Source organism: Modestobacter sp. SYSU DS0904 (assembly GCF_054051115.1).
The window spans coordinates 1-50223 of record NZ_JBJHAQ010000029.1 but is presented as its reverse complement, the minus strand read 5'-3'; the positions used below and the strand labels follow the sequence as shown (position 1 = coordinate 50223).

Below are 50223 nucleotides of genomic sequence, written 5' to 3'. Positions count from 1 at the left end.
GGGCGCGCCCCCGGTACCGGGCCCCCGGCCCCCCCCCCCCCCCCCCCCCCCCCCCCCCCCCCCCCCCCCCCCCCCCCCCCCCCCCCCCCCCCCCCCCCCCCCCCCCCCCCCCCCCCCCGAGACGGGTCCTCAGCGGGAGACGACCTCGATCGGCAGCGAGCTGTCCGCGCCCAGGTCGATCCGCGAGGCGGTGACCCCGGCCTCGGCCAGCCGGGAGCCGAGGGCGGCCACCATCGCGCCGTTGTCGGTGCACAGCCGCGGGCTGGGGGTGCGCAGCACGATCCCGGCGGCGTCGCAGCGCTCCTGGGCCAGCGCCCGCAGCCGGGAGTTGGCCGCCACTCCCCCGCCGATGACCAGGTGGTCGACACCGTGGTCCCGGCAGGCCCGCACCGCCTTCGCGGTGAGCACGTCCGCGACGGCCTCCTGGAAGGCGGCGGCGACGTCGGCCACCGGCACCGGCTCGCCGGCCCGCTGCCGGGCCTCCACCCACCGGGCGACCGCGGTCTTCAGGCCGGAGAAGGAGAAGTCGTAGGCGGCGTCCCGTGGTCCGGTGAGCCCCCGCGGGAAGGCGATGGACGCCGGGTCGCCGTCCCGGGCGGCGCGGTCGATCGGCGGGCCACCGGGGAACGGCAGCCCCAGCACCCGGGCGACCTTGTCGAAGGCCTCCCCCGCGGCGTCGTCGATGGTGCGGCCCAGCTCCTGCACGTCCTGGGTCAGGTCGGGCACCAGCAGCAGCGAGCTGTGCCCACCGGAGACGAGCATGGCCAGCGACGGTTCGGCGAGCCGGCCGTGCTCCAGCTCGTCGACGGCGACGTGCGCGGCGAGGTGGTTCACCCCGTACAGCGGCACGTCCAGGGCCAGCGCGTACGCCTTCGCGGCGGCCACCCCGACCAGCAGCGCGCCGGTCAGGCCCGGCCCGGCGGTCACCGCGACGGCGTCGACGTCGCCGAGCGCGACCCCGGCCTCGGCCAGTGCCCGGTGCACCGTGGGGACCATCGCCTCCAGGTGCGCCCGGGAGGCGATCTCCGGGACGACGCCGCCGAAGCGCTCGTGCTCGGCCATGCTCGTCGCCAGCGCGTCCGACAGCAGCGTCTGCCCGCGCACCAGCCCGATCCCGGTCTCGTCGCACGAGGTCTCGAACCCCAGCACCAGCGGCTGGCTCATGACCGCACCTCCCGTTGCATCACGACGGCGTCGGCCCCGCTCAGCGGGTAGTAGTGCGGCCGCCGGCCGATCTCGACGAAGCCCCGGCGGGCGTAGAACGCCTGGGTGGCCGGGTCGTCGGCCCGCACCTCCAGCAGCACCGGGGTGGGGCGGCGGTCGGCCTCGGCCAGCAGGGTGTCCAGCAGCAGCCCGCCGATCCCCTCGCCCTGCCGCGCGCCGGTGACCCCGATGGTGGCGATGTGCGCCTCGTCGTCGTAGGCGATCAGCCCGGCGTAGCCGACGACGCCGTCGTCGGGGCCGACGGCGACCAGGTAGCGGCGGGTGTCGGGGCGGGCCAGCTCGTCGCGGTACATCCACTCGGTCCAGGTGTCCGGGGCGAAGAGCTCCTCCTCCAGCTCCATCACCCGCGGCAGGTCCGCCTCGGTCATCCCGCGGAGCCGGACGGTCACTGGCTGACCGCCTTGCGGGCGGCCGGTGGCACGGCGTCGGGACGGCGCAGGTACAGCGGCTCCAGCGGGGCGGGCGGGCGGCCGAACAGGGGGAGGGCGGCGCGCAGCAGGCCCGCCGTCGTCACCTCCGCGGCGGCCACGTCGCGCCCGAGCCGCTCGGCGAACCGGACGTCACCCACCACCGGGTCGGTCACCGGGGCGTCCTCGGGCCGGTCCACGCCGGGGCCGGAGAGGCGCGCGCCGGCGGCATCGTAGGTGGCCCAGTGGACCTCCTTGCGCCGGGCGTCGGTGACCACCGAGCGGGCACCGCCGCCCACCGCGTCCAGCGAGCAGACGCCGTACACCGGCAGCCCGAGGGCGTCCCCGAACGCGGCGGCGGTGACGATGCCGACCCGCAGCCCGGTGAACGGCCCCGGCCCCAGCCCGGTGACCACGGCACCGAGCTCGGCCCGGGTGACCCCGGCCTCGGCCAGCACGTCGCGGACGGCGGGGCTGAGCAGCTCGGCGTGCCGGTTGCCCGAGGCGACGGCGCGCTCGGCGAGGACCTCCGCCGGGCCCGCCCCCGGCCCCTCACCCGCACCCTCGCCCGACCAGCGCGCCAGGCCGACGACGAGGGTCGGGGTGGCGGTGTCGAGCGCGAGGACCAGCACGACCGACGAGAGTAGTTCGCCGCGGCCGGCTGGTCCCGCCCGCCGGTCAGACCAGCCCGTGGGCGTGCACCGCCTCGGCCACCTGCTGGAAGCCGGCGACGTTGGCGCCCAGCACCAGGTCGCCGGGGGCGCCGTACTCCTCGGCCGTCTCGTGGCAGCGGGCGTGGATGCCGCGCATGATCTCCTCGAGCCGGGTCTCGGTGTACTCGAAGGTCCAGCGGTCGCGGGAGGCGTTCTGCTGCATCTCCAGCGCCGAGGTGGCCACCCCGCCCGCGTTGGCCGCCTTGCCCGGGGCGAAGGCCACGCCGGCCTCGCGGAGGACCCGGACGGCGTCGGGGGTGGCCGGCATGTTGGCGCCCTCGACGACGTACCGGCAGCCGTTGCGGACCAGCGTCGCCGCGGCCTCGCCGTCGAGCTCGTTCTGCGTCGCGCTGGGCAGGGCGATGTCGCACGGCACGTCCCAGATGCTGCCGCCGGCCACGAACCGGGCGGAGGGCACGCGCGCCGCGTAGGCGTCGATCCGGGCCCGCTGCACCTCCTTGACCTCCTTGAGGACGTCGAGGTCGATGCCACGCTCGTCCACGACGTAGCCGCTGGAGTCGGAGCAGGCGACCACCGTGCCGCCCAGCTGGTGCACCTTCTCGATGCCGTACACGGCGACGTTGCCGGAGCCGGACACGGTGACCCGCTTGCCGTCCATCGAGTCGCCCCGCGCTGCCAGCATCTCGGCGGCGAAGAAGGCGGCGCCGTAGCCGGTCGCCTCCGTGCGCACCAGGGCGCCGCCCCAGCCCAGGCCCTTGCCGGTGAGCACGCCGGACTCGTAGCGGTTCGTGATCCGCTTGTACTGGCCGAACAGGTAGCCGATCTCCCGCGCCCCCACGCCGATGTCGCCGGCGGGGACGTCGGTGTACTCCCCCAGGTGCCGGTACAGCTCGGTCATGAAGGACTGGCAGAACCGCATCACCTCGGCGTCGGACCGGCCCTTCGGGTCGAAGTCCGCCCCGCCCTTGCCCCCGCCGATCGGCATGCCGGTCAGCGCGTTCTTGAAGACCTGCTCGAAGCCGAGGAACTTGACGATGCCCAGGTTGACCGAGGGGTGGAACCGCAGCCCGCCCTTGTAGGGGCCCAGCGCCGAGCTGAACTCCACCCGGAAGCCGCGGTTGATGTGCACCTCACCGCGGTCGTCCTGCCAGGGCACGCGGAAGATGATCTGCCGTTCGGGCTCGCAGATCCGCTCGACGGTCTTCATCTCGGTGTACTCGCTGTGCCGGGACAGCACGACCGCGAGCGACTCCAGCACCTCGCGCACCGCCTGGTGGAACTCCGTCTCCCCCGGGTTCCGGCGCAGCACCTCGTCGTAGATGGTCTCGATGACCGGCTGTGCCCTCATTGGCCCCTCCGCTCCTCGACCGGCGACGTCCACGACGTCGACCCGGTGGCCGCACCGGTGTGCGGTGCGTTCCCTGGACGGTACGAGACAGTCGGGTCCCGGGCCCGTCCAGGCGCGGGTCAGTCGCCGAGCCGCTGCTCCCAGCCTGCGCCCACCGGGACCAGGCGGGCGGTGCGCACGTCGTCGTCCCGGCGGGCCAGCTCGACGACCAGGTGCTCGTCGGCCAGCTGCTCGACCAGCCCGTGGCCCCACTCGACCACGGTCACCGCCTCGTCGGTGGTGGCGTCGAGGTCCAGGTCGTCGACGTCGGCCATGCTCCCGAGCCGGTAGGCGTCGACGTGCACCAGGGGCACCCGGCCACCGCGGTGCACCCGGGCCAGCACGAACGTCGGGGAGGTGACCGGCCCGCGCACGCCGAGCCCGGCGCCGATGCCCTGGGTGAGCGCGGTCTTGCCGGCGCCCAGCGGCCCGGCGAGCAGCACGAGGTCGCCGGCGCGGAGCAGCCCGGCCAGTTCGCTGCCCAGGGCGTGGGTGTCCGCCGGGGTGGGGAGCAGGTGATCGCGCCTCACAGCGTGCCCGCCGCCGCCTGCAGGTCGGCCAGCAACCCGGCGCGCGGCGCCCCGTTGGGGCCGAAGCGGATCGCCGCCGACGGGTGGTACGTGGCCCACACCGCCCGGCCGTCGACCTCGTGCGCGCGGCCGCGGACCTGCGCCAGCACCGTGCGCGGCCCGAGGAACCACTTCGCCGAGGAGAGCCCCAGCGCCACCACCACCCGGGCGTCGAGCAGCTCCAGCTGGCGGCGCAGCCAGCCGCTGCAGCGCGCCACCTCCGGCGCCTTCGGGGTGCGGTTGGCCGGCGGCCGGCACTTCACGATGTTGAGCACCGCGGCCTCCGCCCGGTCCAGCCCCGCCTCGGCGAGCAGCTGGTCCAGCAGCGCGCCGGACCGGCCGACGAAGGGCCGGCCGGTCTCGTCCTCGGTCGCCCCCGGGGCCTCCCCGACGAGCACCAGGCGGGGGCGGCCACCGACGGGCAGGTCACCGACGACGACGTGCTGGCGGGCGGCGGCCAGTTCCGGGCAGGCCACGCAGGAGCGGGCGACCCCGGCCAGCGACTCCCAGTCCGGCGCGGCCGCGGCGGTGCGGGCCACCTCGTCGGCGGCCGCGTCGTAGCGGGGCGGTCGGAGGGCGGCCACGTCAGCCACCCTACGCACCGGCTCCCCGCGGTCACCCGCGCTGGGCTCCCCGCTCGGCCTCCACCCGGCGCAGCAGCGCCGACAGCGCACCGGTGACCTCCTCGGGGTGCTCGAGCGGCACCAGGTGCCCTGCCTCGGGGACGACGACGAAGTCCACCCCGTGCTCGTCGCGGCCCAGCTCCCGCACGATCAGCTCGCTGTGCTCGGCCGGGATCATCCGGTCGGTGTCGCCGGTGAGGACGAGCACGGGCACCCGGCGCAGCGGCTCGATGGCCCCGCTCTGGTCCAGGCGCACCAGCGCCGGGTAGAACTCCGCGATCACGTCGACCGGGGTACCGGCGATCATCGCGTCCACGTAGTGCCCCAGCTCCGGGGCGACGTCGGCGGAGGAGAACGACAGCGCCCGGGTCGCGGCCGAGACGACGTCCTTGGCCAGCCGGCGGGTGTGCTCGGCGATCGCCGGACGGCGGCGCATGGTCCACGCGGCCACCGGCAGCACCGCGGTCCGCACCCGGGTGAGCAGGTGCGGCAGCCCGAAGTCGAGCTCGCCGAGGTTCCCGCTGGAGGTGGAGACCAGCGCCGCGCCCACCACCCGGTCGCCGAACAGCTCCGGACGGCGGCGGGCGAACGCCAGCACGGTCATCCCGCCCATCGAGTGGCCCACCAGCACCACCGGCCCGCGCGGCACCCGGGCGGCCAGCACCGCCTCCAGGTCGGCACCCAGCTGCTCGATGGTGGCGTGCGCGGCGTCGCCCCGGCCGGAGGTGCCGTGCCCGCGCTGGTCGTAGAAGACCAGCCGGGCCGCCGGCCGGTGACCGTTGGCGGTGGCCAGCTGCTCGGCGAGGTCGCGACGCTGGAACGTCCAGGAGTGCATCGACAACGCGTAGCCGTGCACGAAGACGACGGTCAGCGGCGCGTCGAGCGGCCCCACCTCCTCCACCGCCAGCCGGCAGCCGTCGTCGGCCTCGACCACCGTCGTCCGGTCGGCCGTGCGGCGGGCCAGGCCGAGCGGGTCCTCCTCGCGCAGCTGCTGCCAGGTCTCCCGGTCGACGTCGGGCACCTGGCCGGCCAACCGCTCGGCGCGCACCCGCGCCGTGGCCGCGCGGGTAGCGGTGACCCCGACGGCCGTGCCCGCGGCGGCCAGCCCCAGCACCGCACCGACCAGGCCGACCGTGCGGCCGCTGGGCCGGTGCGGGTGGGTGCGGTTCGCCGTGGGCATCAGACCGCCCCGGCCGTGCCGACGTGCCGGCGAGTGAACCGGCCGCCGACCCGGGTGACCAGCTCGTAGTGGATGGTGTCGAGGGCATCGGCCCAGTCCTGCGCCGTCGGCTCGCCGTCGGTACCGGGGCCCCACAGCACCACGTGGTCGCCGGGCTCCACCGGGGCGTCGCCGACGTCGAGCACGAACTGGTCCATGCACACCCGGCCGGCGATGGTGCGCTGCGCGCCGGCGGCCAGCACCGGGGCGCGGTTGCCGGCGGCCCGGGGCACCCCGTCGGCGTAGCCCACCGGCACCAGCGCCAGCGTCGTCTCCCCGGCGGTGGCGTAGGTGTGGCCGTAGGAGACCCCCGCCCCGGCGGGCACGCGCTTGGTCAGCGCGATCCGGGCCCGCACGGTCATCGCCGGGCGGAGCCCGTACTGCGCCGGGTCACCGCCCAGCGGGTCCAGCCCGTAGACCGCCACCCCGGGCCGGACCATGTCGAACCACGTCTCCGGCAGCGCGATGGTCGCCGCGGAGTTGGCCAGGTGCCGGCGGGCGTCGGTCAACCCGGCCGCCCGGGCCAGCGCCACGGCCTCCTCGAAGACCCGCACCTGCCGGCCGATCGTCGGGTGCGTCGGGGCGTCGGCGTAGGCCAGGTGGCTCCACAGCCCGGTGACCACCATCTCGCCGTCGGCCTGGGCGCGCGCCGCGGCCGCCACCAGTCCCGGCCAGGCCGCCGGGGTGGCGCCCTCGCGGGAGAGACCGGTGTCGGCGAACAGCTGCACCCGGGCGGTCCGGCCGGTGGCCCGGGCGGCGTCGACCAGCTCCGCCAGCGCCCACTCGGCGTTGACCGACAGCTCGACGTCGGCCTCCAGCGCCGCGGCGTAGTCCTCCCCCGGCCCGTGCTGCCAGGACAGCAGCGGCGCGGTGACCCCGGCCGCGCGCAGCGCCAGCGCCTCCTCCAGCACGGTCACCCCGAGCGCGTCGGCACCGCCGGCGAGCGCCGCGCGGGCGGCCGGCACCAGCCCGTGGCCGTACCCGTCGGCCTTCACCACGGCCATCAGCGGCCGGCTGACCCGCTCGCGCAGCACCGCGGTGTTCGCCGCGATCGCGTCCAGGTCGACCACCACCTCGGCCCGGTCGTCCCCGGTCCGCCGGGGGGTCTGCTGCACCGTCGTCACCAGCCCACTGTCCCAGGCGCCCCCGCTCAGGCGGGGGCACCGCCCCGGTACAGCCGGCCGACGGCCTCCGGCAGGTGGCGCACCAGGTCTCCCGCGATGAGCGGCCCGTCCGCGGCGGCGAGCTGCCCCGCCCGGCCGTGCACGTGGGCGGCGGCCGCGGCCGCCTCCACCGCCGGCAGCCCGGTCACCGGCGTCTGCGCCAGCACCGCGCCGAGCACCCCGGAGAGCACGTCACCGGTGCCGGCGGTGGCCAGCCACGGGGTACCGGTGCCGTTGACGAACGTCGTCCCGTCCGCGTCGGCGACCACGGTGGCGTCACCCTTGAGCAGCACCGTGCAGCCGAGCTCGGCGGCACCGCGGCGGGCGGCGGCCAAGCGGTCACCGCCGACGTCGCCGAAGATCCGGGCGAACTCGCGGTCGTGCGGGGTGAGCACGGTGGGCGCGGTGCGGTCGCGGACGAGCGCCGGGGCATCGGCCACCATGGTCAGCCCGTCGGCGTCCACCACGACCGGCAGGTCGGTGGCGAGCACCTCGGCGAGCACGCTGCGCGCGTCGTCGTCGGTGCCCATGCCCGGGCCGACCACCCAGGCCTGCACCCGGCCGGCGTGCCCGGGGCGGCCCGAGGTGACGATCGCCTCCGGCCAGTCGGCCCGCACCCCGTCGGCGGCGGTGCCGGCGTAGCGCACCAGGCCCGGTCGGGTGCGCAGCGCGGCGCCGGTGCAGAGCACGCCGGCACCGGGGTAGGTGGCCGAGCCGGCGACGATGCCGACGACCCCGCCGGTGTACTTGTCGCTGTCCGGCGACGGCGGCTCGATCCGGGCCGCGGCGTCGGCGTCGGTCATCTGCCGCGCGGACGGCTCGCCGAGGTGCGGGCCGAGCCCGATGTCGACCAGGTGCACCTGCCCGGCGTGCCGGCGGCCGGCCCCCACGACGAGCCCGGGCTTCACCGCGCCGAAGGTCACCGTGTGCTGCGCCGGGAAGACCTCGCCGGGCACCTCGCCGGTGTCCGCGGCCACCCCGCTGGGCAGGTCGACGGCGACCAGCAGCCCCGGCCCGGCGGCCGCCTGCGCAGCCAGGTCGGCGGCTGCCGGGCGCAGACCGCCCGACGCGCCGATGCCGACGACGCCGTCGAGGACCAGGTCGGCGCGGTCCAGCCCGCTGTGCGCGGGGTCGGTGACCCGGCCCCCGGCCCGGCGGAGCGCGGCCAGGCCGGCCGCGTGCGCACGCTCAGGGTTCAGCAGGACGGCGGTCACCTGCGCTCCCCGGCCGGCCAGGTGGGCGCCGGCGAACAGCGCGTCGCCGCCGTTGTCACCGGCGCCGACGAGCAGCACCACCCGCAGCCCGTGCGCCCGGCCGGCCAGCCCGAGGCAGATCGTCGCCAGCCCGGTGGCGGCCCGCTGCATGAGCGTGCCGGGCGGCAGCGTCGCCATCAGCGCACGCTCCGCCGTCCGCACCTGCTCGGCGGTGTGGAGCCCGATCACGGAGCACCCTCGGCGATGACCACGGCAGAGGCGATGCCCCCGTCGTGGCTCAACGACACGTGCCAGTGGGTGACGCCCAGCTCCGCGGCCCGCCGGGCCACCGTGCCCCGCACCTCCAGGTGCGGCCGGCCCCGCTCCCCGACGACCACCTCCGCGTCGTGCCACTGCAGGCCACCGGGGGCACCGAGGGCCTTGGCCAGCGCCTCCTTCGCCGCGAACCGGGCGGCCAGGGACTCCCCGGTCCGCTCGCCGCCGCTGGGGGTGCGCTGCTCGGCGGCGGTGAACAGCCGGTCCCGCAGCGCGGGCGTGCGCTGCAGCGACGCGGCGAACCGGTCGACCGGGCAGACGTCGATGCCGACCCCGATGATCACGACCGCAGCCCGATGGAACGGCCCCTCCGCAGGGTCCCGCCGCGAGCCGGTGAGGCACTGGAACGGCCTCGGTGCAGGGGCCCGCGGCGAGCGGAGCGAGTTGTGGGGGGCACCGAGGTCCTTCTATTCGACGGTGACGCTCTTGGCCAGGTTGCGCGGCTGGTCGACGTCCAGGCCCCGGGTGTCGGCGATCTCGCAGGCCAGCACCTGCAGCGGCACGGTGGTGACCACCGGCGCCAGCAGCGTGGGCGTGCGCGGCACCCGGATCAGGTGGTCGGCGTAGGGCACCACGTCGTCGTCGCCGTCCTCGGCGATCACGATCGTGCGGGCACCGCGCGCCCGGACCTCCTGGATGTTGCTGACCACCTTGCCGTGCACCGACCCCCGGCTGCGCGGCGAGGGCACCACCACGACGACCGGCGTGCCCGGCCCGATCAGCGCGATCGACCCGTGCTTGAGCTCGCCGGCGGCGAAGCCCTCGGCGTGGATGTAGGCCAGCTCCTTGAGCTTCAGCGCACCCTCGAGCGCGACCGGGTAGCCGACGTGCCGGCCCAGGAACAGCAGCGTGTTCTCGGTGGCCAGCGACCGGGCCAGCTCGCGCACCGGCTCCATACCGGCGAGCACCTGGGTCACCGCACCCGGCAGCTCCCGCAGGTCGTCGACGATCGCGGCGACCTCGTCGGCGTACTTGACCCCGCGCACCTGGGCGAGGAACAACCCGACCAGGTAGCAGGCGACGACCTGGGTGAGGAAGCCCTTGGTGGAGGCGACCGCGACCTCGGGGCCGGCGTGGGTGTAGAGGACGGCGTCGGACTCGCGCGGGATGGTCGAGCCGTTGGCGTTGCAGATGGCCAGCACCCGGGCCTTCTGCTCCCGGGCGTGGCGCAGCGCCATCAGGGTGTCCATCGTCTCGCCGGACTGGCTGATGACGACGACCAGCGTCGAGCGGTCCAGCACCGGGTCGCGGTAGCGGAACTCGCTGGCCAGCTCGACCTCGACCGGGATCCGGGTCCAGTGCTCGATGGCGTACTTGGCGATCAGGCCGGCGTGGTATGCGGTGCCGCAGGCGACGACGAACACCTTGTCGATGTCGCGCAGCTCCTGGTCGGAGAGGCGGACCTCGTCGAGGACGAGCTCGCCGTTCTCCCCGAGCCGGCCGAGCAGGGTGTCGGCGACCGCCTGCGGCTGCTCGGCGATCTCCTTGAGCATGAACCAGTCGTAGCCGCCCTTCTCGGCGGCCTCGGCGTCCCAGTCGACGTCGTACGCCGTGGGCTCGACCGGGGCGCCGGCGAAGTCGGTGACCGTCACGCCCCGGGTCCGGTCGATCTCCACGACCTGGTCCTGACCCAGCTCGAGGGCCTTGCGGGTGTGCCCGATGAACGCCGCGACGTCGGAGCCGAGGAAGTACTCGCCCTCACCGACGCCGACCACCAGCGGGCTGTTGCGCCGGGACGCGACCAGGGTGTCCGGCTCCTCCGCGTGCCCGGCGACCAGCGTGAAGGCGCCCTCCAGCGCACGGCTGACCACCCGCATCGCCTCGGCGAGCCGTCCGGGGCCGGCGGGCACCTCCCGGTAGGCGGCGGCCAGCAGGTGGGCGACGACCTCGGTGTCGGTCTCGGAGCTGAACTCGACGCCGGTCGCCTCGATCTCCGAGCGCAGCGAGGCGAAGTTCTCGATGATGCCGTTGTGCACCACCGCGACGGTGCCGTCGGCGGAGACGTGCGGGTGGGCGTTGCGGTCGGTGGGGCCCCCGTGGGTGGCCCACCGGGTGTGGCCCAGGCCGATGGTGGCGGCAGGCAGCCCCGCCTCGGCGAGCTCCTTCTCCAGGTTGGCCAGCTTGCCGGCCTTCTTCGCGGTGCTCAGCCGCCCGTCGGCGATGACCGCGACCCCGGCCGAGTCATAACCGCGGTACTCGAGCCGGCGGAGTCCGTCCAGGACCACGTCGAGCGAGTCCTGCGGTCCCACATACCCCACGATGCCGCACATTCGCACGATGGTACCGGCGCGGGCGCCGTCCCCTGCCCCTCCGGACCTCTGCCCCTCCGGAGAGGGACGGACGTCACCCGGTGGCGGCCACCACCGCGGCGAGCCGGGCGGCCGTCTCGTCGGCCTCCTCCTGGGTGGGCGCCTCGACCATCACCCGGACCAGCTGCTCGGTGCCCGAGGGGCGCAGCAGCACCCGGCCGGAGTCACCGAGCTCGGCCTCCACCTGGTTGACCGCCTGGGCGACGTCGTCGCTCTCCACGACCGCCAGCCGGTCGGTGACCGGCACGTTGACCAACGTCTGCGGCAGCCGCCGGACGACGGAGGCCAGCTCGGCCAGGGAGGCACCGGTCGCGCTCATCCGGGACAGCAGGGCGAGCCCGGTGAGCAGCCCGTCGCCGGTGGTGGCCCAGTCGAGGAAGACCAGGTGGCCGCTCTGCTCGCCGCCGAGGGACAGCCCGCGGGAGCGCAGCGCCTCCAGCACGTAGCGGTCGCCGACGGCGGTGGTCTGCACGGTGATGCCGGCGTCGCGCATCGTGTGGTGGAAGCCGAGGTTGCTCATCACCGTGGCCACGACCGTGTCGCCGGTGAGGTTGCCGCTCTCGTGCAGCGCGAGCGCGCAGATGGCGAGGATCGCGTCACCGTCGACGACCTGCCCCTCGGCGGTGACCGCGAGGCAGCGGTCGGCGTCGCCGTCGTGGGCGATGCCGATGTCCGCGCCACGGCGCGCCACCTCGGCGATCAGCGGCTCGAGGTGGGTGGAGCCGATGCCGTCGTTGATGTTCCAGCCGTCGGGCTCACCGCCGATGACGTGCACCTCGGCGCCGGCCCGGCGGTAGACCTCGGGCGCGCAGCGGAAGGCGGCGCCGTGGGCGCAGTCGACGACGACGCGCAGCCCGCGCAACGGCTCGCGCAGGGCGGAGAGCACGTGCGCGGTGTAGTCCTCGGCGGCACCGGCCAGCTCCCGGACCCGGCCGACCCCGCCGCCGGTGGGGCGGTGGTCGTCCCCCTCGTGCCCGGTGACCCGCCGCTCGATCGCCGCCTCGACCGCATCGGGCAGCTTGTGCCCGCCACGGCTGAACAGCTTGATGCCGTTGTCGGGCATCGGGTTGTGGCTGGCCGACAGCATCACGCCGAGATCGGCGTCGGTGCGCGCGGTCAGGTGCGCGATGGCCGGCGTGGGCAGCACGCCCACCCGCAGGACCTCGGCGCCGGCGCTGGCCAGCCCGGCGACCACCGCCGCCTCGAGCATCTCCCCGCTCGCGCGGGGGTCGCGGCCGACGACCGCGACGGGACGCGAGGTCCCGTCGCGGTCGGCGAGCACGCTGGCGGCCGCACGGGCCACCGAGAGGGCCAGCTCCGGCGTCAGGTCGCCGTTGGCCCGACCACGGACGCCGTCGGTGCCGAAGAGGCGACCCATGGCACAGACCCCCCGACGCCGGTCAGCGCTTGGAGTACTGCGGGGCCTTGCGGGCCTTCTTCAGGCCGTACTTCTTGCGCTCGGTGACCCGCGGGTCACGGGTCAGGAAGCCGGCCTTCTTCAGGGCCGGGCGGTCGTCGGGCTCGACCTCGATGAGCGCGCGGGCGATCGCCAGGCGCAGCGCGCCGGCCTGACCGCTGACGCCGCCACCGTGCAGGATGCCGACGACGTCGTACTGCTCGGCCTTCTCCAGGATCACGAACGGCTCACGGATGAGCTGCTGATGCACCTTGTTGGGGAAGTACTCCTCGATGGTGCGGCCGTTGAGCCGGAACTGGCCGGTGCCGGGGAGCAGACGCACCCGGACGATGGCCTCCTTGCGGCGGCCGACGGTCTGCACCGGACGCCCGTCGGCGTCGGTCACGGTCACGGCCGTGGTCATGGGCGTGGTCACTGGGCCACCTGCTTGATCTCGTAGGTCTGGGGCTGCTGGGCGGCGTGCGGGTGCTCGGGCCCGGCATAGACCTTGAGCTTGGAGAGCATCTGCCGGCCCAGCGAGTTGTGCGGCAGCATGCCCTTGATCGCGCGCTCGACCACGCGGTCGGGGCGGGTCTTGAGCTCGTCGCCGACGTTGGTCCGCTTGAGGCCGCCCGGGTGGCCGGAGTGGCGGTAGGCGATCTTGTCGTCGCGCTTGGAGCCGGTCAGCGCCACCTTGCCCGCGTTGACGATGACGACGAAGTCACCGGCGTCCACGTGCGGTGCGAACTGGGGCTTGTGCTTGCCGCGCAGCAGCTGCGCGGTCTGGCTGGCGAGTCGGCCGAGCACCACGTCGGTGGCGTCGATGACGTGCCACGCCCGGGTGATGTCACCGGGCTTGGGGCTGTACGTGCGCACGAGGCTCACTGTCCTTCGTCGATCGGGCGGGCGGCTGGTGGGATCGCCTCACCGAGCACGGGAGACTTGGCCGCCGTCCGGACACCGTGCGTACAGGTGACCAACGGCCCGGGACACGCGTGCACCAGCCGGCAGCGCGCGCCAATCGACCACGGTACCAGCGCGAGCTACGAGTCCGACCCTCGGCCCTGCTGCAGGGACCCGCCGCGAGCCTGCGAGGGTTGAGGAGGACGGGGTCCTTACAGGGGGGCAGCAGGGTCCTTGATCTCGCGCAGCTGCCCGGTCGTGACGTCGTACACCGTGCCCCGGATCTCCTCGGTCACCAGGTAGGGCGCCTCGCGGATGCGGCGGATCGACTCTCGGACGTCGGCGTCGAGGTCGGTGAAGGCGCCTGCGGGCCACGGCGGGCGCACCCCGGTGGCCTCCTCGACGGCGGCCCGGAACTGCTCCTCGGTCGCCTTGTTGAGCCCGCAGTCGGTGTGGTGCACGAGCACGACGGCGCGGGTGCCGAGCAGGTGCTGGGAGATGGCCAGCGACCGGAGGGTGTCCTCGGTGACCAGGCCGCCGGCGTTGCGCAGCACGTGGGCGTCGCCCACCGCCAGGCCGAGCATGCCGAACAGCGGCATCCGGGAGTCCATGCAGGCCACGACGGCGACCTTGCGCCCGGGCGCGACGGGCATGGGCCCCGGGAACTCCTCCAGCCACTCCGCGTTGGCCGCCAGCATCCGGTCGATCTCGGTCACAGCAGTCCTCTCCCCGGTTCTCCGGCGCACACGGTAGCGGCGGGTTCAGCCGCCGGCAGGACGGCGGGCCTCCTCGGCGGCGCGCTGCACCTCGTCGGGGTCCAGCCGAGGGCGGCCGCCGGGCCGGGAGACGGTGCGCGCCGCGGCGACGCCGGCGTGCCAGGCCGCCTCCCCGGGGTCGCGGCCGGCCAGCAGGGCAGCGGTGAGCGCCGCGACGACGGTGTCCCCCGCGCCGGTCGGGTCGACCGGGGACTCCCCCTGCAGCGGGACCAGCTGCTCCTCCACCCGACCGCTGCGCGAGCGCCACACGGTCAGGTCACCCTCCGCGCCGGCGGCCAGGCAGACCACCCGCGGACCCTGGTGGCACAGCTCGGTGGCGGCGGCCCGGACGTCGGCCAGGCCGGTCAGCTCGCCACCGACCCACATGCCGGCCTCGGCGGCGTCCGCGCGGAGCACCTGCACCCCGGCCAGCAGCGCCGCCGCGGTCTCCTCGTCCGGCGGGGCGCCGTCGGCCACGGTCAGGGCGGTGCGGGGCGCCCGGTCCAGCGCCGCGCGCACCGCCGACCCGGGCTGCTGGAGCTGCAGGACCACCGCCCGGGCGCGCTCGAACAGCTCACCCGCCGCCGCCACGTCGTCCGGGGTCAGCAGGCTCGACCCGGGCACGTCCTCGACCAGCCGCCGTGTCCCGCCGGGCTCGACGAGGTCGAGCAGCAACGCGGTGGTCCCACCGCGCCGGCGCACCACCCCGGAGATCCAGATGCCGTCGCGGACCGCCTGGGCCAGCACCTGGTCACCCGCCGTGTCGTCACCCACCACGCCCACCAGCGCGACCGGCAGCCCCAGCTGCAGCATCGCCACCGCCTGGTTGGCCCCCTTGCCGCCGAGGACCTCGCGCCGGGAGCGCACCGGGGTGCTGCCGCCCCCGGGGGGCAGCCGGCCGATCTCCAGCACCAGGTCCCGGCCCACCTGCCCGACGACGACGACCGGCCCCTCAGCAGCGCTCACGCGCCCACCCTGCCCGGTCACGCCGGGTCGCGCACGCGCCCGCCGCCCCGGTGGCGGGGCGGGTCGGTGAGGATGGGGGGGTGCGGACTGTCGAGGAACACCAGGCGGTGGTGCGCGGCCTGCTGGCCCCGCTGCCGATCGAGGACGTGCCCCTCGGCGCGGCGGCCGGGCGGGTGCTGGCCGTCGACCTGACCGCCCTGGTCAGCCTGCCGGGGTTCACCAACTCGGCGATGGACGGGTACGCCGCCCGGCACGCCGAGGTGGCGACGGCCGGGGCGGAGAGCCCCGTCCGGTTGCCGGTCGCCGCCGACATCCCGGCCGGGCGCACCGACGTGCCGGTCCTCGCGCCCGGCACGGTGCACCGGATCATGACCGGTGCCCCGGTCCCGGCCGGGGCCGACGTCGTCGTCCCCGTGGAGCGCACCGACGGCGCCACCGACGTGGTCACCATCACCGGCACCCCCGCCGCCGGCGCGCACCTGCGCCACACCGGGGAGGACATCCGCGCCGGTGAGGTCGCGCTGCCGGCCGGCACCCCCCTCGGTGCCGCCCAGCTGGGCCTGGCCGCCGCCGTCGGCCACGCTGCCGTGCCGGTGCGCCGCCGCCCGCGGGTGCTGGTGCTCTCCACCGGCAGCGAGCTGGTCGAGCCCGGCCGCCCGCTGCTGCCGGGGCAGATCTACGAGTCGAACTCCGTGCTGCTGGCCGCGGCGGTCGAGGCCGCCGGCGGCGAGGCCCGCACCCTGCACTTCGTCCCCGACGACGTCGACGAGTTCCTCACCACCGTGCGCACCGAGCTGGCCGGCGCGGACCTGCTGGTGACCAGCGGCGGGGTGAGCGCCGGCGCCTACGAGGTGGTCAAGGACGCCTTCCGCGGCCTGGGCACCGTCGAGTTCGGGAAGGTGGCGATGCAGCCCGGCGGGCCGCAGGGCGCCGGCACGGTGGACGGTGTCCCGGTGGTCACCCTGCCGGGCAACCCGGTGAGCGCGTTCGTGTCCTTCGAGGTGTTCGTGCGGCCGGCGCTGCGCCGGGCCCTGGGGCACAGCGACCCCGACCGGCTGCGCGCCACCGCCCGGCTCACCGCGCCGCTGCGCTCCCCGGCCGGACGGCGGCAGTTCCTCCGTGGCCGGTTCGACGACGGGCAGGTCTCCCAGGTCGGCGGCCCCGGCTCGCACCTGGTCGCCCACCTGGCCCGGGCCAACTGCCTGGTCGTCATCCCCGAGGAGGTCACCGAGCTGTCCACCGGCGCCGAGGTGACCGTCGTGCTGATCGAAGGAGCACTCCAGTGACCCACCAGGACGGAGCACAGCGATGAGCGAAGCGAAGCTCACCCACGTCGACGAGTCGGGCGCCGCCCGGATGGTCGACGTCACCGCCAAGCCGGTCACCGCCCGGGTGGCCACCGCCGCCGGACGGGTGCTGGTCAGCCCGGAGGTCGTCGCGCTGCTGCGCGGGGAGGGCGTGCCCAAGGGCGACGCCATCGCGGTGGCCCGGATCGCCGGCATCGCCGGGGCCAAGCGGACCCCGGACCTCGTGCCGCTGTGCCACCCGATCGCGCTGCACGGGGTGACGGTCGACCTGACGGTCACCGACGACGCGGTGGAGATCACCGCCACCGCCCGCACCGCCGACCGGACGGGCGTGGAGATGGAGGCGCTGACCTCGGTGAGCGTCGCCGGGCTCACCGTGATCGACATGGTCAAGGCGGTCGACCCGCGGGCCTCGATCACCGACGTTCGGCTGCTGGCCAAGTCCGGCGGCAAGAACGGGGACTGGACCCGTGGCTGACCTCCCCGACGACGCGCTCGCCGTCGTCGTCACCGCGTCCAACCGCGCGGCGTTCGGCGTCTACCCCGACCGCAGCGGACCGGTGCTCGCCGACGGGCTGCGCGAGCTGGGCTTCACCGTCGAGGGCCCGCACGTGCGCCCCGACGACGTCGCCGAGCTGGAGGTCGTGCTGCGGGAGGCGGTGGCCGCGGGCGCGGACGTCGTCCTCACCACCGGCGGCACCGGCCTCACCCCCACCGACGTCACCCCCGAGGCGACCCGCGCCGTCCTGGAGCGGGAGGCGCCGGGCATCGCCGAGGCGATCCGGCGGTTCGGGGCCGGCCAGGTGCCCACCGCGGTGCTGTCCCGCGGGCTGGCCGGCACCTGCAGCCGCACCCTGATCGTCAACCTGCCCGGGTCGACCGGCGGCGTCCGCGACGGGCTCACGGTGCTCGGCCCGCTGCTCCCGCACGTGGTCAGCCAACTCCGCGGCGGCGATCACTGAACTGATCGCTGAGCTGATCGCGATCCTCCGGATCGCACCGCGGCCAGGTGCCGTCCCCGGCCTGCGCTGAGCCCTGTCCCGCGATCGCAGCGGGAGCCTCCGGCCCCGCGCTGCGCTCCCGGACCGTCCTCCGGACGGGGTCTCCGTACCTGTGCCGTACCCGGCTGAGTCGGTACCCGACTACTCAGGCAAGACCCGACTACTCAGGCAAGACCAGTCTCTCGGGGTGGGTGTAAACGTTGCAGCCGTCGCCGCGGAGGAAGCCGATCAGGGTGATGCCGACGTCGGCGGCCAGCTCGACCGCCAGTGAGCTGGGCGCGGAGACCGCGGCCAGCACCGGCACGCCGGCCATGGCCGCCTTCTGGGTCAGCTCGAACGAGGAGCGGCCGCTGACCATCAGCACGTGCCGGGAGAGCGGCACCCGACCCTCGCGCACCGCGTCGCCGATGACCTTGTCCACCGCGTTGTGCCGGCCGACGTCCTCGCGCAGCGCGACGAGCTCGCCCTCGGGCGTGAACAGCCCGGCCGCATGCAGCCCACCGGTCTTCTCGAAGACCTGCTGTGCCGCCCGGAGCCGGTCCGGCAGCGCCAGCAGCGTCTCCAGGGTCAGCCGGACGTCGTCACCGGCGACGTCGTAGCTGGTCTTGGTGCGGATCGCGTCGATGCTCGCCTTGCCGCACACCCCGCAGGAGCTGGAGGTGTAGAAGTTCCGGTCCAGCGCGGTGTCCGGGGCCACCACGCCCGGCGCCAGGTCGACGTCGACGACGTTGTAGGTGTTGCGCCCCTCGTCGTCCACGGAGTTGCAGTACCGCAGCCCGGCGAGGTCGTCGGCGGTGCGGATGACGCCCTCGGTGGCCAGAAATCCCTGCACCAGGTCGAAGTCGTCGCCCGGGGTGCGCATGGTGACCGCCAACGGGGTGCCCCCCAGGCGGATCTCCAACGGCTCCTCCGCCGCGACGGTGTCCGGACGCTGGGTGTGCAGGTCGCCCCGGATGCGCAGCACCGGGGTCCGGCTGGTGACTCGTCCCACGCGGCTGACGGTACTCACCGGTCGCGCCCTAGCGTTCCAGCCGTGACCGAGCTCCCACCCTTCGCCGCGGTCGTCCTCGCCGGGGGCCGCGCCGCCCGCCTGGGCGGGCAGCCCAAACCCCAGCTGGACGTCGGCGGCCGGACCATGCTGGCCGCCGTCCTGGCGGCGGTCCCCGACGCACGGCCACGGATCGTCGTCGGCCCCCCGCAGGCCGTCCCCGAGGACGTCCGGCTGGTCCGGGAGCACCCGCCCGGCGGCGGCCCGGTGCCGGCCCTGGCGGCCGGGCTGGCGGCGGTGCCCGACGGCGTCGCCGTCGTCGCCGTGCTCGCCGGGGACCTGCCCTTCGTCACCGCACAGCTGATCACCGACCTGCGGGGCAGGCTCACCGGCGACGGCGTGCTCGTGGTCGACGAGACCGGCCGCGACCAGCTGCTGCTCGGCCTGTGGCGCACCGGGGTGCTGCGGGCGGCCCTCACCGGAGCCCGCCCGCACGCGCCCCTCCGGTCGGTGCTCGGTCCGCTCGCCGCCGACCGCCACCGCCCCGAGGTGGCGCCGGGGACCCCGCCACCGTGGACCGACTGCGACACCCCCGCGGAGCTCGCCGCGGCCCGGGTCACTGCCGGTGGACGACTGCCGGGCGCCGCCCCCGGGTAAGGGCCGGCCATGCGCGTCGTGATCGCTGGAGCCCATGGACAGGTCGCTCGTCGCCTCGGCCGGCTGCTGAGCAGCCGCGGGGACGCCGTCGTCGGCATCGTCCGCAACCCCGACCACCGGGCCGATCTGGAGTCCGACGGCGTCGACCCGGCCGTCCTGGACCTGGAGCAGGCCACGGTCGATCAGGTCACCGACGTGGTCCGCGGTGCCGATGCGGTGGTGTTCGCCGCCGGCGGCGGCCCGGGCAGCGGACCGGACCGCAAGCAGACCGTCGACCGCGGGGCGGCCGTGCTGCTGGCCGACGCCGCCGAGCGGGCCGGGGTGCGCCCGTACCTGCTGGTGTCCTCGATGGGCGTCGAGCAGGCCCGCGGGGGCACCCCGGAGGGGATGGACCCCCAGTTCGCCGCCTACCTGCAGGCCAAGCTCGCCGCGGAGGACGACGTCCTCCCCCGTGCCGCGTTGGACGCCACGATCGTCCGGCCCGGTGGCCTCACCGACGAGCCCGGCACCGGTCGGGTGACCCTCCGGCGCGAGGTCGAGCAGGGCAGCGTGCCCCGGGACGACGTCGCGGCGGTGCTGGCGGAGATCCTGTCCGCGGGCGCGTGGGGCGGGGTCGTCGAACTGGTCAGCGGTGACACCCCGATCGCGGAGGCCGTCGCCGACCTCCGCTGATCAGCCGTCCCGCCGCGCCCGGGTGAGCCGGGCGCGGTCGGCCAGCTGCGCGTCGGCGGGGTAGTCGACCCGGATCAGGGTCAGGCCGCCGGCCGGCGCCACCGGCACGTCGTTCGCCCGCCGGCGCAGCTCCAGCAGCGAGGCCGGCCACCCCACGGGCCGACGTCCCTCGCCGACCGCGATCAACGCCCCCACGAGGCTGCGGACCATGGAGTGGCAGAACGCATCGGCCGAGGCGCGGACCTCGATCAGGTCGCCGTCGCGGACCACGTCGAGGTCCAGCAGCGTGCGGATGGTGGTCGCCCCCTCGCGCCGACGGCAGTAGGCCGCGAAGTCGTGCTGCCCCAGCAGCAGACCGGCGGCCAGCGCCATCGCCGAGGCGTCGAGCGCGCGGCCCCAGCCCACGGTGTCCGCCCGGCGCAGCGGGGGTGGCCCGGCGTCGGCGTCGGTCAGCCGGTAGACGTAGTGCCGGGCCAGCGCGCCGAAGCGGGCGTCGAAGTCCGGGGTGACCTCGCGGGCAGCGGTCACCGCGACATCGGGCGCCAGCACCCCGCGCAGCCGTCGCAGCAGCCGCGGTTCGTGCGCGGCGAACAGCGCCGCCGGGAGGTCGGCGTGCGCGACCTGGCCGGTCGCGTGCACGCCGGCGTCGGTGCGGCCGGCGACGGTCAGGTCGACGTCGGACCGCAGCACCGTGGCCAGCCCGAGCTCGAGCTCACCCTGGACGGTGCGCAACCCGGGCTGGCGGGCCCAGCCGTGCAGCGCGGTCCCGTCGTAGGAGACGTCCAACCGAACGCGGACGAGCCCGCCACCGGGTGCGGTGGCGAGCTCGTCCGTTGCGTGCTGGTGGTCCATCTCACCCGGCCTCAGCGCGAGGCCGGCCGGATCACTTGGGGTCGATCTCGGGCTCGCCGCCCGGGGCGTGCGTCCCCGCGGTGGCGGCGTCGCTGAGCTCGGCGGCCTCGACCTCGGCGGCCGCGGCGTTGGCCACGTCCGGGGAGAGCGTCGGGTCGTCGACGACGGCCAGGTTCTCCGCGGTCGGCTCCGGGGTGACGTTGCCGTCGTCCTGGCGCTCGCCGTCCGGGTTGTAGACGTCGGTGACGACCTCCTGCGCCGCCTCGACGTCCTCGGTCGAGCTGTCGCCGGTGACCGCCGGGCTGGTGTCGCCACCCGCGCCGGTCGTCTCGGCCTGGTCGGCGGTGACCTCGCCGGCAGCGGCGGCCGCGCCGGCGCCGGAGGCGAAGCGGGTGCCGCGGGCACGCTCGGCCTCGCCGACGGCCTGCTGAGCCACGGTCTGCGCCTCGACCAGCTCGATGATCGCCATGGGGGCGTTGTCGCCCTTGCGGGGAGCGACCTTGACGATGCGCGTGTAGCCACCGGGCCGCTCGGCGAAGCGGGGGCCGATCTCGGCGAACAGGTGGTGCACGACGTCCTTGTCCCGGATCACCGTCATCACCTGCCGACGGGCATGCAGGTCACCGCGCTTGGCGAAGGTCACCAGCTTCTCGGCGTACGGGCGCAGCCGCTTGGCCTTGGCCTCGGTGGTGGTGATCCGCCCGTGCTCGAACAGCGAGGTGGCCATGTTGGCCAGCATCAGCCGCTCGTGCGCGGGGGACCCGCCGAGACGGGGGCCCTTGGTGGGGGTGGGCATGTCGGTCCTTCCTCAGGCGGCCGGTCGGGCGTGTGCCGGCTGCATCGTCCACATCGCAGTGCTGCGCAGGTGCTGGGCTGCGTGGTGCTGGCCACCGTGGGATGGCCTGTGCTCGGTGCGGGGTGCGGCCGGCGGGGTCTCCCGCCACCGGCCGCCCCCCGGATCACGAACAGCTTCTCAGAGCTGCTCGGTCTCCTGGTAGTTGCCCTCTTCGAACTGGGCCGGGTCGCCGTAGGCGGCGTCGCCCTGGAACGCGTCGGTCTCGTAGCCCTCGTCGTAGCTCTCCACCGAGGAGGGAACGAATCCGGGCGGGCTGTCCTTCAGGGCCAGGCCCATGGCAGCCAGCTTCAGCTTGACCTCGTCGATCGACTTCGCGCCGAAGTTGCGGATGTCGAGCAGGTCGGCCTCGGAACGCGTGACGAGCTCACCGACGGTGTGCACACCCTCGCGCTTGAGGCAGTTGTAGGAGCGGACGGTGAGGTCCATGTCCTCGATCGGCATCGAGTAGTTCGCGATGTCGGCGGCCTCGGCCGGGCTGGGCCCGACCTCGATGCCCTCGGCGTCGACGTTCAGCTCGCGCAGCAGGCCGAAGAGCTCCACCAGGGTCGAGCCGGCGCTGGCGATGGCGTCGCGGGGCTCCATCGACGGCTTCGTCTCGACGTCGACGACCAGGCGGTCGAAGTCGGTGCGCTGCTCGACACGGGTCGCCTCGACGGCGTAGGTCACCTTGAGCACCGGCGAGTAGATCGAGTCGACGGGGATGCGACCGATCTCCTGCCCGGGCTGCTTGTTCTGCGTGGCCGGGACGTAGCCGCGGCCGCGCTCGACGACGAGCTCGATCTCCAACCGGCCCTTGGCGTTCAGGGTGGCGATGTGCAGCTCGGGGTTGTGCACCTCGACCCCGGCCGGCGGCGCGATGTCGGCCGCGGTGACCTCACCCGGGCCCTGCTTGCGCAGGTACATGGTCACCGGCTCGTCGGAGTCGGAGCTGACCACGAGACCCTTGAGGTTCAGGATCATCTCGGTGACGTCTTCCTTGACGCCCGGCACGGTGGTGAACTCGTGCAGGGTGCCCTCGATGCGGATGCTGGTGACAGCAGCGCCGGGGATCGAGGACAGCAGGGTGCGACGCAGGGAGTTGCCGAGGGTGTAGCCGAAGCCCGGCTCCAGCGGCTCGATGACGAACCGCGAGCGCTGGGCGTCGATGGTCTCCTCGGTGAGGGTCGGACGCTGTGCGATGAGCATGGTTCTCCTCCAGATCCTCCGGCACCCGCCATATGACGCCGTGAGGGATGGTGCCGGCGGGGCGGACATCCGTCCGTCCGTCCCGCCGTCGTGCAGGCCCTGACCAGGCGAGCGCCTGGTCAGGGCCGGTGGATCACTTGGAGTAGAGCTCCACGATCAGCTGCTCCTGGACGGGGGTGTCGATCACCTGACGCGCCGGGATGTTGTGCACGAGCACCTTCAGCTGCGTGGTGATGACCTCCAGCCACGGCGGCACCGGCCGCGAGCCGGCCTTCGCCTGGGCCAGCTGGAACGGGACCATCTCGACCGACTTGGCAGCGACCTCGACGATGTCGTTGGCGCTCACCCGGTAGGACGGGATGTCCACCTTGTGGCCGTTGACCTTGATGTGGCCGTGGCGCACCAGCTGGCGGGCCATGTCCCGGGACTCGGCGAAGCCGGCCCGGTAGACCACGTTGTCCAGACGCGACTCGAGGATCTGCAGCAGGACCTCACCGGTCTTGCCCGTCTTCTTGTTCGCCTCTTCGTAGTAGCCGCGGAACTGCTTCTCCAGCACGCCGTAGATGCGGCGGGCCTTCTGCTTCTCACGAAGCTGCAGCAGGTACTCGCTGTCCTTGCTGCGACCCCGGCCGTGCTCGCCCGGCGGGTACGGCCGGATCTCGATCGGGCACTTCGGGGACTCGCACTTGCTGCCTTTGAGGAACAGCTTCATCTTCTCGCGCCGGCACATGCGGCAATCGGCTCCGGTGTAACGGGCCACGTGTATCTACCTCTTCGTCTCGTCAGTGACCGGTCAGACCCGGCGGCGCTTCTTGGGGCGGCAGCCGTTGTGCGGCTGCGGCGTCACGTCCTGGATCTGACCCACCTCGAGGCCGGTGGCCTGCAGCGAGCGGATCGCGGTCTCCCGACCGGAGCCCGGGCCCTTCACGAAGACGTCGACCTTGCGCATGCCGTGCTCCTGCGCCTTGCGCGCGGCGCTCTCGGCGGCCATCTGCGCGGCGAACGGCGTGGACTTGCGGGAGCCCTTGAAGCCGACGTGGCCGGCCGAGGCCCAACTGATCACGTTCCCGGTCGGGTCGGTGATCGACACGATCGTGTTGTTGAACGTGCTCTTGATGTGCGCCGCGCCGTGGGCGACGTTCTTCTTCTCCTTGCGGCGCACCTTCTTGGTGCCTGCAGCCGCGCGAGCCCTGGGAGGCATGTCTCTCCGGTCTGTGTCTGTGTTCGTGGCCTGGTGGTGCAGATGCAGCTCGAACGCTGCAGGCGCGCCGCCGGTCCGGCCCTACGGACCCGCGACGGCGCGCCGTCGGACTCGACTCAGCGAGCCTTCTTCTTGCCTGCGATCGTCTTGCGCGGACCCTTGCGGCCACGCGCGTTGGTCTTGGTGCGCTGACCGTGGACGGGCAGGCCACGTCGGTGGCGCAGGCCCTGGTAGCAGCCGATCTCCACCTTGCGGCGGATGTCGGCGGCCACCTCACGGCGCAGGTCACCCTCGACGCGGAAGTGCTCGTCGATGTAGTCGCGCAGCTTCAGCAGGTCCTCGTCGGAGAGGTCCTTGGCCCGCAGGTCCGGGCTGACGCCCGTCGCGGTCAAGGTCGCCTTCGCGGAGGTCTTGCCGATTCCGTAGATGTAGGTGAGCGCGATCTCCATCCGCTTCTCGCGGGGCAGGTCGACGCCAGCCAGTCGTGCCATGTTCAGGTACTCCCTCAGCCCTGGCGCTGCTTGTGCCGGGCGTTGTCGCAGATGACCATGACCCGGCCATGCCGGCGGATCACCTTGCACTTGTCGCAGATCTTCTTCACCGACGGCTGGACCTTCACCGGTGCCGCCCCTCATTCCTCAGATCGATGTGCCGACGCCCGCGCACGCTGCGCGGACGGCCGACGGTCACTTGTAGCGGTAGACGATGCGACCGCGGGTCAGGTCGTAGGGCGAGAGCTCCACGACCACGCGGTCCTCGGGCAGGATGCGGATGTAGTGCTGCCGCATCTTGCCGCTGATGTGGGCGAGCACCCGGTGCCCGTTCTGGAGTTCCACTCGGAACATCGCGTTGGGGAGCGGCTCGACGACGCGACCCTCGACCTCGATGGCCCCGTCCTTCTTTGCCATGCCCTGACACGACCTCCTCGTTCACAGAACTCACAGTGGAGCTGGTCGCGCTCGCGCCAGACGACACGAGCGGTGGTGCTGGATCGGCGATCTCGCAGAGGGCGTCTGTCGGACTACGGCCACAGCAGTACGACGGACGACGCGAACGCCATCGGCCACTCTACCCCGCCCCGGCTCGACTCTCCAACCCGGGCCGGCGTGAGAGCGACCATGCCCCGACGACCCCGTCCCCGACCCCGTCGCCGACGGCGCGGCGGTGCGGACCGGCGGGGCCCGTGCTCACGTGCGGGGGCTGACCCCGAAGGGCGCCAGGCCGGCGACCCCGCCGTCCTCCGCGGTGAGCACCCAGGGGCCCTCGGGGGTGATCGCCACGGAGTGCTCGAAGTGGGCGGCCCGGGAACCGTCCTTGGTGACGACGGTCCACCCGTCCTCGAGCTCGACGGTCGCGGGGTCGCCCACCGTGACCATCGGCTCGATCGCCAACGCCATCCCCGGCACCAGCTTGGGACCGCGGCCTGCCCGGCCGTAGTTGAGGACGTGCGGGTCCTGGTGCATCTCGGTGCCGATGCCGTGACCGCCGTAGTGGTCGACGATCCCGTACCGGTGCTCCGACGCGGTGATCGCCTCCTCCACCGCGTGGCTGATGTCGGTCAGCCGGCCACCGGCCAGTGCCCGGGCCAGGCCCGCCCACATCGACCGCTCGGTCACCTCGAGCAGGGCTGCGTCCTCCGCCGAGGGCTCCCCCACCGTCACGGTGACCGCCGAGTCGCTGTGCCAGCCGTTCAGGATGGCGCCGCAGTCGATCGAGATGTTGTCGCCCTCGGCGAGCACCCGGTCGGCGTTCGGGATGCCGTGCACCACCTCGTCGTTCACCGACGCGCAGATGGTCCCGGTGAAGCCGTGGTAGCCGAGGAAGTTGGGCACCGCGCCGTGGGACCGGATGTGGTCCTCGGCGATCGCGTCGAGCTCCTTGGTGCTCACCCCGGGTCGGACGGCCGCCTTCACCGCCTTCAGCGCACCGGCGGTGATCAGCCCCGAGGCGCGCATCAGCTCGATCTCGTGCGCGGTCTTGATCTGGATCATTCGTCCACTCCACTTCGCCAGCAGCGGCAGCCGGGCCAGCAGCCCGGTCATCCGCGGGTACCCGGGTCGACCGGCACCGGGAACGTCCTCAGCCGCCGGCCGGGGACCCGGACTGCCCACCGCAGGCATCGAGGGCGGTCATCGCCCGCTCGGTGACCTCGTCGATCTCCCCGATGGCATCGATCCGGGCGAGCAGACCCGCCTGCTCGTAGAAGCCGGACAGCGGAGCGGTCTGTTCCCGGTAGACGTCGAGCCGGTGCCGCACCGTCTCGGGCTTGTCGTCGTCGCGCTGGACCCACTCGCCGTCGACGAGCATGCGACGGCCGGACAGTCGTCGGACCAGCTCGTCCTGGTCGACCACGAGCTCCAGGACGCAGTCGAGCCGGTGACCCATCTCGGCGAGGGAGTCACGCAGCTGGTCGGCCTGCGCGATGGTGCGCGGGAAGCCGTCGAGCAGGAACCCTGCCTTGGCGTCGGGCTCGGCGAGACGGTCGGAGACCATCGCCACGGTGATCTCGTCGGGCACGAGGTCGCCGGCGTCCATGTAGACCTTGGCCGCCTGGCCGAGTTCGGTCTTGCCGCTCACGTTCGCGCGGAAGATGTCGCCCGTGGAGATCGCGGGCACCGACAGCCGGCTGGCGATGATCTGGGCCTGGGTCCCCTTGCCGGCTCCGGGCGGGCCCAGCAGCACGACGCGCACTACTTCAGGAACCCTTCATAGCTGCGCTGGTTCAGTTGCGTCTCGATCTGCTTCACCGTCTCCAAGCCCACTCCCACCATGATCAGCACCGCGGTCCCGCCGAACGGGAAGTTCTGGTTCTGCCCCTCCTGCGTGATGGAGAGGAAGAGGTTGGGCAGCACGGCGACCAGGCCCAGGTAGATCGACCCCGGCAGGGTGATCCGGGACAGCACGTACTGCAGGTACTCCGCAGTGGGACGCCCCGGGCGGATGCCCGGGATGAAGCCGCCGTAGCGCTTCATGTCGTCCGCCCGCTCCTCCGGGTTGAACGTGATCGACACGTAGAAGTACGTGAAGAAGATGATCATCCCGAAGTAGATCGCGATGTGCACCGGGCTGCTCTGGTTGATCACGTAGGACTCGAAGAACCGGCGGACCGGCCCGGCGGAGTCGCCCTGGAGCTGGGAGATCAGCTGCGGCAGGTAGAGCAGCGAGGAGGCGAAGATGACCGGGATGACACCGGCCTGGTTCACCTTCAGCGGCAGGTAGGTCGACGTGCCGCCGTACATGCGCCGGCCGACCATGCGCTTGGCGTACTGCACCGGGATGCGGCGCTGCGCCTGCTCGACGTAGACGACGGTGCCGATGATGACCACCGCGATCACGCACACGATCGCGAAGATGAAGGCACCGCGGGCCTGCAGGATCGACCCGCCCTCGGCGGGGATCCGCGCAGCGATCGAGGTGAAGATCAGCACGGACATGCCGTTGCCGATCCCCTTCTCGGTCAGCAGCTCGCCCAGCCACATGATCACGGCAGTGCCCGCGGTGAGCGTGACCACCAGCACGATCGTGGTCCAGACGGAGTCCGACGGGATGATCTGCTGCGTGCACCCGGGGAACAGCTGCCCACTGCGGGCCAGGGCGATGATGCCCGTGCTCTGCAGGACGGCGAGGGCGATCGTCAGGTAGCGGGTGTACTGGGTCAGCTTCGCCTGACCGGACTGCCCTTCCTTCTTCAGCTGCTCGAACCGTGGGATGACCACGACCAGCAGCTGGACGATGATGCTCGCCGTGATGTACGGCATGATCCCGAGCGCGAACACCGACAGGCGCAGCAGTGCGCCTCCGGAGAACAGGTTGACCAGCGAGTAGAGGTCCCGCTGGTCGGAGGCCTGCGCCTGCTCGAGACAGCTGTTGATCGCCTCGATGGAGACCCCCGGCCCGGGGACGCTGGCGCCCAGCCGGTACACGGCGATGACCGCCAGGGAGAACAGCAGCTTGCGCCGGAGGTCTGGCGTCCGGAACGCCGCGGCGAACGCCTGCAGCACGTGCCCTCCCCGAGTCGGTCGTGCGAGGTTATCAACAACGGAACGGCTGCCGGTCACCCGTCGCCCTCAGCGGGCGAAGGGTGACCGGCAGCGACGTCCGGCTCGATCAGCCGGACAGACAAAGGCCCCCCTGCCGGGCCCCGCCGCGAGCGTGCTCGTGGTGGGGAGCAGGGGGGTCCTTGCTCAGATCTGGGTGGTGCTGCCCCCGGCCGCGCCGATCTTCTCCGCAGCGGAGGCGGAGAAGGCGTGCGCCTGCACGTTGACCTGGACGCCACCGAGCTCGCCGGTGCCCAGCACCTTGACCGGCTGGCCACGCCGCACCGCGCCGGCGTCAGCCAGCGAGTCCGGGGTGATCGAGCCGCCCTCGGGGAAGAGCGAGGCGATCCGGTCCAGGTTCACGACCTGGAAGACGACCTTGTTGTTGTTCTTGAAGCCCGAGAGCTTCGGCAGCCGCATGTGCAGCGGGGTCTGGCCACCTTCGAAGCGGGCAGAGACCTGCACGCGGGCGCCGGAGCCCTTGGTGCCGCGACCAGCGGTCTTGCCCTTGGAGCCCTCACCACGACCCACGCGGGTCTTCTTGGTGTGGGCGCCGGGGGCAGGACGCAGGTGGTGGACCTTGAGAGTCATGGTGTTCCCCTGCTCAGACGATCTCTTCGACGGTGACCAGGTGCGGCACCGTCGCGACCATCCCGCGGATCTCGGGACGGTCCTCCTGGACGACCGAGTCGTTGATCCGCTTGAGCCCCAGCGAACGCAGCGTCTGACGCTGGTTCGGCTTGGTGCCGATGGCCGACTTGATCTGGGTGACCTTCAGCTGAGCCATCTCAGACCCCCTGACCGGCCCGCGCCCGCAGCATGGCGGCCGGGGCGACGTCCTCCAGGGGCAGACCGCGGCGGGCCGCGATCTCCTCGGGACGGACGAGGTCCTTCAGCGCCTGCATGGTGGCGTGGACGATGTTGATCGGGTTGGAGGACCCGAGGCTCTTGGACAGCACGTCGTGGATGCCGGCGCACTCGAGCACGGCACGCACCGGACCACCGGCGATGACACCGGTACCCGGGCTGGCCGGCTTGAGCAGCACGACACCGGCCGCCGCCTCACCCTGCACCGGGTGCGGGATGGTGCTGGCGATGCGCGGCACGCGGTAGAAGTGCTTCTTGGCCTCCTCGACGCCCTTGGCGATCGCCGCGGGCACCTCCTTGGCCTTGCCGTAGCCGACACCCACGGTGCCGTCGCCGTCGCCGACGATCACCAGCGCGGTGAAGCTGAAGCGCCGGCCGCCCTTGACGACCTTGGACACGCGGTTGATCGCGACCACGCGCTCGATGAACTGGCTCTTCTCGGCGGGCGCGCCCCCGGGCCCCCGCCCGCCGTCACGACGGTCGCGGCGGTCGTTGCCGCCGCCGGCGCCGCCGCCGCGTCGCTGTGGTCCTGGCATCAGACGTCCCTCTCGATCTCAGTTGCCGTGCTCATCAGAAGTCCAGCCCGCCCTCGCGGGCGCCGTCCGCCAGCGCCGCGATGCGGCCGGCGTACCGGTTGCCACCGCGGTCGAACACGACCGCGGTGATCCCGGCCGCCTTCGCCCGGTCGGCCACCAGCGCACCGACCTGCTTGGCCAGCGAGGACTTGTCGCCCTCGGCGCCCTTGAGGCTGGCGTCCAGCGTGGACGCACTGACCAGGGTACGGCCGACGGTGTCGTCGACCACCTGGACGTGCATGTGCCGGCTGCTGCGCTTGACCACCATGCGGGGCCGCTCCGGCGTGCCGGAGACCCGCTTGCGCAGCCGGTTGTGGCGACGCAGCCGCGAGACGCGGCGGGCGGTGCTGATGTCGGTGCCCACGGGCTTGTGCACCCGGGCACCCTTGTCGGTCTGTGCCTGTGCCATCACTTGCCCGTCTTCCCGACCTTGCGCTTGACGACCTCACCCTGGTAGCGCACGCCCTTGCCCTTGTACGGGTCGGGCTTGCGGAGCTTCCGGATGTTGGCCGCGACCTGGCCCACCTGCTGCTTGTCGATGCCGCTCACCCGGATGCGGGTGGGGGCCTCGACGGTGAAGGTGATGCCCTCGGGCGCCTTCACCGGGACCGGGTGGCTGAAGCCCAGGGCGAACTCGAGGTCCGAGCCACGGGCCTGCACGCGGTAACCCACGCCGACGATCTCCAGGGTCTTGTCGTACCCCTGGGTGACGCCGGTGATCATGTTGGCGATGAGGGTGCGGGAGAGGCCGTGCAGGGCCCGGCTCTCGCGCTCGTCGTTGGGACGCTGCACCAGCAGCGTGCCGTCCTCACCGCGCTCGACGGTGATGGGAGCTGCGACCGTGTGGCTCAGCTTCCCCTTCGGGCCCGAGACGTTGACGGTCTGCCCGTCGAGGGCGACCTCCACACCGCTGGGCACCGGAACCGGGAGTCGTCCGATCCGTGACATGTCTGCTCGCTCCTCTTACCAGACGTAGGCGAGGACTTCCCCACCCACGCCCTTCTTGTTCGCCTGCTTGTCGGTGAGCAGCCCGGTGGAGGTCGAGATGATCGCGACCCCCAGGCCGCCGAGCACCTTCGGCAGCGACGTCGACTTCGCGTAGACCCGCAGGCCCGGCTTCGACACCCGGCGGACGCCGGCGATGCTGCGCTCGCGGTTGGGGCCGTACTTCAGGGTGACCACGAGCTCCTTGCGGAGGTGGCCGTCCTTCTCGACGTCGTTGACGGTCCAGCCACCGATGTAGCCCTCCTTCTGGAGGATGTCGGCGACGTGCGTCTTGAGCTTCGACGACGGCATGGCGGCGGTGTCGTGGTACGCCTGGTTGGCGTTCCGCAGCCGCGTCAGCATGTCCGCGATCGGGTCGGTCATCGTCATGTCGGGTGGTGCCTCTCTCGCCGCGGTTCCTCTGGGGCTAGGTGCCAGTGACTTGGCCCCGGGCCTCTCGGCGATCGGTGGTGCTTCGGTGAGGTGGAGGAACGGCCCAGGTGCGGGCCCCCGCCGCGAGCGTGCGTGCGGCGGGGGGCACCTGGGTCCTTCACCAGCTGGACTTGCGCACGCCCGGCAGTTCGCCGGCGTGGGCCATCTCCCGCAGGCAGATCCGGCACAGGCCGAACTTGCGGAAGACGGCGTGCGGGCGGCCGCAACGCTGACAGCGGGTGTAACCGCGGACCGCGAACTTCGGCTTGCGAGCCGCCTTGTTGATCAGAGCCTTCTTGGCCATATCGCTTCTCCTCGCCCGCTCAGCGGGTCGCGTTCACGACGGTCTGGCCGGCGAAGGGGAAGCCGAGCAGCGTGAGCAGCTCGCGGCCCTCCTCGTCGGTGGTCGCGGTGGTCACCAGGGTGATGTCCATGCCGCGGGGCCGGTCGATCTTGTCGACGTCGATCTCGCGGAACATCGACTGCTCGGTCAGGCCGAACGTGTAGTTGCCGTGACCGTCGAACTGCTTGGGGTTGAGCCCGCGGAAGTCACGGATGCGGGGCAGTGCCAGCGACAGCAGCCGGTCCAGGAACTCCCACATGCGGTCGCCGCGGAGGGTGACCTTCGCGCCGATCGGCATGCCTTCGCGGAGCTTGAACTGCGCGATCGACTTGCGGGCCCGGACGACGGCCGGCTTCTGGCCGGTGATGGCGGTGAGGTCGCGGACCGCCCCGTCCATCAGCTTGGCGTCACGGGTGGCCTCGCCGACGCCCATGTTGACCACGATCTTCACCAGACCGGGGATCTGCATGACGTTGGGGTAGCCGAACTCGCTCTGCAGCGCCGGCGCGATGTCCGCACGGTAGCGGGCGAGCAGGCGGGGCAGCTCTCGGGTGGGTGCGCTCATGGGGATCAGAGGTCCTTACCGGTGCGCCGCGAGACCCGGATGCTGCGGCCTTCCTCGTCCTTGCGGTAGCCGACCCGGGTCGGCTTGTCCTCGCTGTCGATGACCATCACGTTGCTGACGTGGATGGCCGCCTCCTGCGTGACGATCCCGCCCGACTGCGCACCACGCTGGGTGGAGCTGATCCGGGTGTGCTTCTTCACCCGGCCGATGCCCTCGACGAGCACCTTCTGGGTCTTGGGGAAGGCGGCGATGACGCGACCCTTGGCGCCCCTGTCCTTGCCGGACAGGACGACGACCTGGTCGCCCTTCTTGACCTTCATCGACGGGGTCTTCCCGCTCGACGGCTGAGCCATGATCACAACACCTCCGGAGCGAGCGAGATGATCCGCATGAAGCGCTTGTCGCGCAGCTCGCGGCCGACGGGGCCGAAGATGCGGGTACCGCGCGGGTCGCCGCTGTCGCGGATGATGACGGCGGCGTTCTCGTCGAAGCGGATGTACGAGCCGTCGGGACGGCGCCGCTCCTTGACGGTCCGGACGATGACGGCCTTGACCACATCGCCCTTCTTCACGCCGGCGCCCGGAAGGGCGTCCTTCACGGTGGCGACGATGATGTCGCCGATGCCCGCGTAGCGTCGCCCGGAGCCACCGAGCACACGGATGCACAAGATCTCCTTGGCACCGGTGTTGTCGGCGACTCGCAGCCGCGACTCCTGCTGGATCACTTCCTGCTCCTCGAACTAGTGGTGACAGCCGGGCCGGATCGGTGAACCGGCTGTCCGGTTCCCACGTGCGGACAGCCGGTGGCGTGTGCCACCGGCCGTCCGTACAGGGGTACCGGGATGCGGCGCACCCATCAGGTGCGCCAGTCGTCCAGAGTACCTGCTGTTCACCCGGCCGTTGCAGCCGGATGCGTCACTTGGCCTTCTCGACGACGGTCACCAGGCGCCAGCGCTTGGTGGCCGAGGTGGGGCGCGTCTCCATGATCTGCACCCGGTCGCCGATGCCGGCGGTGTTCTGCTCGTCGTGCGCCTTCAGCTTGCTGGTGCGGCGCAGGACCTTGCCGTAGAGCCCGTGCTTCACGCGGTCCTCGACCTCGACGACGATGGTCTTGTCCATCTTGTCGCTGACGACCAGGCCCTCACGGACCTTGCGGTAGCCACGCCCGGCCAGGCCGGGCCCGGTCGAGGTCTCGGTGCTGGTGTTCGTGACCTCGCTCATGCGACACCCTCGTTCGGGGCGACCGAGAGACCGAGCTCGCGCTCGCGCATGATCGTGTAGATCCGGGCGATGTCGCGGCGGACGGTCTGCAGTCGCCGGTTGTTGTCCAGCTGGCCGGTGGCCACCTGGAACCGCAGGTTGAACAGCTCTTCGCGCGACTCACGCAGCCGGGTGGCCAGTTCGTCGGCGGACAGCTCGCGCAGCTCGGGCGCAGTCAGTCCGGCGGCCATCACACCTCTCCTTCACGGGTGATGAAGCGGCACTTCATGGGGAGCTTGTGGATGGCACGGCGCATGGCCTCGCGGGCCACGGGCTCGGCGACACCCGAGAGCTCGAACATGATGCGACCGGGCTTCACGTTGGCCACCCACCACTCCGGCGAACCCTTACCGGAACCCATGCGGGTCTCGGCCGGCTTCTTGGTGAGGGGGCGGTCCGGGTAGATGGAGATCCAGACCTTGCCGCCACGCTTGATGTGGCGGGTCATGGCGATACGAGCGGACTCGATCTGCCGGTTGGTGACGTACGCCGGCTCGAGAGCCTGGATGGCGTACTCACCGAAGTTGATCGCCGTGCCGCCCTTGGCCCGCCCGGAACGATCCGGGTGGTGCTGCTTGCGGTGCTTGACCCGACGCGGGATCAGCATGATCAGGCCCCCTGCTCCGGAGTCGTGTTGTTCTCGGTACCGGCCGCCGTGTCCGCGGCGGAGGTGGCCGCCGCGGTGCCCTCGGCCCCGGCGGCCTGCGCGATGGTCTGCTCGGCCGGGGCGTCACCCGAGCTGGCGGCGGTGGGGTCCTGGACCGGACCCGTGCCCTCGGCAGCCGCGCGACCGGCCTCGGTGCCACCGGCGGTGGTGCCGCTGGAGCCCGAACGACGCGGACGCTGCGGGCGCTCACGACGCGCCTGCCGCTGGGCGAGCGCCTCGAGGGCCTCCCGCTCGGCGCGCGAGCCACTCGCGTCACCCTTGTAGATCCAGACCTTCACGCCGATGCGGCCGAAGGTCGTGCGGGCCTCGTAGATGCCGTAGTCGATGTTCGCGCGGAGCGTGTGCAGCGGCACCCGGCCCTCGCGGTAGAACTCCGAGCGGCTCATCTCGGTGCCGCCCAGACGACCGGAGCACTGCACCCGGATGCCCTTGACCTGCGGGCTCCGCTGCGCGGACTGCATCGCCTTGCGCATGGCACGGCGGAAGCTGACCCGGCTGGAGAGCTGCTCGGCGACACCCTGGGCAACCAGCTGCGCATCGGACTCGGGGTTCTTGACCTCGAGGATGTTCAGCTGGACCTGCTTGCCGGTGAGCTTCTCCAGCTCGCCACGGATCCGGTCGGCCTCGGCGCCGCGGCGGCCGATGACGATGCCCGGACGGGCGGTGTGGATGTCCACGCGGACCCGGTCACGGGTGCGCTCGATCTCCACCTTCGAGATCCCGGCGCGCTCCATGCCCTTGCCCATGAGCTTCCGGATGGCGACGTCTTCCTTGACGTAGTCGGCGTACAGCTTGTCGGCGTACCACCGGGACTTGTAGTCGGTGGTGATGCCGAGCCGGAACCCGTGCGGGTTGACCTTCTGACCCACTAGCGGGTCCCTCCCCTCGTGTTGTTCTTCGACTGCTGGGTGGCCGGGCCGGGCTGACCGGTGTCCCGACGTGCCTTGCGCGACCGCTGCGCGAGGTCCGCGCTGCTGGTCACCTCACTCACCTCGACGGTGATGTGGCTGGTGCGCTTGTTGATCCGGAAGGCACGGCCCTGGGCGCGCGGACGGATCCGCTTCAGGGTCGGGCCCTCGTCGACGAACGCGGCGCTCACCACGAGGGCGGCCGGGTCGAGCCGGAGGTTGTGCTCGGCGTTGGCGACCGCGCTGGCGACCACCTTGCCGACCGGCTCGCTCGCGGACTGCGGCGAGAACCGGAGCAGCGCGAGCGCCTCATCGGTCGGCAGGTAGCGGATCAGGTCCACCACTCGGCGGGCCTTCATGGGCGTGACGCGGACGAACCGGGCGGTGGCCCGGGCGACCGGCGTCTCCTGTCCCAACTGGGAAGTCATGTGACTCTCTTCTCTACCTGGTCAGCCGCGCCGCGACCGGCGGTCGTCCTTGACGTGTCCACGGAAGGTGCGCGTGGGCGCGAACTCGCCGAGCTTGTGCCCGACCATCGCCTCGGTGACGAACACCGGGACGTGCTTGCGGCCGTCGTGGACGGCGATCGTGTGCCCGAGCATGTCGGGGATGATCGTCGAGCGCCGCGACCAGGTGCGGATGACGTTCTTGGTGCCCTTGTCGTTCTGTGCGTCCACCTTGGCGAGCAGGTGGTCGTCGACGAACGGGCCCTTCTTCAGGCTGCGTGGCATGTGTGTCGGACTCCTCTACCCGCTCAGCGCTTCTTGTTGGTGCGCCGGCGGCGCACGATCAGGGCATCACTGGCCTTGCGCTTGCGCGTCCGGCCCTCCGGCTTGCCCTTCGGGTTGACCGGATGCCGGCCACCGGAGGTCTTGCCCTCACCACCACCGTGCGGGTGGTCCACCGGGTTCATGGCCACACCGCGGACGGTCGGGCGCTTGCCCTTCCACCGCATCCGGCCGGCCTTGCCCCAGTTGATGTTCGACTGCTCGGCGTTGCCGACCTCACCGATCGTGGCGCGGCAGCGGACGTCGACGTTGCGAATCTCGCCCGAGGGCATCCGCAGCTGGGCGAACCGGCCCTCGCGGGCGACGAGCTGGACGCTCGTGCCGGCCGAGCGGGCGATCTTCGCCCCGCCACCGGGCCGCAGCTCGATCGCGTGGATGACCGTGCCGACCGGGATGTTGCGCAGCGGGAGGTTGTTGCCCGGCTTGATGTCGGCAGCCGGGCCGCACTCCACGGTGTCGCCCTGCTTGAGCTTCGCCGGCGCGATGATGTAGCGCTTCTCGCCGTCGGCGAAGTGCAGCAGTGCGATGCGCGAGGTGCGGTTCGGGTCGTACTCGATGTGCGCGACCTTGGCCGGCACGCCGTCCTTGTCGGCCCGACGGAAGTCGATCAGCCGGTAGGCGCGCTTGTGCCCGCCGCCCTGGTGACGAGCCGTCACACGGCCGTGGACGTTGCGCCCGCCGCGACCGTGCAGCGGCCGGACCAGCGACTTCTCGGGGTGGTCGCGGGTGACCTCGGCGAAGTCGGCGACGGACGAGCCGCGGCGGCCCGGCGTCGTCGGCTTGTACTTACGGATGGCCATGGTTCCTCAGAGTCCTCTGGTCCGATCGGTGGGTCCGGGTGCCGTCAGGCGCCCGGGCCCCCGAAGAGCTCGATGCGGTCGCCGGGGGCCACGGAGACGATGGCGCGCTTGGTGTCCTTGCGCTTCCCCATCACAGCGCCGCGCGAGCGCTTCCTCTTCCCCTGACGGTTGATCGTGTTGACGGACAGGACCTTCACGTTGAAGACCTGCTGCACAGCGATCTTGATCTGGGTCTTGTTGGCGTCGGGCCGGACGATGAACGTGTACTTGTTCTGGTCCAGGAGCCCGTAGCTCTTCTCGGAGATGACCGGGGACAGCAGGACGTCCCGGGGGTCGCGGACGCTCATGCCTTCTCCTCGGTGCTCGCGTCGGTGGTGCCGTCCTCGGTCGGGGCCGTGGCGTCGGCACCGGCGTTGGCGGCGGCGGCCTGCTCGGCCGGGGCCGCAGCGGCCTCGGCAGCGCTGGCCGGCGCTGCGTCGGCGGCCGTGGCCGCCTTCGCCTTCTTGGCGGGCGCCTTCTTCACCGGGGCCGCCTCGGCCGGGGTCTCCCCCAGGTCGAGGTCGGTCGTACCGGTCCCCTCGATCGAGGGGATGGCACCCGGGACGTCCGGCGTGGTCAGGTCGGGCAGCTCGACGGAGCTGGCGCGACCGGTCGCACCCTTGGCCGGGCCGGCGACGTACTCGGCCAGCGCGGTCTCGGTGAAGACGATCTCGTCGGCGACGAGCACGTCGTAGGTGTTCAGCTGGCCGGCCTCGATCAGGTGCACCCGCGGCACGTTGCGCAGGCTGATCCAGTTCAGGACGTCGTCGCGGTCGAGCACGACGAGCACCCGCTTGGCGGCGGTGAGCGCGTCGAGGACCTTCACGGCGCTCTTCGTCGACGGGGCGTCGCCCTCGACGAACGCCGACACCACGTGCACGCGGTCCTCACGGGCCCGGTCGGAGAGGGCACCGCGCAGGGCGGCGGCCTTCATCTTCTTGGGCGTCTTCTGCTCGTAGTTGCGCGGCTGCGGGCCGTGGGCGATGCCACCGCCGGCGAACTGCGGCGAGCGCAGCGAACCCTGGCGGGCCCGGCCGGTGCCCTTCTGGCGGTACGGCTTGGCACCGGTACCGCTGACCTGCGCACGCGTCTTGGTGGAGTGCGTGCCCTGGCGGGCCGCGGCCAGCTGGGCCACGACGACCTGGTGCAGCAGCGACACGTTCGCCGGCGCGTCGAACAGCTCGCCCGGCAGCGTCACGCTGCCGGCGGTGTCCCCGGCGGGGGTCCGGACGTCGACCTGGCGGTCGGCGCGCTCACTGGTGGATGAGGTCACTTCGCGTCACTCCCCACGGGGCCGCCCTTGACCGCGGAGCGGACCAGCAGCAGCCCACCGCGCGGGCCGGGAACGGCACCCTTGATCAGCACCAAGCCCTTCTCGGTGTCCACGGCGTGGACCTTCAGCGAGAGGGTGGTGGTCGTGACCGCGCCCATGCGCCCGGCCATCTTCAGTCCCTTGAAGACCCGGCCGGGGGTGGAAGCCCCACCGATCGAGCCGGGGGCGCGGTGCTTGCGGTGGGTGCCGTGACCGGCGCCGAGGCCCTTGAACCCGTGGCGCTTCATGACACCCGCCGTGCCCTTGCCCTTGCTGGTGCCGATGACGTCGACCTTGGCGACGCCCGAGAGGACCTCAGCGGTCAGCTCCTGGCCCACGGTGTAGTCGCCGGCGTCCTCGGTGCGCAGTTCCACCACGTGCCGCCGGGGCGTGACGCCCGCCTTGGCGAAGTGCCCACCCTCGGGCCTGTTCACCTTGCGGGGGTCGATCGCGCCAAACCCGAGCTGGACGGCGGAGTAGCCGTCCTTCTCCGGGGTGCGGACCTGGGTGACCACGCACGGGCCCGCCTTGACGACGGTCACCGGCACGATGCGGTTGTTCTCGTCGAAGACCTGGGTCATCCCCAGCTTCTCGCCGAGGAGACCACGAAATGTGCTCGCCATGTCTGGAAACAGCCCTTACTGGATGTTGACGTCGACCGAGGCCGGCAGGTCGATGCGCATGAGCGCGTCGACCGTCTTCGGCGTCGGGTCGAGGATGTCGATGAGCCGCTTGTGCGTACGCATCTCGAAGTGCTCGCGCGAGTCCTTGTACTTGTGCGGCGAGCGGATGACGCAGTACACGTTCTTCTCCGTCGGCAGCGGCACCGGGCCGACGACGCGCGCTCCGGTCTTCGTCACCGTGTCCACGATGCGCCGCGCCGACGCATCGATGGCCTCGTGGTCGTAGGCCTTCAGCCGGATGCGGATCTTCTGTCCCGCCATCGCCTGTTCTCGCTCCTGCCGATCGGTTGTGAAAGTTCAAGAGGGTCTACTGACCCGCAAGTGGGTCCGCTGACCCCGAGCAACGGGCGGCGGCCGAGGACCGGCCGCCGCCCGTCTGGGTGTTACTTGATGATCTTCGTGACCCGGCCGGCACCCACGGTGCGGCCACCCTCACGGATGGCGAACCGAAGGCCCTCCTCCATGGCGATGGGCTGGATCAGCTCGACGGTCATCTCGGTGTTGTCACCGGGCATGACCATCTCGGTGCCCGACGGCAGCGTGACGACGCCGGTCACGTCCGTGGTCCGGAAGTAGAACTGCGGGCGGTAGTTGTTGAAGAACGGCGTGTGCCGGCCACCCTCGTCCTTCGAGAGGATGTAGACCGAGCCCTCGAAGTTCGTGTGCGGGGTGATGGAACCCGGCTTGCAGATGACCTGCCCGCGCTCGACGTCCTCGCGCTTGATGCCGCGCAGCAGCAGACCGACGTTGTCACCGGCCTGGCCCTGGTCGAGCAGCTTGCGGAACATCTCGACGCCGGTGACCGTGGTCTTGGTCGAACCGGGGCGGATGCCCACGACCTCGATCTCCTCGGAGACCTTGACGATGCCGCGCTCCACGCGACCGGTCACGACGGTGCCGCGGCCGGTGATGGTGAAGACGTCCTCGACGGGCATGAGGAACGGCTTGTCGATGTCGCGCTCCGGCTCCGGGATCGCGGTGTCGACGGCGTTCATCAGCTCCATGAGCTTGTCGCCCCACTCGGCGTCGCCCTCGAGGGCCTTCAGCGCCGAGACGCGGACCACGGGGACGTCGTCGCCCGGGAACTCGTACTCGCTGAGGAGCTCACGGACCTCCAGCTCGACGAGCTCGAGGATCTCCTCGTCGTCGACCATGTCGGCCTTGTTGAGCGCCACGACGATGTAGGGGACGCCGACCTGGCGGGCCAGGAGGACGTGCTCCTTGGTCTGCGGCATCGGACCGTCGGTCGCCGCGACCACCAGGATGGCGCCGTCCATCTGCGCCGCACCGGTGATCATGTTCTTGATGTAGTCGGCGTGCCCGGGGCAGTCGACGTGCGCGTAGTGCCGGTTCTCGGTCTGGTACTCGACGTGCGCGATCGAGATCGTGATCCCGCGGGCCTTCTCCTCGGGCGCCTTGTCGATCTGGTCGAAGGCGGACGCCTCGTTGAGGTCCGGGTACTTGTCGTGCAGCACCTTGGTGATCGCCGCGGTCAGCGTCGTCTTGCCGTGGTCGATGTGCCCGATGGTGCCGATGTTGACGTGCGGCTTGTTCCGCTCGAACTTGGCCTTGGCCACTGGGTTCCTCTCTCCGTGTCTTCGCAGTCGTGCGCGTGCGTGGGGGTGGGCAGTGCTCGGGGCCGGCGGAGCAGGGGCGGGGAGCCCCTGCCCACCGGCCGGTTACTCGCCGGTCGCCTTGGCGATGATCTCCTTGGCGACGTTGGCCGGGACCTCGGCGTACGAGTCGAACACCATGGTGTAACTCGCCCGTCCCTGGGTGCGGCTGCGCAGGTCGCCCACGTAGCCGAACATCTCCGACAGCGGGACCAGGGCCCGGACGACGCGGGCGCCGGAGCGCTCCTCCATCGCCTGGATGGTGCCGCGGCGGGAGTTCAGGTCGCCGATGACGTCACCCATGTAGTCCTCGGGGGTGACGACCTCGACGGCCATCATCGGCTCGAGCAGGGCCGGGCTGGCCTTGCGTGCGGCCTCCTTGAAGACCATCGAGCCGGCGATCTTGAACGCCATCTCCGAGGAGTCGACCTCGTGGTACTGCCCGTCGATCAGCGTCGCCTTCACGCCGACCATCGGGTACCCGGCCAGGATGCCGTACTGCATGGCGTCCTGCATACCGGCGTCGACCGAGGGGATGTACTCCCGCGGGATGCGCCCACCGGTGACCGCGTTCACGAACTCGTAGGTCGGGCCGTCGGCCGCGACCTCGAGGGGCTCGACCGTGACCTGCACCTTGGCGAACTGGCCGGACCCACCGGTCTGCTTCTTGTGGGTGTAGTCGACCTTCTCGACCTTCTTGCGGATGGTCTCGCGGTAGGCCACCTGCGGCTTGCCGACGTTGGCCTCGACGCGGAACTCGCGCCGCATGCGGTCGACCAGGATCTCCAGGTGGAGCTCGCCCATGCCGGAGATGACCGTCTGACCGGTCTCCTCGTCCAGCTTCACCTGGAAGGTCGGGTCCTCCTCGGCGAGCTTCTGGATCGCGGTGCCCAGCTTCTCCTGGTCGCCCTTGGTCTTGGGCTCGATGGCCACCGAGATGACCGGCGCGGGGAAGGTCATCGACTCGAGGATCACCGGGCTCTGCGGGTCGCAGAGGGTGTCACCCGTCGTCGTCTGCTTCATGCCGTTGACGGCCACGATCTCGCCGGCGCCCACGCCCTGGCGCTCTTCACGCTTGTTGGCGTGCATCTGGTAGATCTTGCCGACGCGCTCCTTGCGGTCCTTGGTGCTGTTCAGCACCGGGGAGCCCGCATCGAGCTTGCCGGAGTAGACCCGGATGTAGGTGAGCTTGCCGAGGTGCTGGTCGGTCTGGATCTTGAACGCCAGCGCCGCGAACGGCTCGTTCTCGTCGGCGTGCCGCAGGACCTCGGTCTCGCCGTCGAGCGCGGTACCGACGATGGACTCGACGTCCAGCGGGCTCGGCAGGTAGTCGACGACCGCGTCGAGCAGGGGCTGCACGCCCTTGTTCTTGAAGGCGGTGCCGGTGATCACCGGGTTGACCTGGCCGGCGATGGTGGCCTTGCGGATCGCGGCCTTCAGACGCTCGGGCGCGATCTCCTCGCCGGCGAGGTAGTCCTCCATGAGCGCGTCGTCGAAGTCCGCGATGTTCTCGAGGAGCTTCTCGCGGTACTCCGCTGCCTGGTCGGCCAGCTCGGCGGGGATCTCCTCGATGGAGTAGTCCTCACCCATCTTGGTCTCACCGCGCCAGGTGAGCGCACGCATGAAGACCAGGTCGACGACGCCGATGAAGTCGGCCTCGGCCCCGATGGGCAGCTGCAGCACCAGCGGGTTGGCGCCGAGGCGCTCGACCATCATGTCGACGCAACGGAAGAAGTCGGCGCCCGTGCGGTCGAGCTTGTTGACGAAGCACATGCGCGGGACGCTGTACTTCTCCGCCTGCCGCCACACCTGCTCGGTCTGCGGCTCGACGCCGGCGACCCCGTCGTAGACCGCGACCGCACCGTCGAGCACGCGCAGGGAGCGCTCCACCTCGACGGTGAAGTCGACGTGCCCGGGGGTGTCGATGATGTTGATGTCGTGATCGGCCCAGGAGCACTTCGTCGCGGCGGACGTGATGGTGATGCCGCGCTCCTGCTCCTGCTCCATCCAGTCCATCGTGGCCGCGCCGTCGTGGACTTCACCGATCTTGTAGTTGATACCGGTGTAGAAGAGGATCCGCTCGGTCGTCGTCGTCTTGCCGGCGTCGATGTGCGCCATGATCCCGATGTTGCGGGTCTTGGCGAGTTGGGCCTCGTTCTGGGCCATTCCCTTACTCCTCTTCCTTCTCGTCCGTGCGCGGGGTCCGGGGGTCGCCCGGGTTCACCGCGGGCAGCGGCTGCTGGTGGATCGACGTCACCAGCGGTAGTGCGCGAAGGCCTTGTTCGACTCGGCCATCTTGTGGGTGTCCTCGCGGCGCTTGACCGCGGCACCGAGACCGTTGCTGGCGTCCAGCAGCTCGTTCATCAGGCGCTCGGTCATGGTCTTCTCCCGACGGGCCCGGCTGTACTGGATCAGCCAGCGCAGGCCCAGGGTGGTGCTGCGAGAGGGGCGGACCTCGATCGGCACCTGGTAGGTCGCACCACCGACGCGGCGGCTGCGGACCTCGAGGGCCGGCTTGACGTTGTCCAGCGCGCGCTTGAGCGTGACCACCGGGTCGGTGTCGTTCTTGGCGCGGGCGCCCTCGAGCGCGCCGTAGACGATCGCCTCGGCGATGGAGCGCTTGCCGTCGACGAGCACCTTGTTCACCAGCTGGGTGACCAGCTGGGACTGGTACACCGGGTCGGCGACGAGCGGACGCTTCGGCGCGGGGCCCTTGCGCGGCATTAGCTCTTCTCCTTCTTCGCGCCGTAGCGGCTGCGAGCCTGCTTGCGACCCCGGACACCCTGGGTGTCCAGCGAACCGCGGATGATCTTGTACCGAACGCCGGGCAGGTCCTTCACGCGACCGCCGCGCACGAGCACCATCGAGTGCTCCTGCAGGTTGTGGCCGACGCCCGGGATGTAGGCGGTGACCTCGATGCCACTGGTGAGGCGGACGCGAGCGACCTTGCGCAGCGCCGAGTTCGGCTTCTTCGGCGTCGTCGTGTAGACGCGCGTGCACACGCCGCGGCGCTGAGGGGAGCCCTTCAACGCCGGGGTCTTGGTCTTCTCGACCTTGTCCTCGCGGCCCTTGCGGACCAGCTGCTGGATCGTGGGCATGGGTGGCCTGGATCTCCTGCCTGCGCTGGATGGTGCTTCGAGAGTTCTGCTGACGGTGGTGCGGTGATCATGTGTGCCCGGTTCCCCGACCCGAGGCCGGTCGCGCCACACCGTCCGGCCCCCGCGTTCGGGCGTGTCGCCCTTCGCGAGAACCGGCCAGCTGTTCGGACCGGACTCGTCGCCCCCCGCGACTCGGCACGCCCGCCCACCTGGTGGTGGACCGGACCCCGGCACCCCGCCGGCGTGGCCGGCAGGCGCTCGAGTGCACCGCGAACGGGAGCAGGCCCAGATGAACCTGGGCACGGCTGACCACGATACCCGGGCATGTGGACCCGGTCAAAGCCGGGTCCCTCTGCCTGTGCGGGCACCGGACCAGCCGGTCGTCCGGAGAGCTCCGGGGGCGTGTCGGACATTCCTGACCGACTGCCACCCGGGCCACTCCCGGACGGACGGCGGGCTCCGGGTGCCCGGTCACCGCGACACCACGGGAGCGCTGGAGAACACGCACCCGGGGTCCGGCGGCGACCGGCCGGGACCGTACCTGCGGCCACTGTAGCCCCGGCCCCGGCGCGGTGTCCCTGCCGAGCGCACGTGTCGTCGACGACACCCACGGGCGGGCGCCCGGCGCGTTTCCGTCGGACCCCACAACTACGTTCGGTCTCGTCCCGGTGACGTCCTGCTCCTGCCGTCCTGCTCCTGCCGTCCTGCTCCTGCGAGGTGCCCGTGCTGCCCGACTCCGCCCGCGAACTGAAGCACCGGCTGTCCCGACGCCTCGCCGAGGGGCCGCCCGGCGTCGTCGCCCGGACCAGTGGGGCCGGCGCAGCCTGGAGCGGCGTCGCCCTGGGGCTGGCCCCGGTGGGTCCGGACCAGGTGCACCTGGCGGTCCGCGTCATCGGCCGGGCCGACGCCGCCGTGGTCCTGGCCGGCCTGGGCGAGGCGGCCCTCGCCGAGGTCGACGTCCGGGCGATCGGGACGGTCCGGGCGTTCCGCTCCCCCACCCCGGACGAGCTGCGGCTGCGGGTCCGCCCGCTGCGCCCCGGGTTGTCCGTCGCGCACGAGCGGGTGACCGCCGGGACGCTGGGCGGGTTCGTCCGACGCCCCGGCGCCGATGGCCTGCTCATGCTCTCCAACAACCACGTGCTCGCCGCGAGCGACGCCGGCTCGATCGGAGACCCGGTCCTGCAGCCGGGCACCGCCGACGGCGGTGCGACCACCGACCGGGTCGGCCGGCTCGGTGGGTCGGTGCGGTTCGAGGCCCGTCCGGGCAACCTGGTCGATGCCGCGGTGGCCGAGCTGGACCCCGGGATGGCGGCCGACCCCACGGGCTACCCGGGCGGCCCGCTCCTGGCGGTCGTCTGCGCGCCGGACGCCGTCGACCCCGACGAGCTGGTGGAGAAGGTCGGCCGCACCACCGGGCACACCCACGGCCGGATCACCGCCGTCGAGGTCGACGGGGTCGGCGTGCAGTACGACGACCGCGTCATCACCTTCGACGACCAGGTGGAGATCGAGGGCCTCACCGGCGCGTTCAGCGCCGGCGGGGACAGCGGCTCGGTGATCTGGCGGAGTGCGGACCGCGCCCCGCTCGGCCTGCTCTTCGCCGGCTCGGAGTTCGGCGGCAGCGCCGGTGGCGGGGTGACCTTCGCCAACCCGCTGGCCACGGTGCTGAGCCGGCTCGGCGTCGAGTGGGTGTCGGGGTGACCCCGGAGGGGTGAGGCGGCCGCACAGCTGTCCTCGGGCGCCTGGGCGGGGCACGATGGGTCCATGTCCGACCGTGCCGCCGCCAGGGCCGCCAAGCAGGCGCTGGCGTCCCGACTCGCTGCCGACCCCGGGATCGCCGCCGTCGGGCTGGCCCGCCAGGACGCCGGCTACGTGGTCCGAGTCGACCTCACCGACGCCGGAGCCGGGGCGCGGGTGCCGCACGACGTCGACGGCGTCCGGGTCGTCACGCAGGTGATCGGCGCCGTCCGCCCGCTCTGAGGCCCTGCGCCACCGGTGACGGGCCGACGGGCCGATAGCGTCCGGGCAGCGGCGCCGTCTGCCTGACGACCGCCCCGGGAGGTTCGCGGCGCACCACGCGCGAGCGCGGACCGGGGCGCGGCGTCCGGCCACGGAGAGCAGGGCGCCGCGGACGCCGAGGAGGGCGCATGCGCATCGGGATCCAGGCGAGCTACGCCGGGGACTTCAGGCAGACGGCCGCGGAGGTGCGCGACCTCGAGTCGGCCGGCCTGGACGTGGCCATGGTCGCGGAGGTCTACACCTTCGACGCGGTCAGCCAGCTGGGCTACCTGGCGGCGGTGACCGAGCGTGTGGAGCTGATGAGCGGCATCCTGCCCATCTACAGCCGGACTCCGGCGCTCATCGCGATGACCGCCGCCGGGCTGGACTTCGTCTCCGGCGGCCGCTTCACGCTCGGGTTGGGCGCCTCGGGTCCGCAGGTGGTCGAGGGGTGGCACGGCGTGCCCTACGACGCCCCGCTCCAGCGCACCCGGGAGATCATCGAGATCTGCCGCCAGGTGTGGCGACGCGAACGGCTGGAGCACCGGGGACCGAAGTACACCGTCCCGCTGCCCGCGGAACAGGGCACCGGTCTCGGCAAGCCGCTGAAGCTGATCAACACGCCGGTGCGCGACCGGGTGCCGGTGCTCCTGGCCGCCCTGGGTCCCAAGAACGTGCAGCTGGCCGCGGAGATCGCCGAGAAGTGGGAGCCGATCTTCTTCCACCCGGAGCGCGCCGCCGATGTCTGGGGAGCCTCGCTCGCCGCCGGCCGGTCCGAGCGTGATCCCTCGCTGGGCGACCTCGACGTCGTCGTCGGCGTCCCGGTGGCCATCGGGGAGGACGTCGAGCACCTGCTGGACGCCGTCCGCCCGGGGATCGCCCTCTACGTCGGGGGCATGGGCGCCAAGGGCAAGAACTTCTACAACGACCTGGCCCGGCGCTACGGCTACGAGGCCGAGGCGGAGACCATCCAGGACCTCTACCTCGCCGGCCGCAAGGACGAGGCCGCGGCCGCCGTCCCCGAGGACCTGGTCCGCGCCACCTCGCTGATCGGCCCGGAGTCCTACGTCGCCGAGCGGATCGCCGCCTTCGCCGAGGCCGGCGTCACCACGCTGAACCTGCAGCCGCTCGACGACAGCCGCGAGGGCCGGCTGCGCACCGTGGAGACCATGCGCCGGCTGTGCTGATCGCGATCCTCCGGATCGCACCGCGGTCCGGTGCCATCCGTGCCCGACCCCGCCCCACTTACGTCACATGACGGCGGACGCAGAGAGGCCCCGCACACCAGTGGTGTGCGGGGCCTCTCCGTCATTCAGCGCGTCAGCGCCAGGTCATTCAGCGCGTCAGCGCCAGTCGTACTCCTCGAGGCGGACCGCCTCGCCGGTGCCCGAGCCGAAGACCTCGGGGCTGTAGTACTGCCCGTCGTCGTAGCCGGCCATCGTGTAGACCGCGGCGCGGGCCTCCTCGGTGGGCTCGACCGTGATGTTCCGGTAGCGGCTGATGCCGGTACCGGCCGGGATCAGCTTCCCGATGATCACGTTCTCCTTGAGCCCGAGCAGGCTGTCGCTCTTGCCCTGGATCGCGGCGTCGGTGAGCACCTTGGTCGTCTCCTGGAACGAGGCCGCGGACAGCCACGACTCCGTCGCCAGCGACGCCTTGGTGATCCCCATCAGCACCGGACGGGCCGAGGCCGGCTCGCCACCCTCGGCGACCACCCGACGGTTCTCCGTCTCGAACAGCGTCCGCTCGACCAGGGCACCGGGCAGGAACTCCGTCGCGCCCGAGTCGATGATGGTCACCCGCTTCAGCATCTGCCGGATGATCACCTCGATGTGCTTGTCGTGGATCGACACGCCCTGGCTGCGGTAGACCTCCTGGACCTCGCGGACCAGGTGCAGCTGCACCTCGCGCGGGCCCATGATCCGCAGCACCTCGTGCGGGTCGACCGCACCCTCGGTCAGCTGCTCGCCGACCTCGACGTGGCCGCCGTCCTCGACCCGGAGCCGCGACCGGCGCGACAGCTTGTCGTAGACGACCTCGTCGGAACCGTCGTCCGGGGTGATGGTCAGCTTCCGGAACTGGTCGCCGTCCTCGATCCGGACGGTGCCCGCGAGCTCGGCGATCGGGGCCTTGCCCTTGGGGACGCGGGCCTCGAAGAGCTCCACCACACGCGGCAGACCGTGGGTGATGTCGGCACCGGCCACACCACCGGTGTGGAAGGTGCGCATCGTCAGCTGGGTGCCGGGCTCACCGATCGACTGGGCGGCGATGATGCCGACCGCCTCGCCGACGTCCACCAGCTTGCCGGAGGCCAGCGACCGCCCGTAGCAGGTGGCGCAGGTGCCCAGCAGCGACTCGCAGGTCAGGACGCAGCGGACCTTGACCTCCGCGACACCGGCGTCGACCACCGCCTGGATGAGCACGTCACCCAGGTCGGAGTTCGCCTGCGCGATGACCGTGCCGTCCGGGGCCACCACGTCGGCGGCCAGGGCACGGGCGTAGACGCTGGTCTCCACGTGCGGGTCACGGGTGACGACCCCGTCGAGCACGGTGCCGATCGGCATGATGACGCCGCGCTCGGTGCCGCAGTCCTCCTCGCGGATGATGACGTCCTGCGAGACGTCGACCAGCCGGCGGGTGAGGTACCCGGAGTCGGCGGTCCGCAGCGCGGTGTCCGCCAGGCCCTTGCGGGCACCGTGCGTGGAGATGAAGTACTCCAGCACGGACAGACCCTCCCGGAAGTTGGCCTTGATCGGCCGCGGGATGATCTCGCCCTTCGGGTTGGCCACCAGACCACGCATGCCGGCGATCTGGCTGATCTGCATCATGTTGCCTCGGGCGCCCGAGTTGACCATGACCCAGACCGGGTTGGTGGTGGGGAAGTTGTCCACCATCGCCTGGCTGACCTCGGCCCGCGCGCGGGTCCAGATCTCGATCAGCTCCGAACGCCGCTCGCCGTCGGTGATGACGCCGCGCTCGTACTGGCGCTCGATCTTGCGGGCCTCGTCCTCGTGCCGGTCCAGGATCGCCTGCTTGACCGGCGGGGTGACGACGTCGTCGATCGCGATGGTCACGCCCGAGCGGGTCGCCCAGCGGAAGCCGGCCGCCTTGAGGGCGTCCAGCGTCGCCGCCACCTGCACCTTCGGGTAGCGCTCGGCGAGGTCGTTGACGATCGCGCCCAGCGCCTTCTTCGGCACCTGGTAGTTGACGAAGCGGTAGTCCTCGGGCAGTGCCTCGTTGAACAGCACGCGACCCAGGCTGGTGGAGACGACGGCCGGCTGGCCGGGCTCCCAGCCCTCCGGGGCCTCCCACGGCTCGTTCGGGCCGTTGTCGACGCCGAACACCTCGTCGAGCCGGATGAGCACCCGCTCCTGCAGCCCCAGCGCACCCATGTCGAAGGCCATGACGGCCTCGGACGTGGTCGAGTACGACTTGGGCCGCTCGCCCTCGGGCACCTCGACCGACCCGCCGAGCGAGGTCAGGTGGTAGAGGCCCAGCACCATGTCCTGGGTCGGCGCGGTGATCGGACGACCGTCGGCCGGGCTCAGGATGTTGTTGCTGGACAGCATCAGGATGCGGGCCTCGGCCTGGGCCTCGGCCGACAGCGGCAGGTGCACCGCCATCTGGTCACCGTCGAAGTCCGCGTTGAACGCGGTGCAGACCAGCGGGTGGATCTGGATGGCCTTGCCCTCGACCAGCTGGGGCTCGAAGGCCTGGATGCCCAGACGGTGCAGGGTCGGCGCACGGTTGAGCAGCACCGGGTGCTCGGTGATGACCTCCTCGAGCACGTCCCACACGACCGGCCGCGCGCGCTCCACCATCCGCTTGGCGGACTTGATGTTCTGCGCGTGGTTGAGGTCGACCAGCCGCTTCATCACGAACGGCTTGAACAGCTCCAGCGCCATCTGCTTGGGCAGGCCGCACTGGTGCAGCTTCAGCTGCGGGCCGACGACGATGACCGACCGGCCGGAGTAGTCGACGCGCTTGCCCAGCAGGTTCTGCCGGAACCGGCCCTGCTTGCCCTTGAGCAGGTCGCTCAGGGACTTCAGCGGGCGGTTGCCCGGACCGGTGACCGGCCGGCCGCGACGGCCGTTGTCGAACAGCGCGTCCACGGACTCCTGGAGCATCCGCTTCTCGTTGTTGACGATGATCTCCGGCGCGCCCAGGTCGAGCAGTCGCTTGAGCCGGTTGTTCCGGTTGATCACCCGGCGGTACAGGTCGTTCATGTCGCTGGTGGCGAAGCGACCACCGTCGAGCTGCACCATCGGGCGCAGGTCCGGCGGGATGACCGGGACGCAGTCCAGCACCATGCCCAGCGGCGAGTTCTGGGTCTGCTGGAACGCGGCGACGACCTTCAGCCGCTTGAGCGCGCGCAGCTTGCGCTGACCCTTGCCGCTGCGGATGGTCTCGCGCAGCGAGATGGACTCCGCGTCGAGGTCGAAGCTCGCGAGGAGCTTCTGCAGCGCCGCGGCGCCCATGCCGCCCTCGAAGTACTCACCGAAGCGGTCGCGCAGCTCGCGGTAGAGGCCCTCGTCGGCGATGAGCTGCTTGACCTCGAGCTTGCGGAAGGTGTCCATCACCTCGTCGAGGCGGTCGATCTCCCGCTGCGACCGGTCGCGCAGCTGGCGCATCTCGCGCTCGCCACCCTCACGGACCTTGCGGCGCACGTCGGACTTGGCGCCCTCGGCCTCGAGCTCGGCGAGGTCGGCCTCCAGCTTCTGCTGGCGGGCCTCCACGTCGGCGTCGCGCCGGGTCTCCAGGTTGTGCTTCTCCGCGCTGATCTCGGCCTCGATGGTCGGGAGGTCGCGGTGCCGCGCCTCGTCATCGACCGAGGTGATCATGTAGGCGGCGAAGTAGATGATCTTCTCGAGGTCCTTGGGCGCCAGGTCGAGCAGGTAGCCCAGGCGCGAGGGGACGCCCTTGAAGAACCAGATGTGGGTGACCGGCGCGGCCAGCTCGATGTGGCCCATCCGCTCACGACGCACCTTGGCGCGAGTGACCTCGACGCCGCAGCGCTCGCAGATGATGCCCTTGAAGCGGACGCGCTTGTACTTCCCGCAGTAGCACTCCCAGTCCCGGGTGGGACCGAAGATCTTCTCGCAGAAGAGACCGTCCTTCTCCGGGCGGAGGGTGCGGTAGTTGATGGTCTCGGGCTTCTTCACCTCGCCGTGCGACCACTGACGGATGTCGTCGCCACTGGCCAGGCCGATGCGCAGTTCGTCGAAGAAGTTGACGTCGAGCACTGAGTGACCCCTTTCAGGGGCTAGTTACTGCACTTTCTGGTGTTGTCCAAGGAGGGCGCCGGGGGGGGGGGGGGGGGGGGGGGGGGGGGGGGGGGGCGCGCCCCCCCCCACCCCCCGCCCAGGGTCGCGGGGCCCGCGGGGGGTGGTCAGCACCTCCCCCCGCCCCCTC

Annotated in this window: 62 protein-coding genes; 8 read left to right on the top strand and 54 right to left on the bottom strand. The window is 72.2% G+C overall.

From position 1 onward, the window contains the following. Nucleotides 1-129 precede the first annotated feature (129 nt). From tsaD to ACI79U_RS16520, 16 genes are all read right to left on the bottom strand, one after another. Entirely contained in the window at nt 130-1164 is a 1035-nt protein-coding gene (tsaD, locus tag ACI79U_RS16595; RefSeq protein WP_457063788.1) for a tRNA (adenosine(37)-N6)-threonylcarbamoyltransferase complex transferase subunit TsaD, read from the bottom strand. Next, entirely contained in the window at nt 1161-1613 is a 453-nt protein-coding gene (gene rimI, locus ACI79U_RS16590; protein ID WP_457063791.1) for a ribosomal protein S18-alanine N-acetyltransferase, read from the bottom strand. The genes tsaD and rimI overlap by 4 nt, the downstream gene beginning before the upstream one ends. Next, the gene (tsaB, locus tag ACI79U_RS16585; protein ID WP_457063793.1) at nt 1610-2263 is read right to left on the bottom strand and encodes a tRNA (adenosine(37)-N6)-threonylcarbamoyltransferase complex dimerization subunit type 1 TsaB; all 654 of its coding nucleotides are present in this window, start codon (nt 2261-2263) and stop codon (nt 1610-1612) included. Before tsaB ends, rimI begins: the two co-directional genes overlap by 4 nt. A 46-nt stretch (nt 2264-2309) precedes the next feature. Continuing rightward, complete coding sequence (gene gdhA / locus ACI79U_RS16580; RefSeq protein ID WP_457063796.1) at nt 2310-3653, bottom strand: NADP-specific glutamate dehydrogenase; 1344 nt, start codon at nt 3651-3653, stop codon at nt 2310-2312. Between the two features lie 119 nt (nt 3654-3772). Further along, entirely contained in the window at nt 3773-4222 is a 450-nt protein-coding gene (gene tsaE / locus ACI79U_RS16575; protein WP_457063798.1) for a tRNA (adenosine(37)-N6)-threonylcarbamoyltransferase complex ATPase subunit type 1 TsaE, read from the bottom strand. Then, a complete protein-coding gene (locus ACI79U_RS16570) occupies nt 4219-4845 on the bottom strand; it encodes a uracil-DNA glycosylase (RefSeq protein ID WP_457063800.1) in 627 nt (208 codons plus the stop codon). Before ACI79U_RS16570 ends, tsaE begins: the two co-directional genes overlap by 4 nt. 31 nt (nt 4846-4876) lie before the next feature. After that, nucleotides 4877-6064 (bottom strand): alpha/beta fold hydrolase, encoded by a 1188-nt coding sequence (locus ACI79U_RS16565; protein ID WP_457063802.1) that lies wholly within the window; start codon nt 6062-6064, stop codon nt 4877-4879. Then, nucleotides 6064-7227: an alanine racemase gene (gene alr, locus ACI79U_RS16560; protein WP_457063804.1), complete on the bottom strand. Its 1164-nt coding sequence runs from the start codon at nt 7225-7227 to the stop codon at nt 6064-6066. Before alr ends, ACI79U_RS16565 begins: the two co-directional genes overlap by 1 nt. 26 nt (nt 7228-7253) lie before the next feature. Beyond that, the gene (locus ACI79U_RS16555; RefSeq protein ID WP_457063806.1) at nt 7254-8708 is read right to left on the bottom strand and encodes an NAD(P)H-hydrate dehydratase; all 1455 of its coding nucleotides are present in this window, start codon (nt 8706-8708) and stop codon (nt 7254-7256) included. After that, nucleotides 8705-9079 carry a holo-ACP synthase gene (locus ACI79U_RS16550; protein ID WP_457063809.1) on the bottom strand — a complete coding sequence of 125 codons (375 nt, stop codon included), beginning with the start codon at nt 9077-9079 and terminating at the stop codon, nt 8705-8707. The genes ACI79U_RS16555 and ACI79U_RS16550 overlap by 4 nt, the downstream gene beginning before the upstream one ends. A gap of 123 nt (nt 9080-9202) precedes the next feature. After that, nucleotides 9203-11065, bottom strand: coding sequence for a glutamine--fructose-6-phosphate transaminase (isomerizing) (gene glmS / locus ACI79U_RS16545; protein WP_457063811.1), 1863 nt, complete (start codon nt 11063-11065; stop codon nt 9203-9205). A 73-nt stretch (nt 11066-11138) separates the two neighbouring features. Then, nucleotides 11139-12482, bottom strand: a complete 1344-nt coding sequence (gene glmM, locus ACI79U_RS16540) for a phosphoglucosamine mutase (protein WP_457063813.1) — start codon at nt 12480-12482, stop codon at nt 11139-11141. Between the two features lie 22 nt (nt 12483-12504). Then, the gene (gene rpsI, locus ACI79U_RS16535) at nt 12505-12936 is read right to left on the bottom strand and encodes a 30S ribosomal protein S9 (protein WP_457063815.1); all 432 of its coding nucleotides are present in this window, start codon (nt 12934-12936) and stop codon (nt 12505-12507) included. Beyond that, entirely contained in the window at nt 12933-13376 is a 444-nt protein-coding gene (gene rplM / locus ACI79U_RS16530; RefSeq protein ID WP_457063818.1) for a large ribosomal subunit protein uL13, read from the bottom strand. The genes rpsI and rplM overlap by 4 nt, the downstream gene beginning before the upstream one ends. Before the next feature lie 239 nt (nt 13377-13615). Continuing rightward, entirely contained in the window at nt 13616-14119 is a 504-nt protein-coding gene (locus ACI79U_RS16525) for a beta-class carbonic anhydrase (RefSeq protein ID WP_457063820.1), read from the bottom strand. 45 nt (nt 14120-14164) lie between these two features. Beyond that, nucleotides 14165-15124, bottom strand: a complete 960-nt coding sequence (locus tag ACI79U_RS16520; RefSeq protein ID WP_457063822.1) for a PfkB family carbohydrate kinase — start codon at nt 15122-15124, stop codon at nt 14165-14167. Nucleotides 15125-15204: 80 nt separating this feature from the next. Here ACI79U_RS16520 and moeA point away from each other — a divergent pair, with 80 nt between their 5' ends. The 3 genes from moeA to ACI79U_RS16505 are packed head-to-tail and all read left to right on the top strand — an operon-like array spanning nt 15205 to nt 17393. Beyond that, nucleotides 15205-16410: a molybdopterin molybdotransferase MoeA gene (moeA, locus tag ACI79U_RS16515; protein ID WP_457063824.1), complete on the top strand. Its 1206-nt coding sequence runs from the start codon at nt 15205-15207 to the stop codon at nt 16408-16410. A 22-nt stretch (nt 16411-16432) separates the two neighbouring features. Further along, the gene (gene moaC / locus ACI79U_RS16510; protein ID WP_457063826.1) at nt 16433-16909 is read left to right on the top strand and encodes a cyclic pyranopterin monophosphate synthase MoaC; all 477 of its coding nucleotides are present in this window, start codon (nt 16433-16435) and stop codon (nt 16907-16909) included. After that, a complete protein-coding gene (locus ACI79U_RS16505) occupies nt 16902-17393 on the top strand; it encodes a MogA/MoaB family molybdenum cofactor biosynthesis protein (protein ID WP_457063829.1) in 492 nt (163 codons plus the stop codon). The genes moaC and ACI79U_RS16505 overlap by 8 nt, the downstream gene beginning before the upstream one ends. 199 nt (nt 17394-17592) lie before the next feature. On the opposite strand, the gene fdhD is transcribed toward ACI79U_RS16505, so the two are convergent. After that, nucleotides 17593-18423, bottom strand: coding sequence for a formate dehydrogenase accessory sulfurtransferase FdhD (fdhD, locus tag ACI79U_RS16500; RefSeq protein ID WP_457063831.1), 831 nt, complete (start codon nt 18421-18423; stop codon nt 17593-17595). 42 nt (nt 18424-18465) lie between these two features. Between fdhD and mobA the strand changes: the two genes are divergently transcribed. Together mobA and ACI79U_RS16490 are read left to right on the top strand one after the other, a co-directional pair. Continuing rightward, nucleotides 18466-19077, top strand: coding sequence for a molybdenum cofactor guanylyltransferase (gene mobA / locus ACI79U_RS16495; protein WP_457063833.1), 612 nt, complete (start codon nt 18466-18468; stop codon nt 19075-19077). A gap of 9 nt (nt 19078-19086) precedes the next feature. Continuing rightward, nucleotides 19087-19749, top strand: coding sequence for an NAD(P)H-binding protein (locus tag ACI79U_RS16490; RefSeq protein ID WP_457063835.1), 663 nt, complete (start codon nt 19087-19089; stop codon nt 19747-19749). Here the strand turns inward: ACI79U_RS16490 and truA are convergent, their stop codons facing one another. The 36 genes from truA to rpsL form a co-directional block, all read right to left on the bottom strand. Next, the gene (gene truA / locus ACI79U_RS16485; protein ID WP_457063837.1) at nt 19750-20601 is read right to left on the bottom strand and encodes a tRNA pseudouridine(38-40) synthase TruA; all 852 of its coding nucleotides are present in this window, start codon (nt 20599-20601) and stop codon (nt 19750-19752) included. Nucleotides 20602-20632: 31 nt separating this feature from the next. Further along, nucleotides 20633-21397, bottom strand: a complete 765-nt coding sequence (rplQ, locus tag ACI79U_RS16480; RefSeq protein WP_457063839.1) for a 50S ribosomal protein L17 — start codon at nt 21395-21397, stop codon at nt 20633-20635. A 177-nt stretch (nt 21398-21574) separates the two neighbouring features. After that, nucleotides 21575-22642, bottom strand: a complete 1068-nt coding sequence (locus ACI79U_RS16475) for a DNA-directed RNA polymerase subunit alpha (protein ID WP_457063841.1) — start codon at nt 22640-22642, stop codon at nt 21575-21577. Between the two features lie 133 nt (nt 22643-22775). Continuing rightward, a complete protein-coding gene (gene rpsD, locus ACI79U_RS16470) occupies nt 22776-23402 on the bottom strand; it encodes a 30S ribosomal protein S4 (protein WP_457063843.1) in 627 nt (208 codons plus the stop codon). 33 nt (nt 23403-23435) lie between these two features. Continuing rightward, nucleotides 23436-23843 (bottom strand): 30S ribosomal protein S11, encoded by a 408-nt coding sequence (rpsK, locus tag ACI79U_RS16465; RefSeq protein WP_163612630.1) that lies wholly within the window; start codon nt 23841-23843, stop codon nt 23436-23438. 116 nt (nt 23844-23959) lie between these two features. Beyond that, a complete protein-coding gene (gene rpsM / locus ACI79U_RS16460; RefSeq protein WP_457063846.1) occupies nt 23960-24334 on the bottom strand; it encodes a 30S ribosomal protein S13 in 375 nt (124 codons plus the stop codon). A gap of 14 nt (nt 24335-24348) precedes the next feature. After that, the gene (gene rpmJ / locus ACI79U_RS16455; protein ID WP_012950458.1) at nt 24349-24462 is read right to left on the bottom strand and encodes a 50S ribosomal protein L36; all 114 of its coding nucleotides are present in this window, start codon (nt 24460-24462) and stop codon (nt 24349-24351) included. Between the two features lie 67 nt (nt 24463-24529). Further along, nucleotides 24530-24751, bottom strand: coding sequence for a translation initiation factor IF-1 (infA, locus tag ACI79U_RS16450; protein ID WP_012950459.1), 222 nt, complete (start codon nt 24749-24751; stop codon nt 24530-24532). A 279-nt stretch (nt 24752-25030) separates the two neighbouring features. Further along, nucleotides 25031-25885 carry a type I methionyl aminopeptidase gene (map, locus tag ACI79U_RS16445; protein ID WP_457063849.1) on the bottom strand — a complete coding sequence of 285 codons (855 nt, stop codon included), beginning with the start codon at nt 25883-25885 and terminating at the stop codon, nt 25031-25033. A 37-nt stretch (nt 25886-25922) separates the two neighbouring features. After that, nucleotides 25923-26534 carry an adenylate kinase gene (locus ACI79U_RS16440; RefSeq protein WP_457063851.1) on the bottom strand — a complete coding sequence of 204 codons (612 nt, stop codon included), beginning with the start codon at nt 26532-26534 and terminating at the stop codon, nt 25923-25925. Beyond that, nucleotides 26534-27844, bottom strand: coding sequence for a preprotein translocase subunit SecY (gene secY / locus ACI79U_RS16435; RefSeq protein WP_457063853.1), 1311 nt, complete (start codon nt 27842-27844; stop codon nt 26534-26536). The genes ACI79U_RS16440 and secY overlap by 1 nt, the downstream gene beginning before the upstream one ends. A gap of 183 nt (nt 27845-28027) precedes the next feature. Beyond that, a complete protein-coding gene (gene rplO, locus ACI79U_RS16430) occupies nt 28028-28471 on the bottom strand; it encodes a large ribosomal subunit protein uL15 (RefSeq protein WP_457063855.1) in 444 nt (147 codons plus the stop codon). Nucleotides 28472-28484: 13 nt separating this feature from the next. Then, entirely contained in the window at nt 28485-28667 is a 183-nt protein-coding gene (rpmD, locus tag ACI79U_RS16425) for an uL30 family ribosomal protein (RefSeq protein WP_457063857.1), read from the bottom strand. 1 nt (nt 28668) lies between these two features. Next, on the bottom strand, nt 28669-29283 hold the full coding sequence (gene rpsE, locus ACI79U_RS16420; RefSeq protein ID WP_153359847.1) for a 30S ribosomal protein S5: 615 nt from the start codon (nt 29281-29283) through the stop codon (nt 28669-28671). Nucleotides 29284-29317: 34 nt separating this feature from the next. Further along, a complete protein-coding gene (rplR, locus tag ACI79U_RS16415) occupies nt 29318-29731 on the bottom strand; it encodes a 50S ribosomal protein L18 (RefSeq protein ID WP_457063859.1) in 414 nt (137 codons plus the stop codon). After that, entirely contained in the window at nt 29731-30270 is a 540-nt protein-coding gene (gene rplF / locus ACI79U_RS16410) for a 50S ribosomal protein L6 (protein ID WP_457063861.1), read from the bottom strand. The genes rplR and rplF overlap by 1 nt, the downstream gene beginning before the upstream one ends. Before the next feature lie 15 nt (nt 30271-30285). Further along, the gene (rpsH, locus tag ACI79U_RS16405; RefSeq protein ID WP_457072812.1) at nt 30286-30696 is read right to left on the bottom strand and encodes a 30S ribosomal protein S8; all 411 of its coding nucleotides are present in this window, start codon (nt 30694-30696) and stop codon (nt 30286-30288) included. A 160-nt stretch (nt 30697-30856) separates the two neighbouring features. Continuing rightward, on the bottom strand, nt 30857-31042 hold the full coding sequence (locus ACI79U_RS16400) for a type Z 30S ribosomal protein S14 (protein WP_014377980.1): 186 nt from the start codon (nt 31040-31042) through the stop codon (nt 30857-30859). A 19-nt stretch (nt 31043-31061) separates the two neighbouring features. Then, complete coding sequence (gene rplE / locus ACI79U_RS16395) at nt 31062-31646, bottom strand: 50S ribosomal protein L5 (protein WP_457063866.1); 585 nt, start codon at nt 31644-31646, stop codon at nt 31062-31064. A 5-nt stretch (nt 31647-31651) separates the two neighbouring features. Beyond that, the gene (gene rplX, locus ACI79U_RS16390) at nt 31652-31999 is read right to left on the bottom strand and encodes a 50S ribosomal protein L24 (protein WP_457063868.1); all 348 of its coding nucleotides are present in this window, start codon (nt 31997-31999) and stop codon (nt 31652-31654) included. A 2-nt stretch (nt 32000-32001) separates the two neighbouring features. Beyond that, the gene (gene rplN / locus ACI79U_RS16385) at nt 32002-32370 is read right to left on the bottom strand and encodes a 50S ribosomal protein L14 (protein WP_091770139.1); all 369 of its coding nucleotides are present in this window, start codon (nt 32368-32370) and stop codon (nt 32002-32004) included. 190 nt (nt 32371-32560) lie between these two features. Beyond that, nucleotides 32561-32866, bottom strand: a complete 306-nt coding sequence (rpsQ, locus tag ACI79U_RS16380; protein WP_269159161.1) for a 30S ribosomal protein S17 — start codon at nt 32864-32866, stop codon at nt 32561-32563. Then, entirely contained in the window at nt 32863-33096 is a 234-nt protein-coding gene (rpmC, locus tag ACI79U_RS16375; protein ID WP_014742850.1) for a 50S ribosomal protein L29, read from the bottom strand. The genes rpsQ and rpmC overlap by 4 nt, the downstream gene beginning before the upstream one ends. Next, nucleotides 33096-33512: a 50S ribosomal protein L16 gene (gene rplP, locus ACI79U_RS16370; RefSeq protein WP_222194238.1), complete on the bottom strand. Its 417-nt coding sequence runs from the start codon at nt 33510-33512 to the stop codon at nt 33096-33098. Before rplP ends, rpmC begins: the two co-directional genes overlap by 1 nt. Nucleotides 33513-33514: 2 nt before the next feature. Beyond that, on the bottom strand, nt 33515-34441 hold the full coding sequence (rpsC, locus tag ACI79U_RS16365) for a 30S ribosomal protein S3 (protein WP_457063871.1): 927 nt from the start codon (nt 34439-34441) through the stop codon (nt 33515-33517). Next, nucleotides 34441-34908, bottom strand: coding sequence for a 50S ribosomal protein L22 (rplV, locus tag ACI79U_RS16360; protein ID WP_457063873.1), 468 nt, complete (start codon nt 34906-34908; stop codon nt 34441-34443). The genes rpsC and rplV overlap by 1 nt, the downstream gene beginning before the upstream one ends. Before the next feature lie 21 nt (nt 34909-34929). Beyond that, the gene (rpsS, locus tag ACI79U_RS16355) at nt 34930-35211 is read right to left on the bottom strand and encodes a 30S ribosomal protein S19 (RefSeq protein WP_153359827.1); all 282 of its coding nucleotides are present in this window, start codon (nt 35209-35211) and stop codon (nt 34930-34932) included. A gap of 23 nt (nt 35212-35234) precedes the next feature. Further along, the gene (gene rplB / locus ACI79U_RS16350; RefSeq protein WP_036334274.1) at nt 35235-36068 is read right to left on the bottom strand and encodes a 50S ribosomal protein L2; all 834 of its coding nucleotides are present in this window, start codon (nt 36066-36068) and stop codon (nt 35235-35237) included. Nucleotides 36069-36112: 44 nt separating this feature from the next. Next, entirely contained in the window at nt 36113-36415 is a 303-nt protein-coding gene (gene rplW / locus ACI79U_RS16345; protein ID WP_457063876.1) for a 50S ribosomal protein L23, read from the bottom strand. Then, nucleotides 36412-37380 (bottom strand): 50S ribosomal protein L4, encoded by a 969-nt coding sequence (gene rplD, locus ACI79U_RS16340; protein ID WP_457063878.1) that lies wholly within the window; start codon nt 37378-37380, stop codon nt 36412-36414. The genes rplW and rplD overlap by 4 nt, the downstream gene beginning before the upstream one ends. Further along, on the bottom strand, nt 37377-38042 hold the full coding sequence (rplC, locus tag ACI79U_RS16335; protein ID WP_457063880.1) for a 50S ribosomal protein L3: 666 nt from the start codon (nt 38040-38042) through the stop codon (nt 37377-37379). The genes rplD and rplC overlap by 4 nt, the downstream gene beginning before the upstream one ends. Before the next feature lie 15 nt (nt 38043-38057). Further along, complete coding sequence (gene rpsJ, locus ACI79U_RS16330) at nt 38058-38363, bottom strand: 30S ribosomal protein S10 (RefSeq protein ID WP_014742859.1); 306 nt, start codon at nt 38361-38363, stop codon at nt 38058-38060. Between the two features lie 122 nt (nt 38364-38485). Then, nucleotides 38486-39679, bottom strand: a complete 1194-nt coding sequence (gene tuf, locus ACI79U_RS16325; protein ID WP_457063882.1) for an elongation factor Tu — start codon at nt 39677-39679, stop codon at nt 38486-38488. Nucleotides 39680-39781: 102 nt separating this feature from the next. Further along, nucleotides 39782-41881, bottom strand: coding sequence for an elongation factor G (gene fusA / locus ACI79U_RS16320; protein WP_457063884.1), 2100 nt, complete (start codon nt 41879-41881; stop codon nt 39782-39784). Nucleotides 41882-41968: 87 nt separating this feature from the next. Further along, nucleotides 41969-42439, bottom strand: coding sequence for a 30S ribosomal protein S7 (gene rpsG / locus ACI79U_RS16315; protein ID WP_457063886.1), 471 nt, complete (start codon nt 42437-42439; stop codon nt 41969-41971). Next, complete coding sequence (gene rpsL, locus ACI79U_RS16310; protein WP_299952420.1) at nt 42439-42813, bottom strand: 30S ribosomal protein S12; 375 nt, start codon at nt 42811-42813, stop codon at nt 42439-42441. The genes rpsG and rpsL overlap by 1 nt, the downstream gene beginning before the upstream one ends. Nucleotides 42814-43536: 723 nt before the next feature. On the opposite strand from rpsL, the gene ACI79U_RS16305 reads away from it, so the two are divergent. The 3 genes from ACI79U_RS16305 to ACI79U_RS16295 all read left to right on the top strand — a co-directional run bounded on the left by ACI79U_RS16305 (nt 43537) and on the right by ACI79U_RS16295 (nt 45998). Beyond that, nucleotides 43537-44514: a hypothetical protein gene (locus tag ACI79U_RS16305; RefSeq protein ID WP_457063889.1), complete on the top strand. Its 978-nt coding sequence runs from the start codon at nt 43537-43539 to the stop codon at nt 44512-44514. A gap of 63 nt (nt 44515-44577) precedes the next feature. Then, on the top strand, nt 44578-44793 hold the full coding sequence (locus ACI79U_RS16300; protein ID WP_457063891.1) for a hypothetical protein: 216 nt from the start codon (nt 44578-44580) through the stop codon (nt 44791-44793). A 167-nt stretch (nt 44794-44960) separates the two neighbouring features. Then, on the top strand, nt 44961-45998 hold the full coding sequence (locus ACI79U_RS16295) for an LLM class F420-dependent oxidoreductase (RefSeq protein ID WP_457063893.1): 1038 nt from the start codon (nt 44961-44963) through the stop codon (nt 45996-45998). A gap of 156 nt (nt 45999-46154) precedes the next feature. Here the strand turns inward: ACI79U_RS16295 and ACI79U_RS16290 are convergent, their stop codons facing one another. Next, nucleotides 46155-50054 carry a DNA-directed RNA polymerase subunit beta' gene (locus ACI79U_RS16290; protein ID WP_457063895.1) on the bottom strand — a complete coding sequence of 1300 codons (3900 nt, stop codon included), beginning with the start codon at nt 50052-50054 and terminating at the stop codon, nt 46155-46157. Nucleotides 50055-50223: the final 169 nt, after the last annotated feature.

Bases quoted from the DNA above. Each gene is read 5' to 3' on its own strand.
- tsaD (WP_457063788.1), bottom strand. From the start codon at position 1,164: ATGAGCCAGCCGCTGGTGCTGGGGTTCGAGACCTCGTGCGACGAGACC.
- gdhA (WP_457063796.1), bottom strand. From the start codon at position 3,653: ATGAGGGCACAGCCGGTCATCGAGACCATCTACGACGAGGTGCTGCGC.
- ACI79U_RS16565 (WP_457063802.1), bottom strand. From the start codon at position 6,064: ATGCCCACGGCGAACCGCACCCACCCGCACCGGCCCAGCGGCCGCACG.
- glmS (WP_457063811.1), bottom strand. From the start codon at position 11,065: ATGTGCGGCATCGTGGGGTATGTGGGACCGCAGGACTCGCTCGACGTG.
- glmM (WP_457063813.1), bottom strand. From the start codon at position 12,482: ATGGGTCGCCTCTTCGGCACCGACGGCGTCCGTGGTCGGGCCAACGGC.
- moaC (WP_457063826.1), top strand. From the start codon at position 16,433: ATGAGCGAAGCGAAGCTCACCCACGTCGACGAGTCGGGCGCCGCCCGG.
- ACI79U_RS16490 (WP_457063835.1), top strand. From the start codon at position 19,087: ATGCGCGTCGTGATCGCTGGAGCCCATGGACAGGTCGCTCGTCGCCTC.
- truA (WP_457063837.1), bottom strand. From the start codon at position 20,601: ATGGACCACCAGCACGCAACGGACGAGCTCGCCACCGCACCCGGTGGC.
- rplQ (WP_457063839.1), bottom strand. From the start codon at position 21,397: ATGCCCACCCCCACCAAGGGCCCCCGTCTCGGCGGGTCCCCCGCGCAC.
- ACI79U_RS16475 (WP_457063841.1), bottom strand. From the start codon at position 22,642: ATGCTCATCGCACAGCGTCCGACCCTCACCGAGGAGACCATCGACGCC.
- rpsK (WP_163612630.1), bottom strand. From the start codon at position 23,843: ATGCCTCCCAGGGCTCGCGCGGCTGCAGGCACCAAGAAGGTGCGCCGC.
- rpsM (WP_457063846.1), bottom strand. From the start codon at position 24,334: ATGGCACGACTGGCTGGCGTCGACCTGCCCCGCGAGAAGCGGATGGAG.
- infA (WP_012950459.1), bottom strand. From the start codon at position 24,751: ATGGCAAAGAAGGACGGGGCCATCGAGGTCGAGGGTCGCGTCGTCGAG.
- map (WP_457063849.1), bottom strand. From the start codon at position 25,885: ATGACCGGGCTGCTGGCCCGGCTGCCGCTGCTGGCGAAGTGGAGTGGA.
- rplO (WP_457063855.1), bottom strand. From the start codon at position 28,471: ATGACTCTCAAGGTCCACCACCTGCGTCCTGCCCCCGGCGCCCACACC.
- rpmD (WP_457063857.1), bottom strand. From the start codon at position 28,667: ATGGCTCAGCTGAAGGTCACCCAGATCAAGTCGGCCATCGGCACCAAG.
- rpsE (WP_153359847.1), bottom strand. From the start codon at position 29,283: ATGCCAGGACCACAGCGACGCGGCGGCGGCGCCGGCGGCGGCAACGAC.
- rplR (WP_457063859.1), bottom strand. From the start codon at position 29,731: ATGGCACAGGCACAGACCGACAAGGGTGCCCGGGTGCACAAGCCCGTG.
- rplF (WP_457063861.1), bottom strand. From the start codon at position 30,270: ATGTCACGGATCGGACGACTCCCGGTTCCGGTGCCCAGCGGTGTGGAG.
- rpsH (WP_457072812.1), bottom strand. From the start codon at position 30,696: ATGACGATGACCGACCCGATCGCGGACATGCTGACGCGGCTGCGGAAC.
- ACI79U_RS16400 (WP_014377980.1), bottom strand. From the start codon at position 31,042: ATGGCCAAGAAGGCTCTGATCAACAAGGCGGCTCGCAAGCCGAAGTTC.
- rplE (WP_457063866.1), bottom strand. From the start codon at position 31,646: ATGAGCGCACCCACCCGAGAGCTGCCCCGCCTGCTCGCCCGCTACCGT.
- rplX (WP_457063868.1), bottom strand. From the start codon at position 31,999: ATGGCTCAGCCGTCGAGCGGGAAGACCCCGTCGATGAAGGTCAAGAAG.
- rpsQ (WP_269159161.1), bottom strand. From the start codon at position 32,866: ATGAGCGAGGTCACGAACACCAGCACCGAGACCTCGACCGGGCCCGGC.
- rpmC (WP_014742850.1), bottom strand. From the start codon at position 33,096: ATGGCCGCCGGACTGACTGCGCCCGAGCTGCGCGAGCTGTCCGCCGAC.
- rplP (WP_222194238.1), bottom strand. From the start codon at position 33,512: ATGCTGATCCCGCGTCGGGTCAAGCACCGCAAGCAGCACCACCCGGAT.
- rplV (WP_457063873.1), bottom strand. From the start codon at position 34,908: ATGACTTCCCAGTTGGGACAGGAGACGCCGGTCGCCCGGGCCACCGCC.
- rpsS (WP_153359827.1), bottom strand. From the start codon at position 35,211: ATGCCACGCAGCCTGAAGAAGGGCCCGTTCGTCGACGACCACCTGCTC.
- rplB (WP_036334274.1), bottom strand. From the start codon at position 36,068: ATGGCCATCCGTAAGTACAAGCCGACGACGCCGGGCCGCCGCGGCTCG.
- rplW (WP_457063876.1), bottom strand. From the start codon at position 36,415: ATGAGCGTCCGCGACCCCCGGGACGTCCTGCTGTCCCCGGTCATCTCC.
- rplC (WP_457063880.1), bottom strand. From the start codon at position 38,042: ATGGCGAGCACATTTCGTGGTCTCCTCGGCGAGAAGCTGGGGATGACC.
- rpsJ (WP_014742859.1), bottom strand. From the start codon at position 38,363: ATGGCGGGACAGAAGATCCGCATCCGGCTGAAGGCCTACGACCACGAG.
- fusA (WP_457063884.1), bottom strand. From the start codon at position 41,881: ATGGCCCAGAACGAGGCCCAACTCGCCAAGACCCGCAACATCGGGATC.
- rpsG (WP_457063886.1), bottom strand. From the start codon at position 42,439: ATGCCGCGCAAGGGCCCCGCGCCGAAGCGTCCGCTCGTCGCCGACCCG.
- rpsL (WP_299952420.1), bottom strand. From the start codon at position 42,813: ATGCCCACGATCCAGCAGCTGGTCCGCAAGGGCCGCGAGGACAAGGTC.
- ACI79U_RS16300 (WP_457063891.1), top strand. From the start codon at position 44,578: ATGTCCGACCGTGCCGCCGCCAGGGCCGCCAAGCAGGCGCTGGCGTCC.
- ACI79U_RS16295 (WP_457063893.1), top strand. From the start codon at position 44,961: ATGCGCATCGGGATCCAGGCGAGCTACGCCGGGGACTTCAGGCAGACG.